Genomic DNA, 56,459 nt, shown 5'->3' with positions numbered 1-56,459 from the left:
AGGCATCGGCCACTGGCTCTGCCAGCGGTGAGCGTTCCACTATCTGAGATGCTTCCTCATAGGAGATCCCCACCAGCCCCACCAGCAGGTGCTTCACCAGTTCACAGAAGCTGTACTGGTTGAATATGACCTGACCACCCTCATCTTTGAACACAAGTCCATCTCTCACCATGGTATTTCTCTCCGTTTCTTAACCTGTATCCTTGTCATGGGCATAGTCTCGTCAAGTCATTTCATACAGCAGGGCAGCGTCGCCCTGCACCAGTTCCAGATGGGAGCGCAGCGTTTCAAGTCCGCTTTGTACCGCCTCGGTGAGTAGATCCCAGTCTGGGGCAATTTTAGCGGCCAGCTCCGGGAGGTCCTGCTCCCGCAGGGCTGCCAGCACATTAGACGCCAGCCCTCCCTCCAGCAGAGCGCAGTCCAGGGTGTCCTCCGTCTGGGGAGCAGGAAAACGGACATCCAAATCCAGCTCGCTCTCACACCAGTCCCAGATGGCCATATAAACCGCGCCAGAGCAGTCGCCATTGGACAGTTCCTGCCGCCGGCCGTCTTTGAGAAGATAAAAGGATGCGATCTGTGACATGGCAGTTCCTCCTGAATGTTATTCCTTTTCCATTAACCCTTCGGCCTGCATCCGGATCACATAGAAGGCCCGCACCCAGTCCAGTTCTTGCTCCATGGATTCCTCCAAAGGCAGCAGGCGGCGCTTTCCCAGCCTGCGGTCCAGGAGGGCAAAGATGCGGACAAGAGGATTCCCACTGACGAGGCTTTTCTCAATGCTCTGGTTGTCAAATTTGTGAAACGCCTCATAGAAAAAACCGTTGTCAAAACAGCCGTCGTTCAGCGTCCCTTCATGGGCCAGCCGGAAGGGGGCCTTCGGGTCGACCTCTCCGACACCCTCCCGCCGCAGGGCCTGATATCTGTTCCAATAATGCTGTTCATAGGCATAGTAGTTGCTTCGCAGCACCTCCACGCCGTCCAATCGAATGGCCGCCCGGCCTGTTTGGTCATGGCTTTCCCAGTAGCTGGTGGCAAAATACTGGATGCGGTCCCGGAGCGCCGGGCACAGGTAATCATTCTCCAGTTTGTTTCGGATTCCGCTCCAAGTGGCTACCCGGCTGTTTGACATGGGGATTGTCTCCTCTCTGCGGTTGTTAGTATCCTTGACTTTGGCAGAAGCGTCTCTCAAACAAAATGGAATTCGCTACTTAATAAATTTGATTGCCAATTTATATACTTGATTGATTTCTTTCCTATCCAATTTCCAACGATTTAGTTCAGCCTCAATTAAATCTGGAAATTTTTTGCTTATATCTCTCAAGGCATTACCTACCGACTTCCTGACATATTCACTGGAATCCTCTCTCAAACCAGCTAACCGTTTAATCGCTTCCATAGGGTTCTCTTTGAAATATGGTCTGCTCGTCCAAATCCGCAGACCTTCTGTAACAGCCCTCCGGGTATTGGGATTGCTGCTTTTCATCCATTCATCAATCGTTGGAAGAGCATTTTGATATCCTTTTCGCTTACAGAACTCATCAAACGACTTTGCTAATATCTCCTGAACTCTCCAGTCATCGTCTTTCGAGACCTCATCTCTCATGAATACTAAAATGTCATCATCTTCTGATAAGTAGCCCAAAAGGAATACGCCATACATTCTTACCTGATATACTTCAGATTTGTACGCCAAAAGCGCCAACTCTTTGATGTATTCACGATCATGAGCCTTATAATCATCCAAAGCTCTTTTTTCTTCAACCTTAAAGCCGTTTTCTATCAAGGAAAAGTCGTGCTCCAAGCTCTCAATGTCTTCTCTCAAGTGAACTCACCGTCTTTTAAAGTCAGTTTTTTGGTCAACATTATACCGCATTTATATACTGCACCCGCCAGTCCCGATAGCGTTTTTCATGGGCGATATTTTCAGTGCTCATTGAGATATCTCGCCAGTTTCTTCTCCAGCAGTTCTGCCATATCATTGCAGAGGCGCTTTACCTTGTCCTGCTCATGGGCGTAGTACCAGATGGTTTCCTCTCCGGGGCGGAGCAGAAGTTGGTCGCCGTCCGCTTCTTTCCAGAACTCGCCCAGCACACAATACCGCTCTCCATGGATGGTCAGATCAAACATCCCGGCAAGGGAAAGGATCACGCCTGTGGACGCCTGGATGCCTGCGGTCAGCAGGAAGAACTCCCGCACCTGGGACGGGAGCGTGAAGTCCAGCGCTCTTTCTCGGCCTGCGATTTGCTCCTCCGTAGCGGCAGGCCTGATCTCATCAGCGGGATCCAGTACCTTTGCCAACGCTTTGGAGAACTTGGGGTATCGGCCAAACAACTCCGGGTTGTTGGTCTTGAATTTCGTTTGCTTTTCCCGCTGCACTCGCTCCTGCTCTTTGCAGAAAGCGTCCAGCTCGGCCAGATACCGCTCCTGGTAGAGATTGCTGGCCTCAAATGCAGTGCCGCTCTTTTCCAGAATGGCGATGGCTCCCTTTTGGCTGCCAAACACCGGGACCCACTGGAAACCATGTCGGCAGGGCTTCAGCTTCAGAAATTCACCCCGACTCAGCAGGGCTTCCAACTCCGTCTCATGTTCGTCCCACCAGCTCCTCCAGGTTTCGGGAGTTTCCCGCCCCTCGACCAAGTCCAGGAGTTTTTCAGTCAATGATTCTTTGTTCATAGGTGTCCACGCTCTTTCTCCGCCATCACGATACTTGTGATTCCATGACTTCGCCATCATCGTTGATATAAGTGTAATGAATAAAATCCTCGTCCACAAGCAACAGGTATGGACTGAAAACTTCCCATGCATCATGATCGCTCATGATGTCAGAATATTTGCCAAATACATAAATCTCAAATAAGGCGTCTGTTCCCATTAAAAAGCACAAGTAGGCATTTCCATGGGGATATGGGCAAACTTCTTGGATCGCCAGCTGCCCCGGCTGCTCAAAATTGAGTTTTGAGATAAAGGTTTCAATTTTGAGTGCTTCCGCTTCATCCGCATATCGGTATTTTTGAGAAAAATGTTCGATACTTTTTGTGAGACGGTCCTTGTATTGCTGTAATCTCGATGCCATAGCGGGCACAATACTCCACTTTGTCAGATGCTGCTTGGGCGATACAAGCCATCACCGCGGTTTCATCGCAGCTATACCCGACATAGACACCCGCAATCAGGTGAGTGGCCGTATCTACTGCCAAGTAGATATACGGCCTGCCCACCACAATGGATCTGTCCTGTCGGGACACCAAATAGATGTCCGCCTGTGTGGAATCCATCTGATAGCTCCCGGGCTGTGACCGCCATCCGGCAGAGGAGCCCCATGCAGGTCGGTGGTCTCTCTGATATTTGGTAAGGCCCTCTCGTGCAATGATCTTTTGAGGGTCCTTGTGCAAGCTGTGTCCATAGTAGTAGTGGCGGAACTGGCTCCATGTCGGAGCATCGCTATCCATCTCTCCCTCGGGTCCCACATAGTCCTCCAGCAGCATCATCTCATAAGCGGATCTTAGGGATAGCCGTTTGGCACCAAAATAGTACCGCCGGATTGCTCGCTCTATCATCTGATTGCTTTTGCTGGCCTGCTGTGTCCGCTTTTGCGTGAGTCGTCCTGTGGCAAGATACCGGTAGTACAGCCGCAGGATGCGGCGTGTTGTGGTCTTGTGTTGCTGTGCAACCTCTGCCGCCATCTGGTAACGCAAGGACTTGTCCGAGATACAATCAGTGCAATCAAGCAACGGTTGGATCATCTTCAGGCGGGCCACCTGAGCCGGGGTGTTAATCTGTTCTGATATCCAGCTTTCCGGCGTTGGTACACGCTCATATCTGTGTAGGTCGGCCTCAAAAAATGGTGGAGAGGGGCCGTTACAGTTAATGAGCCAGCAGCCAGCTGGAGTTTCAATCAAAACTCGATAGATGGCGCCTAATCGTTTCACAAAGCGCAGTGGTCTATCCATCTACGATCACCACCATCCACTCCGTATCGGTCGCCGCCCAGTACCTGCGAGATAGCTCCAGGCGCTCTACATGGGCCTTTTTCTTCAACTGTCCTCGCTGCACTAGCTCTCTTACGCCTTTGTGTCCATCAGCGTACCGGATGACAAAGTCGGTAGCCCACCCGGTCTGTAGGTAGTCCGTGCGTATGCCCGCCCGTGATATGCGGCCCATGATGTCGGCATCCAGAGGACAACCTACCTGATAACTCTGCACCCACGCTTGCTCCTCCAACCATCGTGCGTAATTCCTCGCCCACTTGCTGTGCAGGCATACGATATCTCCGTTCTTGTTACTGTAAAATCGGATGTCTCGTGTGCGCTCACCTAAGCGTTCCATACGACACCCCTCCCCAAAAAGTTTGTTTCCCCAGTGGCTTATATCTCCATCAGTTTTCTATATCAGCAAATTTTTATCTTAATTTTTTGAATTAACTCAAAATTTTGATGATGGCACGGAATTAGCTCAAAATTTTGCGTCCAAAAATTGAATTAAATCAAAAATTTGATGATACTACCCGCAAATTTTTCATTTAATTCAAATTTCGCTGTCAATTTTTTGAGTTAATTGCCATTTCCCTTAGATACCATGTGATCATCCCTTCCAAAACGGTCATTTGTCCAACCATTTTGACCACAAGCTGCTCGCCCAATCTCTTTCTCAAAAAATTCTAAATCAGTTCTAAATCAAGCCAAAAATCGGGCATAAACAGAAAATAAATAAAAAAAAGAGCCCGGGGAAACGAATTTCCTCGGACTCTTTTGTGAGTCATTATTTAGGGACAATGTGCTTGTTTGCGGGGGGACAAGTACACAATTACTTGCCCAGCTGCTTGGCGATCTCCTCAGCGAAGTTCTCCTGCTTCTTCTCGATGCCCTCGCCCTTCTCAAAGCGAACAGCGTTCTTGAAGGTCACAGCGCCGCCCAGAGCCTTGGCAGCGGAAGCGATATACTGCTCCACGGTCATGGAGTTGTCCTTCACGAACTCCTGCTGCAGCAGGCAGTTCTCCTTATAGAACTTGCCCAGCTTGCCAGCCACGATGCCCTCCTTCACCTTCTCAGGCTTGGAAGCCATCTTGGGATCGTTCTCCATCTGGACCAGCAGGATCTTCTTCTCCTCGTCCAGAGTGGCCTGATCCACCTGGCTCTTATCCCAGAAGCGGGGATTCAGAGCGGCGATCTGCATGGCCACGTCCTTACCAACGGTCTCAACCTGCTCGGCGGACAGGCTGGTCTCCAGGTTCACCAGCACGCCGATCTTGCCGCCGGCATGGACATAGGGCACGGAGATACCATCGGTGAAGAAGGCAAAGCGGCGGACCTTGATGTTCTCGCCGATAACCAGCACCATCTCCTGCTGCTCCTCCTGCACGGTGCGGCCGTTGCCGTAGGGCAGAGCCATCAGAGCGTCCAGGTCAGCGGGCTTGTTGGCGGCCACAACAGCGGCAACACCCTTCACGAAGTCGACGAACTTCTCGTTCTTGCCCACGAAGTCGGTCTCGGCGTTAACCTCGACCACCACGCCGATGCCGTCCACCACGGTAGCGTAAGCCATACCCTCGGCGGCGATGCGGCCAGCCTTCTTCTGGGAAGCAGCCAGACCCTTCTCGCGCAGGATCTCAACAGCCTTGTCCATGTTGCCCTCGGCCTCGGTGAGGGCCTTCTTGCAGTCCATCATGCCCACGCCGGTCATCTCGCGCAGGGCCTGTACGTCTTTTGCAGTGATTGCCATGATCACATTACCTCCATCTCAATTATAAAAAGGAGCGCCCGCCCGCGCGGGCGGGCGCTCCTGTCCTTTGTTTGGGTAAATTACTCAGCGGCCTCGGTCTTCTCGGTCTCCTCAGCGGCGTCCTGGCCCTGCTTGCCCTCCTGGATGGCGTTGGCCATCACACCGGAGATCAGCTTGATGGCGCGGATGGCGTCATCGTTGCCGGGAATCACATAGTCGATCTCGTCGGGGTCACAGTTGGTGTCCACGATAGCCACGATGGGGATGTTCAGCTTGCGGGCCTCGTTGATGGCGTTGCGCTCCTTGCGGGGGTCAACCACGAACAGAGCACCGGGGAGCTTCTTCATCTCCACGACGCCGCCCAGGTACTTCTCCAGCTTGGCGATCTCGCCCAGGTGCTTCATGACTTCCTTCTTGGGGAGCATATCGAAGGTGCCGTCCTCCTGCATCTTCTTCAGCTGGTTCAGACGCTCCACGCGGCCGCGCATGGTCTTGAAGTTGGTGAGCATACCGCCCAGCCAACGGGCATTGACATAGTACATACCAACGCGCTCAGCCTCTTCCTTGATAGCCTCCTGAGCCTGCTTCTTGGTGCCCACGAACAGCAGGGTCTGGCCGGACTCGCCCAGAGAACGGACGAAGTTGTAGGCCTCCTCCAGCTTCTTCACGGTCTTCTGCAGGTCGATGATATAGATGCCGTTGCGCTCGGTGTAGATATAGGTGGCCATCTTGGGGTTCCAGCGACGGGTCTGGTGACCGAAGTGAACGCCCGCCTCGAGAAGCTGCTTCATAGATACGACTGCCATGGTAAAAATTCCTCCTTTAATTGTTGATTCCTCCACCCGGTTCATTCGGAGCCGGCCAACCTCCAAGCGGAAGCACCTGGCCCCCCGTCCGCGGGTGTGCGTAATCATGCCCGAATATAATATCACAGTGTTTCCAGTTTTGCAAGGATTTTTTCGCCGCAAAAAATGAAAAAGAGCCCGGATCATTCCGAGCTCTTTTTCATCTGGATTCAGCTGTTCTTCCACCCTTCATTGACCTGGTTCCAGTAGGTCTCATTACGGAAATAGTGGGGGGTAAAGCGGAAGTGGATCACCGCGTCACTCTCTTCCTCCCCATACACCAGACTGTTGTCGCCTACAAAGACAATATCTTTGATCTGGCCCACATCAACGGGGGAGTCCAACTCAAAGCGGACGTGGTCAGCCCGGAAGAAGGTCTGCCCCGCGTCGTCGTGGAACACATCCTGAACGCCGCCGCCCTTTTCAAACTTGGTCCACACCTGGGTACCGTCCTCCAGCAGCACATACACCTGCCAGGGGCCCTGGGCCTCGAACGCAGCATCGTAGGCCGCCCCGTCGGGGATCACCAGATCCATGGCCACGCTGACCGGTGAGATGGTCAGATTTTCTGCCGTGGCCAGCGTGACGCCGTTCAGATTTACGCCGCAGCGCCCCTCAAAGGAGTAGATCTCCGCCGTGGTCTCGATCGGAATGGCGAGGGTAAAGTCCATTCCGGACAGCACACAGGTCTCTTTCCCGTCTTCCAGTGCCCACAGGTTGGACAGGTGGGTAACCTTCAGCCAGGTCGCTTCTTCAGGCAGGGTCTCATCGCAGGTAATCTGGAGCATCAGGGGGATCACTTGGTCGGTGGTATCCGTATCGTCCACTGCCCGGAACCCCCAGCCCCAGCTGCGGGGGTCCACCCGCTGGGTGCAAGCCTCATCTCCATAGAAGGCTGCGGAGCAGTCCCCCTCTTCCTCCCCCAGCCAGAAGTTCCGGCCGTCCGCCGTCTCCTCCGGTATGGGAAGCACCACCCCTGCCGGAGCGGTGAAGTCCAGCAGCACATAGACCTGCTCCTGATCCTTGACCACCTCTTTGACGGTAATGGAGGCACCGGAGCCATTTTGATCCTCAAAGACCAGATTCAACTGCTCCGCACCCAGCTGCTGGGCCTGAGCATCATCGGTAATACCAAGCAGTTCCCGGAAGGCGGGAGATACCCCTGCCAGAGATACCGCGCCTACCGCCCCCACCAGTAGGGAGATGGCCGCTACCGCAGCCACCAGAACCCGGTAGGGCAGGCGCATCCGCTGCGCCGTCGTGGTCGCACGCTCCGCCGTCAGGCGGCGGGTCAGTTCATTCTTTTCCTCCGGCGAAAATTTCAGCCGGTCCAGTTCATCTCGATAGCTTGCCATAGCCCTGTACCTCCAATCCCAGTCTCAGCTTCTGTCTGGCCCGGCTCATCCGGGCCCGTACCGCCTCCGCCCGGATACCCAGGATATCCGCAATTTCATTGGTGTCATAGCCCATATAATAATAGAGCACCAATACCTCCCGGTACTTGGCAGGCAGCTGCTGGACCTCCTCCAGCACGCCCCCCTCTTCCGGTTGGAAAGCCGCCTGTTCGGCCACCGTATCCAGCCCCACTGTCCGGGTACGCCAGGGACTGCGCCGCAAATTTTTGCACAGATTGATGGTCACCCGAATCAGCCAGGCCCGCTCATGCTCCCGGCTTTCAAAGATGGGGGCGTGGCCCAGCCTCTTAAGCAGCGCCTCCTGGCACACATCCTGTGCGTCCGGCACATTGTTCAGCAGCGAGTAGGCCAGCCGCAGCAGCTGATCGGAATAAGTGTCCACCAGCCGCCGGGCCAGCGCCTCCCTGTCCTGTCCTTCCATGGTCCTCCCTCCTTGCCTTGTGGATTGGAACGCGTTCACCTGGAATACACCTGGGCAAAGCCAAACGTGACAAAACCTCCGGCCGAAGCCGGAGGTTTTTCAAGTCAGCTCTGGTTTTTCTCCCGCCACCAGGCGGCAGATTCCTGCCAGGCAGCGGTATTTTCCGTAGTCTGAGTTCTGGGGACCAGCCCCACCTCGTCTGTCAGGAATCGGCCCAGCCAGGCGGAGAAAATAGCCGCTCCGTCCTGGTTCAGGTGCCCGCCGTCATAGAGATGCTCTGTGGGGATCAGCCCCATCTCCTCGAAGCTGTCCGACCAGTTGTATACCAGCGTCTCCCCATCCAGAGCCAGAATGTCTGCCGTATTGCGGGCGTACTGTTCCTGGGTGCAGCGGGTATAGCTGGGATTGAAGGTAATGATGGGCTGGGCTCCGTGTTCCCGGCAGAGGGCCAGGATCTTGCCCAGCCACTCCAGGTTGGCGGCGTAGTCCTCCTCCGACACTGTGCGGTTACCTTCCACCACCGTTTCTCCCACGCCGTCCATCACCTGATCCACCGGCGTAAAGCCCTTGTAGTAGTCCCCCTGTAACGGAACCACCGCTTTTTTCAGATCGCTTTTGCCCATCTCCTTCCAACGGCTGTGGTAGAGAGACAGGTCAAAGAGCAGTCCGGTCCGCAGGTTCTCCTCAGACGCCGTAAAGATGGCGCCCAGTTTGTTGACCGAGAACGGCATTTGGCTCACATTCTGCTGGGTATAGTTCTGATACTGCTTAAAGTACAGAGAGGTACCCTCCAGCACCACGGCGGAGGGAGACTGGGTTTGGAAAATCTCCTTCAAATACCAATAGGTAATGGACAGCGGCTGTTCCGAACCCGCCATCACATACCCCGTTAGGCCGGAGGCATCGTACACCACTGAGGGGTTGAAATCGCAGTAGGCAAAGGAGCTGCCCAGATAGATCACGTCCAGGCTGTCCTCCGGTTCCGCCCGGAAGGCACTCCAGGTGGCTCCGTACAGGGTCTGTGAGGGCCGCAGAACGTCGGAGATAAAATTGACCATCACTGCCGTCAGCAGCAGGAAGAGGAGGGCAAAGAAGCACTCTTTCCCCTCGTTCAGGCGCTTCATTGGTGTATCCCCTCCTTAAAAACTAAATCCATACATAAAATCCTGAGCGTCATACCCTGCTCCATAGCTGCCGAAGATCAGGCAACCAAAGAGGAGCACCCACAGGATGCACCACCGTACCAGCCGGGGCTGTTGCAAATATGTCTTCCATAGATTGTATCTCTTGCTCAACAAATCTACCAGCAAGAGCAGCAGAAGCCCCGCAGCTGCCGCCAGCAGCTCCCACCGGTCCAGGCCCATGCTCTGGCGCACCCACAGAGGGCCGTGGAGCATCCCGCCCAGAACCGCCAGGGCATTGGACAGAGAACTGGCCTTGAAGAACACCCAGGCCACCGTGGCCAGCAGGAAGGTAATCAGGATCTGCACTCCATGCCGGAAGGGACCGTCCTCCCTGATGTGGAGCAGCCGGTACCCGCCATCCCGCAGGGGCGCAGTAACAGCCCCCATCACCTGATAGAGGCCGTTGAGCACGCCCCACACTACAAAGGTCATGGCCGCCCCGTGCCACAGGCCGCTGACCGCAAAAACGATAAGTACATTCAAATATTTCCGGGCGGTACCCCGCCGGGAGCCGCCCAAGGGGATGTACAGGTAGTCCCGGAACCAGTTGGACAGGGACATATGCCACCGCCGCCAGAATTCTGCAATGGACCGGGAAAAATAGGGTGTGTCAAAGTTCTCCCGCAGGGTGAAGCCCATGCTGTGGGCCACGCCCAGGGCCATGTCGGTGTAGGAGGAGAAATCACAGTAGATCTGGAGGGAAAAGGCCACCGCTGCTCCCATCACCTGCACCGCGCCAAAGGTCTCCGGTGCCCCGAAGATGGTGTTGACCAGCACCGCCAATCGGTCAGCCAGCACCATTTTCTTAAAGGCACCCCACAAAAAGCGCACCAAACCCTCCCGGAACTTGTCCCAGTCAAAGGGGTGCGGTTCCCGGAACTGGGGGGTAAGCTCCCCTGCCCGGCCGATGGGGCCGGACACCACCTGGGGAAAGAAGGAGAGAAACAGGGCATGGAGCAGGAAATTTCCCTGGGCCTCCGCCTTGCCCCGCCATACGTCGATTACATAGCCCATGGCCTGGAAGAGGTAGAAGGAGATACCCACCGGCAGCACAATGTCCAGTACCGGCACATTCCAGGCAATCCCCATGCCGTGAAGAACCTCTCCCACCATAGAGAGGGCGAAGTTGACATATTTGAATAGGAAAAGCAGTACCACGTCGGTCAGCAGGCAGAGCACCAACACCCACCGCTTTTTCTTCTTTCCTAGGGAGATTCCCGCCACATAGGAGGTGAGGATCACAAAGAGCAGCAGGGTGAGATAGACCGGCTTGGCGCACAGATAGAAAAACCAGCTTGCCAACAGCAGCCACAGGTTCCGCACCTTCCGGGGCAGCAGAAAATAGCCCAGCGCTGTTACCGGAAAAAAGCAGAAGAAGGGCAGGGATAAAAAGGTCAAGAGCGGTCACATCCTTTAAAAAGCCCGCCGGGCTTTGCTCCGGGGCCTCTGGCTCCGAAGTCCGCCGCGGCGGGCCGTGATCTGAGGGATTACTTGTTCATCTGGGCGCTCATGGCCTGGTCAAAGTGCTCGTTGATCTGCTTGGTGAACTCCAGAGCGGCGTTGTAGCCCATCTTCTTATGGCGGTTGTTCATGGCCGCCACCTCGATGATGACCGCCAGATTCCGGCCCGGCTTCACCGGAATGGTGAGGGAGGGCACCTGTACGTCCAGAATGGTGGTGTACAGGTTCTCCAGGCCCAGCCGGTCATACATGGCCCCGTCCTTCCACTGCTCCAGGCTGATGACCATGTCAATCTCCGCCTCTTCTTTAACAGCGCTCATACCGAACAGGCGGCGCACGTCAATGACGCCGATGCCACGCAGTTCGATATAGTGGCGGATGAGCTCGGGCGCAGTACCCATCAGGCCGCCGGTGACAGTCTGCTTGATCTCCACCGCGTCGTCGGCGATGAGGCGGTGTCCACGCTTCACCAGCTCGATGGCGGTCTCACTCTTGCCCACGCCGGACTCGCCCAGCAGCAGCACGCCCTCGCCGTATACCTCCACCAGCACACCGTGGCGGGTGATGCGGGGGGCCAGGTAGGATTTCAGGGAGGCAATGATGGTGCTCATCAGCACACTGGTGGTGTCCTGGCTGCGGAGCACCGTCCGGTCGTATTTCTCCGCCATTTCCATGCACTCCGGGAAGGGATCAATGCCCCGGGAGACGATAAGGGCAGGAATATCCTGGCTCAGCAGCAACTCAAAGCTCTCCCGCCTCTGATCCGGTGTCAGGCCCGAGAGGTAGGTATCCTCCACCTTGCCAATGACCTGGAGCCGATGGGGATCGAAGTAGTCAAAAAATCCGGTAAGCTGCAGGCCGGGACGATTCACGTCCTCCGTGCAGATAGCCTGGTCCTCATAGCCCTCCGCCCCGCGGAGCACCTCCAGATTAAACTTTTTGATCAATTCGCCCAGTTTGACGGTGTACAAGCTTTCCATAGCTCTTCCTCCTATAAAGGCGGGTTGTCCCCCGCCGGTCATTTCAAAGCGATTTGTTTTATTATAATGCGTACTGAACAAAGCCACAAACCTTGAAAACCAAGGTTTTCAAGGCCAAATGGCTTTGTTCAAGTGCAAGGGTTTTGGACGATCTCGTCCAAAAACCCTCGCACTTTCCGTTGGTGCGTTGAGACGCGCCAACGGAAATACGCATTGTAACAATGGCTGAATTTCATAAAAACGGCCACTTCGAGCTGTTTTTATGAAATTGCGCGGCTACCTCCGCGCGAATAAACCGCATCGCGGTTTATTCAGTAGACATTATTATACCATTCTCTCCTCCCGATTTGCAACCGGGAAGGCAATTTGCCAAAAGAAGCAGTGTGGTAAGAACCTGTGTACAGGCCCCCGCAGAAAAATTCCAGTCATTTTGAAAAAAGCACTTGCATTTTTTCGAAAGTTCTGCTATCATATCGTTCGATGCTTTTGTAAGCGTATCCTGACGAGCGAGGAGGTATAAGTGAATGGCCAAATGTGAATTTTGCGACAAGGGTGTCGTGTTCGGTATTAAGGTGTCCCACTCTCACCGCCGCACCAACCGCCCCTGGAAGCCCAATGTGAAGCGCGTCAAGGCGATCGTCAACGGCACGCCCAAGCACGTTTATGTGTGCACCAGATGCCTCCGTTCGGGTAAGGTCACCCGCGCTGTGTGATTGACCAATAGAAAAAGGACTGCCCAGTCGGGCGGTCCTTTTTTCGTTTTCAGGCATGACAAGCCCACCCTTCTGTGCTATACTGAACCCAGCTTGACAAATGAGGAGGTCCTGCTATGAGTGACTGTCTGTTCTGTAAGATCGCCGCCGGGGAGATCCCGTCCAACAAGGTCTACGAGGACGATCAGGTCTTTGCCTTCTATGACATCGATCCCCAGGCGCCCACCCATTTCCTGGTGATCCCCAAGGCCCACATCGGCTCCTGCGGCGAGATCACCGCCGACAATGCCGGCGTGGTGGCCCATATCTTTGAGGTCATTTCCAAAGTGACCGCCCAGCTGGGCATCACCGACTTCCGAGTGGTGTCCAACTGCGGAGAGCAGGCGGGCCAGTCGGTCCACCACCTGCACTTCCATGTGCTGGCGGGCCGGGATATGACCTGGCCTCCGGGCTAATCCCCCAAAGAAAAGCGGCCGCGCTGTGCGCGGCCGCTTTTGTCATGCCTCTTTCTTCTTTAAATGCCCCTCCAGCCAGGCCAGCACATCCTCATAGACCTGCTGGTGGTTGGTCTCGTTGAGCATTTCGTGGCGGCCCTCCGGGTAAAGCTTGACAGCAACATCCTTTACACCCGCCTCCTTGAACCAGCGGGCCACTTTTTTGACACCTTTGCCCTGCTGGCCCACCGGGTCCCGGTCTCCGGCAAAGAAGTATACCGGCGTATTTGGGTCCAGCCGGTCCAGAGTGCTCTTCCTGGCCAGCAGATTGAGCCCGTGCATCATGTCGTGGAACATACTCACCGTGGGCAGGAACTGGCACAGCGGATCGGCGCAGTAGGCGTCCACCACCGCCTGATCCCGGGAGATCCAGTCCGCCCCGGTGCGGGTGGGCTTGAACTGCTTGTTGTAGGCCCCAACGGACAGGTTGTCCAGCAGTTTGCTGTGGGCCCTGGGGCCTTTGGTTTTCAGAAGCAGGCCGGAGAGGGCCAGCCCCGCGTTCACTTTGGCGGGCGCTTCCTGGCCTGTACCCGACAGGATGGCCCCGTCCACTGTACCCGGCCAGTAACTGAGATAACCCCGCACCACAAAGGAGCCCATGGAGTGACCCATGATAAAATAGGGAGCCTCCGGGCAGGCCTCCCCTGCTAACCGCCGCAGGGTGCGGGTGTCCTTCAGCACATACTTCCACCCATCTTTGTCGGCAAACCAGCCGTACTCCGACGGGTCCGTCGCCGTGCGGCCGTGGCCCAGATGGTCATGACCCACCACCCAGTAGCCGCACTCTGCCAGAAACCGGGCAAAATCGTCATACCGGCCGATATACTCCGAAATTCCGTGGACCAGCTGCACGATGGCCCTGGGCCGCTCCGTCTCCCCTTTCCACCAGGTGGCTCCCACCAGATGGACTCCATCGCTGGAGGGGAAGGTAAATTCCTGCGTCGTCACCATAGAAATCCGGCTCCTCTTATGGTATAATATCGGGTGCTATTTAGTTTAGTCTATTCCATTGCCCGGTATCCGTCAAGAGCAAGGAACGGAAACCGGGAGAAAGGACGCAGAACATGAACGCTGTGGAACGGTTTTTAAAGTACGTCACCTATGATACCCAGTCAGACGAGCACAGCCAGACCACTCCCACCACCGAAAAGCAGAAGGTACTGGGGGAAACCCTGGCCGCGGAACTGAGTCAGATGGGTCTGCACAACGCTCACATGGACGAGTATGGCTACGTCTACGGCTGGCTGCCCGCCACTCCGGGCTGTGAGGGCATCCCCTGTATGGGCCTCATTGCCCACATGGACACCTCCCCCAGCGCCCCCGGCGCTGATGTAAAGCCCCGCATTGTCCACTATGAGGGGGGCGACATCCTCCTGAACGAGGAAAAGCAGATCACCATGAAGGCCGCCGAGTTTGAGAGCCTGTCCAAATATGTGGGCCAGGATCTGATCGTCACCGACGGCACCACCCTGCTGGGAGCCGACGACAAGGCTGGCGTGGCGGAGATCATGTCCGCTGTGGAATATCTCACCCTCCACCCCGAGATCCCCCATGGCCGCATTGCCGTGGGCTTCACCCCCGACGAGGAGGTGGGCAGCGGCGCCGACCACTTCGACGTGGCGGGCTTCGGCGCGGCGGTGGCCTACACCGTGGATGGCGGCGAGCTGGGCGAGCTGGAGTATGAAAACTTCAACGCCGCCAGCGCTCAGATCACCATTCATGGCGTGAACATCCACCCCGGCTCCGCCAAAAACAAGATGAAGAGTGCCATTCTCATGGCCGTGGAACTGGTCAACCTGCTGCCTCCCGCCGAGACCCCTGCCCACACCGAGGGCCGGGAGGGCTTCTACCACCTGTGCGAGATGTCCGGCGATGAGACCACCGCTACCCTCTCCTATATCATCCGGGACCACGACCGGGCCAAGTTTGAGGACCGCAAGGCCTTCCTTACCCGTGTTGTGGACTATCTCAACGCCAAATACGGCGCTGGTACTGTGGAGCTGGAGCTGAAGGATTCCTATTACAATATGCGAGAGCAGATCGAGCCCCATATGTATCTGATCCATCGTGCCCGAACCGCCATGGAGGCCGTCGGCATCACTCCTCTGGAGGTTCCCATTCGTGGCGGTACCGACGGCGCCCGTCTCAGCTATATGGGTCTCCCCTGCCCCAATCTGTGTACCGGCGGCGTCAACTTCCACGGGGTCCACGAGTATATCCCGGTGGACGCCCTGCACAAGATGACCGACGTGCTGGTCCATCTGGTAAAAGCCTGAATTTGAGGAATAAGAAAAGTCCCCTCCAAACGGAGGGGACTTTTTTTACATGACCATCTGGAAGAACTGCCAAATCAGCTTGCCGCCGTAGAAAATAATGATAATACCGCAGATGATGTTGATGACCCGCAGAATCTTGTCGTTGAAGCGGGCGGAGAAGAGGGAGATCAGCACCGTGATGCCAAAGAACCACAGGAAGGAGGCGGTGGAGGAACCCAGAATCAGCTGAGTGCTCACCCCGCCGGGGTTGCCCGCCCGGAAGCCGCCGAACAGCATGGTACCGTCGATAATGGCCTGGGGATTGAACCAGGTGACCACGCAGGCCTTGGCCGCCACCTTGGGCAGGGAGATATTTACGTCCACATTGTTGTCCATGGTGGGCTTATCCCGCAGCAGACTGATACCAATCCAAATCACGATGGCGCCGCCCACCAGCAGAATGACCATCTGCAGCCAGGTGAAGTGTTCCATCAGCGCGCCGATACCAAAGAAGCAGGCCAGCGCCAGGGTCACATCGAAGAATACCACGATGAGGGCAGTCAGCAGCGCCTTGTGCCGGGGCTGAGTCAGAGCTGAATTGATGACGAACAGGTTCTGCATTCCGATGGGGGCCACATAGGCCAGGCCAATGCCAAGACCGGTCAAATAGGGCGGCATGGAAATTCCTCCTAAAAAATACTTTTCATTTTTACAACCTGGTAGTATTATAGTACCTATCTTCTCCCAACGCAAGAACGCAGAAATTTCGTACCAGGTAAGGAGGAACTGACCTGTGGAACATGAAAACTGTCCCTGCATGGATACCTGCCCTCTGAACCACGCCCTGTCCCTTATCGGCGGCAAGTGGAAGATGCAGATCCTGTGCTCCCTGTATAATAATGGCCCCACCCGGTACAACCAGCTGAAAAAGACCCTGGACGGGGTATCCAACACTGTGCTGGCCAATGCCCTTCGGGAGCTGGAAGAGGACAAGCTGGTCACCCGGACAGAGTATCTGGAGGTACCGGTGCGGGTGGAATACAGCATCACAGAGCCCTGCAAACAGCTGATCCCCATTCTGGATCAGTTGGGTAACTGGAGCATCTCCCTCTAAATACAAAAAAGCCGCGGGCAAAGCCCGCGGCTGGATAGAAACTCAGTCTTTGTGGGTCATATTGAACTTGACTCGGTTCCAGAAGGTATCCTTCTCGTATCCCTTGGAGACCCGGAACTTCCATTCCGCGTCCCTGGCCTGTCTGCGGCAAACCCGCTCGGCAGAACTCATCCGGTCCTCGGGGGGCAAAGTCTGGCTCATCTTGATCTGCAAACCAGCAAACCCGAACATACTGTACTCCTTTCTCAGTCGCACCAGTAACAGGGATTCCTTCTGGCTTAAACATACCAGAGCGGTATCCAAAAGTCAACCGTTGAAAATCACCCAGAAACGCCGTTTAACGGCGGTTAGGAGAATCTATATGGCTAAAACATTGGTATTGGCGGAAAAGCCCTCGGTAGCGCGGGAATTGGCCCGTGTGTTGGGCTGCAAAAAGTCCGGCGAGGGCTTTCTGGAGGGGGAGCGCTACATTGTCACCTGGGCCCTGGGCCATCTGGTGGAGCTGGCACCCCCGGAGGACTATGACAAGGCTTGGGCCAAGTGGGATATGCGTACTCTGCCCATGCTGCCCGACAGAATGAAAACGGTGGTAATTCCTCAGTCCGGGCGGCAGTTCCGGGCGGTACAGGCCCAGATGCGCCGGGGCGACGTCGGCGATCTGGTCATCGCCACCGACGCCGGCCGTGAGGGAGAATTGGTAGCCCGGTGGATCATGGAGAAGGCGGGCTGGAAGAAGCCGGCCAAACGGCTGTGGATCTCCTCCCAGACTGATAAGGCCATCAAGGAGGGCTTTGCCCACCTGCGCCCCGCCGCCGACTACGACAACCTGTACCACTCCGCCCGGGCCCGCAGCGTGGCCGACTGGGTGGTGGGCCTCAATGTCACCCGGGCTCTCACCTGCAAGTACAACGCTCAGCTGTCCGCCGGACGGGTCCAGACCCCCACCCTGGCCCTCATTGTGGACCGTGAGGAGGAGATCCGCAAGTTCCAACCCAAGGAATTTTATACCGTTTCCGTGAAGCTAAATGGCTTCACAGCAACATGGCGTGATAAAAACGGACAGGCCCGTATTTTCAGCAAGGAGCAAGCAGATTCCCTTGTCAATAAACTGACAGGAAAGACCGCTGTGCTGACCGAAATCAAGCGCACCTGGAAGCAAACACCTCCGCCCGCCGCCTACGACCTGACCGAGCTGCAGCGGGATGCGAACAAAAAGTACGCCTACTCCGCCAAGGAAACCCTGTCCGTCATGCAGAACCTCTATGAGGTCCACAAGATCCTCACCTACCCCCGCACCGACTCCCGCTATATCTCCGATGATGTGGTACCCACCCTGCCCGAGCGGCTGCGCAGCGTGATGATCGACGAATACGCTCCCCTGGCCCGGCAGATCATGAGCCATCGTCCCCTTCAGACCCGCTATCTGGTAAACAACGCCAAGGTGAGCGACCACCATGCCATCATCCCCACCGAGGAGCAGGTGGACCTGTGGCGGCTGTCCGGGCCCGAGCGCAACATCTTCGACCTGGTGGCACGCCGGTTTTTGGCGGTGCTGCTGCCCCCCTTCGAGTACGAGGAGGTCTCCCTCAAGCTGACCATCGACGGCGAGACCTTCCACGCCCGAGGCAAAATCGTGAAGGAGCCGGGCTGGAAGGCGGCCTATGATCGTTCCTTCGACCTGGAGGAGCCCGAGGATGAAGAGGAGCGGGAGCAGTCTCTGCCCGACCTGCGCCAGGGGGACAAGCTGCCTGTGCTGTCCGTCCGGGCCAATGTGGGCAAGACCGCACCTCCCAAGCGGTACACCGAGGCTACCCTGCTCACCGCCATGGAGCACCCTGCCGCTCAGGTACAGGACCGGGACCAGAGTAAGATTCTGGAGGAAACCGGCGGCCTGGGCACCCCCGCCACCCGGGCAGATATCATTGAAAAGCTGTTCTCCGCTTTCTATATCGAGCGCCGGGGCAAGGAGTTGGTACCCACCTCCAAGGGGGTCCAGGTGGTGGGACTGGCCCCTACCGACCTGCGCTCGGCCTCCCTCACCGCCCAGTGGGAAAAACGGCTGGGAGACATCGCCCAGGGCAAGGAGAAGGAGGATGCCTTCGTGGGTGAAATGAAGGGCTACGCCTCCCATCTGGTGGCCGAAGTGAAGGCCAGCGACGCCACCTATACCCACGACAATGTGACCCGTGAGAAGTGCCCTGACTGTGGCAAATTCCTGCTCAGCGTCAAGGGTAAACGGGGCAAGATGCTGGTGTGTCCCGACCGGGAATGCGGCTACCGCCGCTCGGTCACCCAGACCACCAACGCCCGCTGCCCCAACTGTCACAAGAAGATGGAGCTGCGGGGCGAGGGAGACAAGCAGCTCTTCGCCTGCGTGTGCGGCTACCGGGAACGGCTCAGCGACTTCAAGAAACGGCGGGAGACCAAATCCGCCGGTAAGGGAGATGTGCGCCGCTATCTCCAGCAGCAGGAACAGCAGAAGGACAGCGGCAGCTCCGCCATGGCCGAGCAGCTGAAAAAGTGGCTGGAACAGAACAAATAAGAGAGAATTAGAGAGAGAGAAAAGAGGGATTTCTATGGATGTAATCGTATCCTTCATCAACTGGCTGGACGACTTTATCTGGGGTATCCCCATGATCGTGCTGCTCTTCGGCACCCACCTGTTTATGACGGCACGCACCGGCTTCATCCAGCGCAAAACCTTTACGGGCATTCGCCTGTCCGTAACCCGTGACCCCGACTCCCCCGGAGACGTGAGTCAGTTTCAGGCCCTCACAACTGCTCTGGCCTCCACCATCGGCACCGGCAACATCATCGGTGTGGGCACCGCCATTTTCCTGGGCGGCCCCGGCGCGGTGTTCTGGTGCTGGATCGCCGGCATCTTCGGTATTGCCACCAAGTACGCCGAGTCCCTCATCGCCGTAAAGTACCGGGTCCGCACCCCCGACGGCAAAATGCAGGGCGGCGCCATGTACGCGCTGGAGCGTGGCCTTGGCCTGAAATGGCTGGGTGTCCTCTTTGCCGCCCTGGCTGCGCTGGCCTCCTTCGGCATCGGCTGCGGCACCCAAATCAATGCCATTGCCGAAGTCATTGAGAACAACATTCCCCTGCCCATTCCGCCCATCGTGGTAGGCATTGTAGGCGGCCTGCTCACCGCCATCGTTATCATTGGCGGCATCAACTCCATTGCCAGCGTCTGTGAAAAACTGGTACCCTTCATGGCCGCCTTCTATGTACTGGGCTGTATCATCATCCTTGGCTTTAATTACGACTTCATCCTCCCCGCCATCGGCGCCATTGTTCGTCTGGCCTTCACCCCCGGCGCGGTGGCCGGCGGTCTGGTGGGTCAGGGTCTGATGATCGCCATGCGCTTCGGCGTGGCCCGCGGCCTGTTCTCCAACGAGTCCGGCATGGGCTCCGCCCCCTTGGTGGCCTCCGCCGCCCAAACCCGCAATCCGGTGCGTCAGGCCCTGGTGTCCGCCACCGGCACCTTTTGGGACACGGTGGTGGTGTGCCTCATGACCGGCCTGGTGCTGGTATCCACCATTATGAAAAATCCCGCCATCAACATGGCCGACATCACCGACGGCGGCAAGCTGACCACCCTGGCCTTCTCCCAGATTCCCGTACTGGGACCGGTAATTCTGGTGGTGGGTATCATCACTTTTGCCTGGTCCACCATCCTGGGCTGGTCCTACTACGGCGAACGGTGCGCCCAGTATTTGTGGGGCAAGAAGGCCATTCTCCCCTACAAGATTCTCTTTGTAGCCGTTGTGGTGGTGGGCCCCGTGCTGGCTCTGGACCTGGTGTGGACCATTGCTGATATCCTCAACGCCCTCATGGCCATCCCCAACCTGATCGCGGTTCTTTTGCTGTCCGGAGTCATCGCAAAAGAGACGAAATATTACCTGAGCCACCTGGACGAAGTGGACACCACGGAGATCCCCAGCGTAGATAAATAGTTGACAACACTTTTCCACAGTGCTATGATAAGGCCAACAAGTTCATATGCAGTCTTCAGGGCAGGGTGAAATTCCCGATCGGCGGTAAAGTCCGCGAGCGCGTAAGCGCAGGATTTGGTGCAATTCCAAAACCGACAGTTAAAGTCTGGATGGAAGAAGACGCCGGTGGGAATGAATCTTACCCCTGCTTTATATCCGTTTCATTCCGCCCCGTAGATGCTTTCTCAGCGCCCCGAAGTTGCTTCGGGGCGCTTTTTTCGTCCCGAAAAGGAGGGAGAAGCGAATATGAACGACACCGACTATATGGGGCTGGCTATAAAGCTGGCCCAACGGGGTACCGGATGGACCAGCCCAAATCCCCTGGTAGGGGCGGTGCTGGTGAAGGAGGGCCGCATCATTGGCCAGGGATGGCACCGCCGCTGCGGCGGCCTCCACGCCGAGCGGGAGGCTCTGGCTGCCTGCACAGAGGACCCGACAGGAGCCACCCTGTATGTCACCCTGGAACCCTGCTGCCACCAGGGCCGTCAGCCCCCCTGCACTCAGGCCATTCTGGATGCGAGCATTGGCAAGGTGGTCATCGGCTCCCGGGACCCCAACCCCCTGGTCCACGGCAAGGGAGCGACCCTGCTGCGGCAAGCCGGGGTAGACGTGGAAGAAGATTTCATGCGGAACCAGTGCGATACCCTGAACCCGGTATTCTTCCACTACATCACCCACAAGACCCCCTATGTGGCCATAAAATACGCCATGACTGCCGACGGCAAGATCGCCTGCCATACCGGCCTGTCCCAGTGGGTCACCGGAGAGACCGCCCGGGCTCACGTTCAGACTCTGCGGCACCAGTACCGTGGCATTCTGGCAGGTATTGGTACGGTGCTCCAGGACGACCCCATGCTCACCTGCCGGATGGAGGGCGGCCGCAATCCGGTACGCATCATCTGCGACTCCCAGCTACGCATCCCCCTCACCTCCAACCTGGTCCGCACCGCCAAGGAGGTGCCCACCATCGTGGCCTGTGCCTCCCCCATGCCGGACAAGCGGGCTGCCCTGGAGGACCTTGGGATCACAGTACTGGACCTGCCCGGCGCCGACGGCAGAGTGAACCTGCCCGCCCTGATGGCAGAGCTGGGAAAACGGGAGATTGACGGCATCCTGCTGGAGGGGGGCGGCGGACTCAATGAGTCCATGCTGCGGCAGGGACTGGTACAGAAAGTATACTGTTACCTGGCTCCCAAGCTGTTCGGCGGAGCGGAGGCCAAAAGCCCGGTGGAGGGCCGGGGGGTAGACTGTCCGGAGGATTGCTGGCAGCTCTCTTCCCCCACCTGTACCCCCATGGGCGAGGACCTGCTGCTGGAATACGAGGTGATACAGAATGTTCACAGGAATCATTGAAGAACTGGGCACCGTCCGCAAAGTGGGAGCAGGCAGCCTGGAACTGGCCGCCCGCACCGTACTGGAGGGCACCAAGTTGGGGGACTCTATCGCGGTAAACGGGGTGTGCCTGACGGTAACCGCCCTCTCCCCCGCCGGTTTTACCGCCGACGTGATGCCGGAAACCTTCCGGCGCACTGGGTTGGGCGGACTGCATCCCGGCTCCCAGGTCAATCTGGAGCGGGCCATGGCAGCAGATGGACGTTTTGGAGGCCACATCGTCACCGGCCACATTGACGGTACCGGCATAGTCAGTTCCCTCCGCCGGGAGGGCAATGCGGTGTGGGTCACCATCTTCGCCGCCCCGGAACTGCTCTCCGGTATTGTGGAGAAGGGCTCCATCGCCATTGACGGCATCAGCCTGACGGTAGCTGCCGTCACTGACCGGGATTTCTCCGTCTCCATCATCCCCCACACCGGGGCCCAGACCACCCTGCTGGACCGGAAGGCGGGAGACACCGTCAACCTGGAGACAGATATTTTAGGAAAGTACGTGGCCAGACTGCTGGGCCGGGAGGCACCCAAGTCCTCCGGCATCACCATGGAATTTCTGGCTCAACACGGTTTTTAAAGGAGGATACATACCATGGGATTTGCCACCATTGAGGAGGCCCTGGAGGAGCTGCGGGCCGGACACCTCATCATGTGCATCGACGACCCGGATCGGGAAAATGAGGGCGATCTGATCTGCGCCGCCCAGTTTGCCACCACCGAGAACGTAAACTTTATGGCAGTCCATGCCAAGGGTCTGATCTGCACCCCTATGTCGGAGGCCGTGGCCGCCCGGCTGGGACTGGAGCAGATGGTAAAGGTAAACACCGATAACCATCAGACCGCCTTTACCGTGTCCATCGACCATGTGGACACCACCACCGGCATCTCCGCCGAGGAGCGGGGCTTCACTTGCCGCCGGTGCGCCGCTCCCGACGCCAGGCCGGAGGAGTTCCGGCGACCCGGCCATGTGTTCCCCCTGGTGGCCCGCCGGGGCGGGGTGCTGGCCCGCAACGGACACACCGAGGCCACGGTGGATCTGTGCCGCCACGCAGGCCTTGCCGAGTGCGGCCTGTGTTGCGAGATCATGCGGGAGGACGGCACCATGATGCGCACCACCGAGCTGCTGATAAATGCTGAGGCCTGGGGCATCAAGGTCATCACCATCAAAGATCTCCAGGACTACTGCCGCCTCCACGACAAGCACGTGGTCCGGGAGGCGGTGGCCAAAATGCCCACCAAATACGGTGACTTCACCATCTACGGCTACACCAACGACCTCACCGGCGAAAGCCATGTGGCTCTGGTCAAAGGCGATATTGGGGACGGCATGGGGGTGCTGTGCCGGGTCCACTCCGAGTGCCTTACCGGCGACGTGTTTGGCTCCCAGCGGTGCGACTGCGGCCAGCAGCTGGCCGCCGCCATGGAGCGCATCGAAAAAGAGGGCCGTGGCGTGGTGCTCTATATGCGGCAGGAGGGCCGGGGCATCGGTCTCATCAACAAGCTGAAAACCTACACCCTCCAGGAGCAGGGGTATGACACGGTGGAGGCCAACATCAAGCTGGGCTTCGCCCCCGACCTGCGGGAGTACTGGATCGGAGCTCAAATTCTCCGGGATCTGGGGGTCAAGGAACTGCGCCTTCTGACCAATAATCCGGACAAGATCTACGGTCTGTCCGGCTTTGGCCTGGAGATCACCGAACGCGTTCCAATCGAGATCGCGCCCCAGGAACACGACCATTTCTATCTGTGGACCAAACGTGAAAAAATGGGCCACCTGCTGGAGCAGGTGACCGACGACGATAAGATTCAGGGAGGTATTTGACATGAACATTCTGGAAGGAAAACTGATCGGCAGCGAAAGCCTGCACATCGCCATTGTGGCGTCCCGATTCAACGAGTTTATCGTGAGCAAGCTGCTCTCCGGCGCAGAGGACGGCCTGGTACGTCACGGCATTCCCACCGAGAACATTGACGTTGCCTGGGTACCCGGTGCCTTTGAGATTCCGGTAGCCGCCCTCCACCTGGCCCAGAGCGGCAAGTATGACGCGGTAATCTGCCTGGGCGCTGTCATCCGTGGCTCCACCTCCCACTACGACTATGTGTGCGCCGAGGTGTCCAAGGGCGTGGCTCAGGCCTCTCTCCAGACCGGCAAGCCGGTGCTCTTCGGGGTACTCACCACCGACACCATTGAGCAGGCCATCGAGCGTGCCGGCACCAAGGCAGGCAACAAGGGCTACGACTGCGCCCTGTCCGCCATCGAGATGGTCAATCTCTTCAGCAAACTGGGCTGAAACAGGACTAAAAGGGGCTGCTGCATTTTGCAGCAGCCCCTTTTTAACGCAGCAGCACTGCCATATCATCCGGCAGAGGTGCAGTCCAGTGGAGAGCCGCCCCGGTGATGGGATGGGTCAGAAAGAGCTCTGATGAGTGGAGGGCTGGCCGGGCAATGAGACCCCTGTCCTCCCTGCCGTAGAGGAAGTCGCCGGTGAGAGGACAGCCCAGCCATGCCATGTGGACCCGGATCTGATGGGTTCGGCCCGTCTCCAGAATGAGCTCTACCAGGGTCCGGTCCCCTGCCCGCTCCACCACCCGGTAGCAGGTGGCCGCAGGCTGGCCCGCCGGATCTACCTGACGCTGGATCAGAGAACCAGGGACCCGCCCGATGGGAACCTCCACCCTGCCCTGTTCCGGCTCCGGCACCCCGTCGCACACCGCCAGATAGATCCGCCGGAAGGCCCCGGTGTGCATCTGACCTTTCAGTTTCTCCTGGGCGTGGGGATGCTTGGCCACCACCAGCAGTCCCGAAGTACCTTTATCCAGCCGGTGGACCGGGTGGATCCCCGCCGTTTTCCCCTTCTGCTGGTAATCATAAGCGATATAGTTGCACAGGGTATCCCTGCCGTTGCCTGGTCCAGGATGAACCGGTACACCGGGGGCCTTGTTGACCACCAGCAGGTCCTGGTCCTCATAGACCACATCCACCGGCCCAGGCGTGGGGGCCACAGCCTCAGGCCGCTCCGGATCGTCCACCCGCACCGAGAGAACCTGTCCCGCCGCTGCCCGCTGGCCGGTGATAGCCCGGACGCCATCCAGCAGGATGCCGTCCTCCAACCATTTGATCCGTTTGATCACAGTACCTGACAGTCCCAGCTCCCGGCGGAGCAAGGTGTCGATCTTCTCTCCATCCCATGCCGAGGCCACCGTCAGTATCAGCCGCCGTCCATCCTGTTGGGGCATTGTGTCCCCCTCCTCTCTTTTTTGAGTATAGCATGGCAGGCTATGCTTTTCAAATTGAGCTTTTTCATGTATAATAGTTAGATAAGCAAGTGATACTTGGGTAGCACCACTGCACCTTTCCAGGAAGCGAGGCGCCGTCTATGGCAGAAAAACTGGGTATCTATATCCACATTCCCTTTTGCCGCAGCAAATGCGACTACTGCGATTTTTACTCCCTGGCCGGCCAGGAGGGGCGGATGGACGATTACCAGAAGGCCTTACTGGCCCATCTCAAGGAAACCGCCCCTCAGGCCAGAGGCTGGCAAGTTGACACCGTTTATTTTGGCGGCGGCACACCCAGTTTTTATGGGGAAAAGCGGCTGCGGGAGCTGCTGCGGCTGATCGCCAAACGCTTTGATCTGGCTAAGGACGCGGAAATTACCGTGGAGTGCAATCCGGACAGTGTGGATCTGAAAATGCTCCAGGCCCTCCGTCGGGCTGGGGTCAATCGGCTCTCCCTGGGCGTTCAGTCCGCCTGTGACCAGGCCCTTCAGAGCCTTCACCGCCCCCATACCTTTGAACAGGCGGTTCAGGCGGTCACCCTGGCACGGCAGGCTAAGTTCCAGAACCTGAGTCTGGACCTGATCTACGGTCTGCCCGGTCAGGATCTGGCAAGCTGGCAGGACACGGTGGAGCAGGTTCTCACCCTCAAGCCGGAGCACCTGAGCTGCTACGGCCTGAAGGTGGAGTCGGGTACCCCTCTGGACTACCGGGTCTCCCGGGGCGAAAAGCTGCCCGACGATGACGCCCAGGCGGATATGTACCTCTGGACCGTGGAACGGCTGGAAAAAGAGGGCTACCGCCAGTATGAAATCTCCAACTTCGCCCGTTCCGGCTATCAGTCCCGCCATAATCTGAAGTATTGGATGGGCCATCCCTATATTGGCTTTGGCCCCGGCGCTCACTCCGACTTCGGCGGGCGGCGCTACTCCTTTATCCGGGACCTGGAGGGCTATATCTCCGGCGTTTTGGAGGGAGGCGTGGTGATCGACTCCTCCGACTTGATCCCCGCCCGGGAGCGGGGCAGTGAGTACCTCATGCTCCGGCTGCGTACCACCCGGGGCATTGAGGAGTGGGAATACCGCCGAGAGTTCTTCCTGGACTTCGACCCCATCGAGCAGAAGCTGGAGGACTATGAGCGCCACGGTTGGGCGGAGCGCCACGACCGCCGCTGGCATCTGACCCCCAAGGGTTTCCTGGTGTCCAATCAGCTCATTGGAGATCTGCTGGTGATCCAGGAAGAGGCGACCCTGGAGAAAACCCTTCCTCGATTGAAACAAGGCCGTCCCGAGGACGCAGAATAAAGATTTGGGTACAAATACCCCCGCTTGTTTACAAGCGGGGGTATTTGTGTTAACATAACGTATGTATCTTTTCACCCTACCATAGGAGGACAATCATGAAGCACTTCATCCGGCGATGCGCCGCAGCAGGCCTGGCTCTGGCCCTGACGGTCACTGCGGCGTCGGCCTCATACGCCCTGGGCTGGGACCTGCACACAGGACAGGTCCCTCTGTCTCAGGGCGCCACTCTGGGAAAAAACATTTTCTGGAGCGACACCTACTCCGATCTGCGCCACGAGTACTACATCTCTTACAGCCCCAATGAAAATGTAGTGCCCACTGTGGCCTACGGAAACAAGGTACTGGACCGGCTCACCCTGTCCAGCATGGCCAAGAATCTGGAAAACCAGGGGAAGCGGGTAGTCTCCGGCATCAACGGAGACTGGTATGTACTCTCCACCGGCTCTACGGTAGGCCTGCTGGTCACCGATGGCGTGGTGCGGGCCACCCCCTACTACAACAGCTCCTGGGCCATTGGCTTCAACGAGGACGGTACCGCCTTCATCGGTCAGCCCGCCCTCTCCACCACCGTTACCTTTGACGGCGCCACCTATAAATTAAGCGGTGCCATCAACAAGGTCCGCAAGATCACTGCCAGCGACACCAGCGGCGGACTGACCCTGCTCACCTCCGACTTTGCTTCCACCACCCAGAACACCGACCCCGGCGTGGACGTAATCCTCACCCCGGTGGACGACGGCACAGGAGTCTATGCCACTCAGCCCACCATCGGCAAGGAAGTCCAGTACACTGTGGACCAGGTACTGGAGTCCACCGGCAGCATCGCCATCCCAGAGGGCAAGGCCGTCCTCACCATGAATGCCAAGGACAACACCGACATTCTGGCCAAGCTCCGCGCCCTCCAGCCCGGCGATACGGTGACCCTGTCCATCACCAGCACTGATGAGCGCTGGAACTCGGTTACCCAGGCTCTGGGCGGTACTTATAAGATCGTCACTGACGGCAAGGTGGTCTCATCCGGCCTGCCCTCGGAGCGCACCGCCTGGACTGCAGTGGGCGTCAAGGCCGACGGCACCGTGATTTTCTACACTCTGGACGGCAAGCAGTCCGGTTACAGCGTGGGCTGCACTCTGTCCCAGGCGGCTCAGCGCCTGGTAGAACTGGGTTGTGTGGAGGCCATCGCCATGGACGGCGGCGGCTCTACCACCATCGGCGCTACCTATCCGGACACCAATGGAATGCAGGTGGTCAACCGCCCCTCCGATGGCTCTCAACGCTCCAACAGCACCGCCATCTTCCTGACCACCACCCTTCAGCCCACTGGTGAGCTGGACAGCTACTATGTGACCCCCACCGACTCCATGCTGCTCTCCGGCGCCACAGTTCAGCTCTCCGCCACCGGCCTGGATACCAACTACTATCCCACCACCGGAAACACAGTATCCTGGTCCGTTTCTGACGGCGGCGGAACCGTCAATGAAAGCGGACTCTTTACCGCCGGCAGCAAGAGCGGCTTCTACCAGGTCACCGCAACGGACGGCACGCACTCGGGTACCGCCTATCTGACCACTGTGGCCACGCCGGACACCATCACCATTTCCAATGAGTCTACCGGCTCCAAAGTCACCTCCCTGAACCTGAATCCCGGCCAGCAGATCGATTTGAAGGCCTCCGCCACCTACCGCACCCTGGCTCTCACCGCCCAGGACACCTGCTTCACCTGGTCTATGGACGCTTCACTGGGCACGGTAGATGCAAACGGTGTACTGACCGCCTCCCAGAACAGCGGCAGCGGCAAGCTCACCGTCTCCGCCGGCGGCAAAAGCGTCACCATTCCCGTGACCATCGCCAGCCATGTCAAGACGCTGGATACCTGTGAGGGCAACCTATCCTCCTTCCAGAATACCAATACCGCCACCGCCGAGGCAGAAACCAGCCTGGACTTTGTACACAACGGCAGCCAGAGCCTGAAGCTGTCCTACGACGCCACCAGCGGCTCCGCCAGTCTGTCTACCTCCCTCTCCATTCCCGAAGGGGAGAGCTGGCTGGGTATGTGGGTCTATGGCAACGGTTCGGGCAATACCCTGATGGCTACCACCGCTGACCAGGATGGGCAGACCCAGCAATTCCTCCTGACCGCTCTGGACTTCACCGGCTGGAAGTATGTCATGGTCCAGCTGCCCACCGGCGCCTCCTCCCTGTCCAGTCTGGATGTGGTCTATGGCGGCGGTGCGGAGCGGCAAATCGGCTCCATCTGGCTGGATCAGTTGGTCACTGCCAATCAGCAGGTTACTGATAACACCGCCCCCACCGTCTCCGTGTCGGTAAAGGGCACCCAGCTCACTGCCACAGTCAAGGACGATCTGGACCAGACCATCCCCCAGAGCAACGTCACTCTCACCTACGACGGCAAGGTCCTGACCGGCACCTGGAATGAGAGCACCGGTACCCTCACTGCCACTCTGCCTGCCGCCGACAGCGGCTATCATCGGGTCACCGTTACTGCCTCTGATGCCAGCGGCAATCTGGCCCGGGCCTCCGCCGATGTGAAGCCCTCCTCCAGCCGGACCAGCCCCTTCGGCGACATGACCGGCCACTGGGCCGAACCCTATGCCACCTTCCTGTACGACCAGGGCATCTCCCAGGGCACCGGTGGAGCCACTCCCCAGTACGAGCCCAACAAGAACATCTCCCGGGCAGAGTTCTTCGCTCTGGTTGCCCGGTGGATGGATCTGGACCTGGAGCAGTATGCCAATGTGGAGCTGCCCTTTGCCGATGCCGACTCCATTCCCTCCTGGGCTCTCAACGAGATCAAGGCCATGTACAGCCTGGGTATCCTTCAGGGCGCCTCCAGCGGCGGCCAGCTGCTGGCCAATCCCATGTCCACCATCACCCGGGCAGAGGCCATCACCATTCTGGGCCGCACCCAGGCCAAGGGATACACCGCCAACGATCTAACCTTTGACGACGCCGGTCAGGTCCCCTCCTGGGCCCTCTCCTACACACAGATTCTGGTCACCCAGGGCGTAGTCAGCGGCAACAACAATCTGATCCGCCCCTCCGACTCCATCACCCGGGGCGAGGTGGCCAAGCTGCTGTACGCCATGCTGTAATATGAAACAGGCAAGAAAAAAGTGCGCTGACGCGCACTTTTTTCTTGCCTTTATTCTGTTTTGGGCAACCGTCCATACAGTTCCATCTGCCGGTGGAGTTTGGCCGCCAGTTCCGGGCTGTCAAAGCCCTCCGCCGCCCGCCAGGTCCAGTTGCGGCCCAGGGTGGAGGGGATATTCATCCGGGCCTCCGAACCCAGGCCCAGCACATCCTGGATCTGCACCACGGCGCACCGGCCCACACTGGCCCAAACCGTCCGCATCATGCCCCAGTTCTCCCCCTCCTGCTGGTCCAGGTGGAGATACTCCCGGGCATAGGCCACATCCTCCGGCCGGGCAGTCACCAGCCAGCCCATGGCGGGCTCGTTGTCGTGAGTGCCCACATAGACCACACAGTTGACCGGATAGTTGTGGGGCAGATAGGCCGGTCCCTCCTTATCCCGGCTGTCAAAGGCAAACTCCAGCACCTTCATGCCGGGAAATCCGGTCTCATCCCGGAGCCGGTGGACCGAGGGGGTCAAAAAGCCCAGATCCTCCGCAATAATCTCTTTTTTGCCCAGAGCCCGCTCCACAGCCTGAAACAGTTTAATCCCCGGTCCCTGCCGCCACCGCCCGTTCTGAGCGGTGGGCTCCCCATAGGGGATGGCGTAGTAGGCGTCAAAGCCCCGGAAGTGGTCGATCCGCAGCACATCGTAGATCTCACACTGATAGGCGATGCGGCGCACCCACCAGGAGAAATTGTCCCGCTCCATGTAGTCCCAGTCAAAGAGGGGGTTGCCCCACAGCTGGCCGTCGGCGGAGAAGCCGTCGGGGGGACAGCCCGCCACCTCGGTGGGCCGCCGGTGCTCGTCCAGCTGGAACTGCTCCGGGTGGGCCCACACGTCCACGCTGTCGGCGGAGACATAGATGGGCAGGTCCCCGATGATTCGGATGCCTTTCCCATTGGCGTATTCCTTGAGTGCCTTCCACTGGCGGAAAAAGAGGTACTGCACCCCCCGCCAGAAGGCCAGATCGGCGGCCAGGGCCCGCCGCACCCGGTTGAGGGCCACCCGGTCCCGGTTCTGAATGGCCGGTTCCCAGTCGGTCCAGGGCTCTCCGCCGTTGGCCTCCTTCATAGCCATAAAGAGGGCGTAGTCCTCCAGCCAGAAGGAGTTTTCCTCGCAGAAGGCCCAGTAATCCGCGGTGGGTGCGGCCAGCAGCGCCTTGCAGGCCTTCCGCAGCACCGGATAGCGGTTCTGATACAGCTTGCCGTAATCCACCCGCTGGGGGTCGCTCCCCCAGTCCAGTCCCTCATAATCCGCCCGGTCCAGCAGGCCGTCGGCCGCCAGGTCGTCCAGATCAATGAGGTAGGGGTTACCGGCAAAGGTGGAAAAGCTCTGATAGGGGGAATCTCCATAGCTGGTGGGACAGATGGGCAGGATCTGCCACAGGGACTGGCCCGCCGCCTGGAGGAAATCCACGAACCGCCGGGCACAGGCGCCCATGGTGCCCACGCCGTAGGGGGATGGCAGCGAAGTGAGGTGCATCAGGATGCCGCCGGTCCGCATAGTTTCACGTCCTTTCCTTCACGCTCTCCCCTTCCAAAAAGGTATAGGGGATCAATTCATGGGCGGGCTTCGCTCCGTCCTGAATCTGGTGGATCAGCAGATCCACGCTCCGCTCCGCCAGCCGCTGGGCGTCCTGGCGGACGGTGGTGAGCCGGGGCACCGCGTACCGCCCCAGCACAATGCCGTCATAGCCCAATATGGAGATATCCTCCGGCACCCGCAGACCCCGGTCATGGAGGGCCCGCATGGCCCCCAAGGCCTGCACGTCGGACATGGCAAACACGGCGGTCATACCGGGCAGCTTATCCAGCAGCCGCTCCATGGCGGCGTAGCCTCCCGACAGATCGAAGCGGGCGGTCTCATATTGGCTCGCCTCGTCCAGGACCAGTCCCCGGTCGGCAAAGGCCTGCCGCACCCCTTCCAGGCGGGCCTGGGCGGCGTCGGACTGCTCCGCCCGGCCGCCCAGGATACCAATGGTCCGGTGGCCCAGCTCCATGAGCCGCTCTACCGCACGGCGGGCGCCGTCGGTGTCGTCGGTGGAGACGCTGGACAGATTGGGCTGGTCCAGCCCGGCTGCCGAGTTGGTCACCAGCACGCATGGGATGGTGATACTGTGAAAGCCGGCCCGGAACAGGCTCAGGTTGCTGCCCAGGAAGAGGATGCCCATGGGCCGCCGCTCCCGGCACACCCGGATGGCCTGATCGATCTCATCGTCATCCTCATCGATGTAGTAAATCAAGCTGGGGTATCCGCTGTCCCGGATACGGGTCTGGATACGCTCCACCAAATCGGCAAAGAGCATATTCTGGGTGCCTTTGACGATAAGTGCCACTCCGCTGCTGGCCTGCTGCTTGAGGTGCTTGGCATTGCTGTTGCGCGTAAAATGGTGGGCCTCCACCACCGCCATCACCTTGGCGCGGGCCTCCTCGGATACGTCCGGGCGGTTGTTGAGTACCCGGGAGACGGTACCCACCGCATAGCCGGACAGCTTGGCGATGTCTTTGATGGTCAAAGAAACTCACCTCTTGTCGGTCTGCGTCTTTTTTATCCCTTGACCGCGCCGGCGGCCACGCCCTTGATGATGTGCTTCTGGCAGGACAGATAGAAGATAACCACCGGGATCACGGCCATAATGAGGGCCGCCATAATGGCGCCCATATCCACCCGGCCATAGGAGCCCTTCATGTACTGAATCACAATGGAGATGGTCTTATACTTCTTGATGTCCAGGGTCAGGTAGGGCAGCAGGAAGTCGTTCCAGATCCACATGGTCTCCAGAATACCCACAGAGATGTAGGTGGGCTTCATGATGGGGAGCACCACCGAGAAGAAGGTACGGATGGGGGAACAGCCGTCGATCATGGCGGCCTCCTCGATCTCAATGGGGATGGACTTGACGAAACCGCAGAACATGAATACCGCCAGTCCCGCGCCAAAGCCCAGGTAGATGATGATGAGGCCCCAGGGGGTACCCAGGCCCAGCCGGTCGGTGACCAGGGAGAGGGTGAACATGACCATCTGGAAGGGAACCACCATGGAGAACACACACAGGATGTAGATGGCCTTGGTGACCCTGGTCCGCACCCGGGTGATAAACCAGGCGCACATGGAGGTGCAGATCAGAATGACGAGCACCGAGCCCACGGTGATGAACACTGTCCATCCCACCGCTTTCAGGAAGTCGTACTGGTTGATGGCGGTAGCATAGTTGTCCAGACCGGTAAAGGTGGTCTCATTGGGCAGCTTGAAGGGCTCCAGATTGATGTAGGACTTCTTTTTGAAGGAGTTGAAGAGTACCACCACAACGGGCAGTACATAGAAAATACTGATGAAGGTAAACAGGCCGGTGCCCAGCCGGTTCAGCCGCTTTTTCCGGACCATTACTGCTGCACCTCCTTGGAACGGGTGGCTTTCAGCTGGATCAGGCCGATGGCCACCACCAGAATGAAGAAGACCACGGCTTTGGCCTGGCCCACGCCCTCCCAGCCGGTGCGGCCGTAGAAGGTATTGTAGATGTTCAGCGCCAGCATCTCGGACATCTTGGAGGGTTCGCCGGCAGTGAGGGACAGGTTCTGGTCAAAGAGCTTGAAGCCGTTGACCACCGACAGGAAGGTGCAGATGGTGATGGAGGGCATCATCATGGGGATAGTGACCTTGAAGAGGCGCTGGGGACCGCTGGCGCCGTCAATGGCGGCGGCCTCCATCACGTCGCCGGGGATGGACTGGAGACCGGCGATGTAGATGATCATCATATAGCCGATCTGCTGCCAGGCCACCAGGATAATGAGGCCCCAGAAGCCGTACCACTCGTTGAGGTTGAGGGCGGTGGCAAAGGGGGCAAGCAGGCCGTTGAAGATCAGCTGCCAGATGTAGCCCAGCACAATGCCGCCAATCAGATTGGGCATGAAGAACACTGTGCGGAAGATATTGGTGCCCCGCAGCTTCTGGGTCAGGGCCAGGGCGATGGCAAAGGCGATCACATTGATGACCACCAAAGAGACCACCGCGAAGAGGGCCGTATACCAGAAGGAATGGAGGAATACGGGGTCCTGGAAGGCCTTGATGTAGTTGCTCAGGCCCACGAAGGTGGCGTCGGTCACGGTGGTGAACTCACAGAAGGACAGCCAGATACCCATAATGAAGGGCACGATAAAGCCGATGGTAAACGCGATCAGGGTGGGCAGCAGGAAGATGGGAAAATACCGCTTGATTGCCTTTTCCAAAGGATCGACCTCCTCTCTCATTGCTCAGAAAGGCAGAGGCAGCGGGCGGACAGAATGCCCGCCCGCTGCCGGTTCAGCAGTTATTTTTGGGGGTCAGTCTCAGCCGTTGACGGCGGCAGCCTCGGAGGCCCAGCCATCCACGAAGGCGGATACCACGGCGTCCCACTTGGCATCGGTCTGGTCAGCAGCATAGGCGGTCAGAGCGGAGCCCACGCCGTTCTTCCACTCCTCGGAGGGCATGGTGGAGAAGTTCCAGGACACGGACTCATAGCCGTCAGCCACATACTGGTTGCCGATGTTGACCAGGGGGTTGGTGGACTCCAGGTTGCCCTTGAAGGGGATCACGAAGCCCATACCGGCCTGGCCGGAGGGCATGGCGCCCTCGCCGCCGCACATGGCCTTGGTGCCGGTCTCGGAGGTGACGCACCAATACATGAAGTCCAGGGTGGCCTGGATGTCAGCCTCGGAGGCCTTGGCGTTGACGCACCAGTAGTTCTCGGTGCCGGTGCACAGGCCCTGCTTCTCCTCGCCTTCCACACCGATGTAGATGGGCAGCATACCCAGGTTGTCGTCGCCCAGCTCGGCCACGTCGTTGTAAGCCCAGGTGCCGTTCTGATAGAACACGGCCTGACCGGTCACAAACTCGGCCACGGCGTCGTCGCCGGTCTTGGTGGACAGCAGCGCAGGCTCACAGGTGGCGTTGTTGATGTACAGATCCCAGATCTGGCGGTAGTTGTCCAGATAGGTGCCCTTGATGGCGTCGGTGTTGTCGATGCCGTCGGCCTTGTACTCATAGTAGATGGGCAGGTTGGCCAGATGGGTCTTGAAGCGCCAGTCGGAGGAGCCGTCCATACCGGCGGAGGTGAAGGCGGAGAAGCCCAGCTCGTCCTTGCGGGCGGTGATGTCCTCGGCCACCTTCTTCAGGTCGTCAAAGCTCTTGATGTCGTCGGCAGTGTAGCCGGCCTGCTCCAGCAGCGCCTTGTTGTAGATGATGCCGTAGGTCTCGATGACGTAGCCGATGCCGGCCATCTTGTCCCCGTCCATCAGGGCGAACTCGTCGCTGGACAGCTCGCCGGCCACGGCGGAGCCGGTCAGATCATAGCAGTAATCCTTCCAGGCGGCCAAGCCCACAGGGCCGTTGACCTGGAACAGGGTGGGGGCGTCGGTCTTGGCCATCTCGGACTTCAGGGTGGTCTCGTAGTTGCCGGAGGCGGCGGTGAGGACGGTGACCTCCACGCCGGTCTCAGCGGTGTAGAGCTCGGCAAGTTCCTGCCACTGGGCGTCCTGCTCAGGCTTGAAGTTCAGGTAATAGACCTTGCCGCCGGTGGCGTCGCCGCCGCCGCTGGGGGAGGAGTCGCCGGAGGGGGTGGTGTCGCCGCCGCCGCAGCCGGCCAGCATACCGGCCACCATGGTACCGGTCAACGCAAGCGCAAACAGACGTTTCTTCATTCTAAGTTCCTCCTGTCACAGTTGATTCGTGTCTCGGCTGGAAACGTTTCATGGAAACGTTTCCAGCTCCCTGTGATTGAATCTTACTCCTTCCCGCTTCCATTTTCAGGCATCTTTTTGTCAAACTCCCCAATTTCAGCTTTGCGCTTAATTTATACGCTGTTATTTTGTACAATATGCCAAATCGCAAAACCGTTCAGTCCAATTTGAGCAGCTCCAGAAGCTTGTCATGCCGGTTATCCTCGGGATGTTCTAATACATGGAGGGCCAGCTTCCGCTGGGCCGCGCCGATCTCCCTGCCCTTCAGACCAAGGGCCGCCAGCTCCCCGCCGGACAGGGCCAGCCGCCGCAGAACCTCCTCCTCCGGGTGGCGTACCCCCCGGCGCAGGGCCCGCTCCACCGGCAGACATTCAATGGGAAAGCCGGTGACGGCGCAGAACCCCCGCCACCGGGGGATGGGTTGGGGAGGCAGCTCCCCCAGACAGGACAGATCAGGGCAGCTGCATACCGGCCACAGGTGGGACAGCAGTCCCCAGCGGAGCAGCTCCCCCGCCCGCTCCGGATGAGGTGAGAGGAGGATTTTCTCCAGCTCCGCCTTGATCCGTTCCCCCGACACCCGGGCCATCCGCCCGGCATTGCGCCGGGTGGCCTCCTCGGTCTCCGGCTCAATGGCAAACCCCAGCTGGGCGGCAAAGCGCACCGCCCGCAGCATTCTCAGTGCATCCTCGGCAAAGCGCCGGTCCGGCTCCCCCACACACCGGATGATCCCGGCGTTCAAATCATCCCGTCCGTCAAAGGGGTCGACCACCTCCCCGTCCGGTCCCAGGGCCATGGCGTTGATGGTAAAATCCCGCCGGGCCAGATCCTGGGTGAGCCCCACGTCAAAGGCTACCCCGTCGGGGTGCCGCCCGTCGGCATACCCGCTCTCCCGGCGGAAGGTAGTCACCTCCACCGGACCATCCTCAGTCAGGACGGTGACGGTGCCATGCTGTATCCCCGTGGGGACGGTATGCGCAAACAGCCCCATTACCTGCTCCGGATAGGCGGAGGTACACACGTCGTAGTCTCCCGGCGTGCGGCCCAGCAGCAGATCCCGAACGCAGCCACCCACCGGATGGGCAGCACAGCCTGCCTTCCGCAGGATATCCAAGCAATGCTGCACGCCTTCCGGAATCGGCCACTTCTTCATTTTCTCCACCTCCCCCGGTATGTTTGGCTTGCTATTTACCTATAATGGATTATAATATAGTGTTGAACTTTTATCATTATAATCTGTAGAAAAGGGTGTGTAAACCCCATGACCAATCCCAACATTCACGACTATCTGACGCCTGGCCGCAAGGCTCACCTGATCGGCATCGGCGGCGTTTCCATGTCTCCTCTGGCCGAGGTGCTCCACAAGGCGGGTATCCAGATCACCGGCTCCGACATGAGCGACAGTGCTACCGTGGAACACCTCCGCTCCCTGGGTATTCCCGTGGCCATCGGCCACCGGGCTGAAAATGTACGGGGCGCCGACCTGATCATCCGTACCGCCGCCGTTCATGACGACAACCCCGAGATTATGGAGGCTCATGCCCTGAATATCCCTGTGTTTGAGCGGGCCCAGGCGTGGGGCTCCATCATGCGGGGGTACAAAAACGCCCTGTGCATCTCGGGCACCCACGGCAAAACCACCACCACTTCCATGTGTACCCATATCATCATGGCAGCCCAAATGGACCCCACCGTCATGATCGGCGGCACCCTCCCACTGCTGGGTGCCGGTTACCGGGTGGGCCACGGGGACACCATTATTCTGGAGAGCTGCGAATACTGCAACTCCTTTCTCTCCTTCTTCCCCACTGTGGCAGTCATCCTCAACATTGAGGCTGACCACCTGGACTTCTTCAAAGACCTGGACGATGTGGAGCACTCCTTCCGGGCCTTTGCCGACCGGGTGCCGGAAAACGGCCTGATCGTGGCCAACGCCGACGACGCCAACACCATGCACACGTTGGAAGGCGAAACCCGCCCTGTCCTTACCTTCGGTCTGGAGGAAGGCGATGTCCACGCCGCCAATCTGACCTGGAACCGGGGCCTGCCTGCCTTTGACATCATCTATCGGGGCGAGTTCTTTACCCGGGTAGGCCTGCGGGTCCCCGGCGAACACAATGTGAAAAACGCTCTGGCGGCAGCTGCTGCCGCTATCGCCCTGGCTGTGTCTCCCAAGGCAGTCAGTGAGGGATTGGGTGCATTCCGGGGCGCCGGCCGCCGTTTTGAGCATAAGGGCACCTACAACGGCGCCGAGGTCTATGACGACTACGCCCACCATCCCGGCGAGCTCCAGGCTCTGCTGGCCGCCGCCCGTACTCTGGGATATGAGCGGATCATCTGTGCCTTCCAGCCCCATACCTATACCCGCACCAAAGCGCTGTTCGACGATTTCGTCAAGGTTCTGCGCCAGCCCGACATCACCCTGCTGGCCGAGATCTACGCCGCACGGGAAACCAATGAGGTCGGCATCTCCTCTCAGGATCTGGCCGGCCAGGTTCCCGGCAGCATTTACTGCCCCACCCTGGAGGATGTAACTGCCAAGCTGAAGGAGTTGGCCCAACCCGGTGATCTGATCCTTACCGTAGGTGCCGGCAACATCTATACCGCCGGCGAGGCCCTTCTCCAAAAATGAGCCATTCTTTCTCTCGCTAAAGCAAAAGAGAAAATTATACCACAAATTTCCGCTGTTGACAAGACTGTTAAAGAGACGTACAATGGTCTTAGTGTCCTGTCCCTTTTGTTCTCTTTTCACAAATATGAATAAGGAGTGGAATCGACATGGAAGAGAAAAAGTACACCTCGATGATCCGTCTGCGGATGTCTGCGAAGGACGCCCACTACGGCGGAAACCTGGTGGATGGCGCCCATATGGTGCATCTGTTCGGCGACGTGGCTACCGAGCTGCTGATCCAGTGTGACGGCGACGAGGGCCTGTTCTGCGCTTACAACAACATTGAGTTCAAGGCGCCTGTGTATGCCGGCGACTTCATCGAGGCCTATGGTGAGATCACTCACATCGGCAACACCTCCCGCAAGATGAAGTTTGAGGCCCGCAAGGTGGCTGTCCCCCGCCCCGACATCAGCGATTCTGCTGCTGATTTCCTGGAGGAGCCCATTGTGGTGGCCATTGCTGAGGGCACCTGCGTGACCCCCAAGAAGTGCCAGCGCAAGGAGCATTGATTCCTGCTTACATGAAAAAAGTCCGCCGCGAAGCATTCTTCGCGGCGGACTTTTTTATTGCGAGGCAGGCGTTCCGCTGCGCTCGGCCAGAATACGGGGGAAGAAACGAAGGAACAGAATGGTGGTGACGGTAGCCGCCACGACATCGGCAATGGGCTCAGACAGGAATGTAGCCTCCGCCGACACCAGAGCGGGCAGCAGCAGCAAGCAGGCCAGAAAAACCGTCTTACGGAACAGAGAACAGAACAACGCCAGCCGCACATGACCCAGGGCGGTGGTCTCATCTACCAGAGGGTACTGGACGGCCAGAGGCAGGATCATAGCGGTAAACACCTTGATATAGCCCACTGAGCGGTCAATCAGTTCCGGATTCTGAGTAAAGAGCCGGACAAACACCGGAGACAGGGTGTAGGTCACCACAGTCATCAGGGCGCAGAAGGTCAGGCACAATCCCACAATGGATTTCATGGCCCGCTTAATCCGGGCGACGTTGCCCGCCCCGTAGTTAAAGCTGATCACCGGCTGAGTACCCAAGGTCAGGCCACCCATGGGCATGGTGATGAGAAGCAGATAGCTCTGCACAATGGTGGCGCAGACCACCAGCTTGTCGCCCAACTCTGGGCCGCCGTAGTGCTGGAGCACTGTGTTGAGGACGATGAGCAGCACGCTGTCGGTGGCAATGATCAGGAAGGGGGACAAGCCAAATGTGACGATCCGCATCATGATCTTCCGGTCAAAGCCGCCCCATCGCAGGGGCACCGGCATCTTTTTCCGCAGCAGAGAGCAGAGCACGAAGGCGCAGGATGCCATCTGGGAGATGACCGTAGCCAGAGCCGCACCCGCCACATCCAACTTTAAAACAAAGATAAAAATGGGGTCCAGCACAATATTGAGCACCGCCCCCAGCATCACTGTGGCCATACCCAGGCCAGAATAGCCTTGGGCGATCAAAAAGCTGTTCATGCCGGTGGCCATCAGGGCAAAGAAGGTGCCGGCGGTGTAGATGGTCAAATAAGTATCCGCATAGCCAAAGGTGGCCGGACTGGCGCCAAACCACTGGAGCAGCTGCCCCTTAAGCAGCAGGAACAGCCCTGTCAACCCCACCGCCAGTACCAACAGCATGAAGAAGCTGTTGGACAGCACCCGGCTGGCCTCCTTCCGGTTCCCCTCCCCCATCCGCATGGCCAGGATAGGCGAGCCGCCCAATCCAACCAGGGATGCAAAGGAACCGAGCAGGGTGACGATAGGTCCGCACACACCCACTCCTGCCAGGGCCAGATCCCCGATCTGCGGAATATTTCCGATGTAAATGCGGTCTACGATGCTATAGAGTACGCTGACCAGCTGAGCCAGCATGGTCGGAATGGCCAGCTTACATACCAGGCGAAAAACTGGATCATGCCCCAAATCGTTGGTCCGTTTCATCTCGCTCCTCCTTCAGGCAGTCCACGGCATTATACCTCTTTTTTCTGCGCTCGTAAAGGGGCTATCCTGTCAAATCACTCCACCCGCCGAAGGTTTTAGCACTCTCTTCATATGAGTGCTAAAAATTCACACTCCGTTCATGATTTTTGTTTTGCAGGGGACTATACTGAGGACAAACAAAAAGCTGCCCCTTGAAAGGAGTGTTTTTTATGAATGCACAGAAATATACCCAGAAGTCTCTGGAGGCCGTCCAGACCGCCCAGAGTCTGGCCACGGAATATGGTAACCAGCAGATCGAGCAGCCTCACCTGCTGCTGGCACTGCTCAGCGACGAGTCCGGCCTGATTCCCCAGCTGTTGGGGAACATGGGTCTCACCGTTCCCTCTTTCACCGCCGCCACCAAGGCGGAGGTGGAAAAACTGCCTCGTGTCTCCGGCTCCGGCCGTGAGCAGGGCAAGATCTATGTGGCTCAGGATGTGGACAAGTGCCTGAATACCGCCGAGTCCATTGCCTCCTCCATGAAGGACGAATATGTCTCGGTGGAGCACCTGCTGCTGGCCCTGATCGACACCGCCAACCGGGAGCTGAAGGAACTCTTCCGTACCTATAACGTCACCAAGGAAGGGGTGCTCCAGGCTCTGACCGCCGTCCGCGGCAATCAGCGGGTCACCTCCGACAACCCGGAGGACACCTACAACGCCCTGAAGAAGTATGGCTCCGACTTGGTGGAGCGGGCCCGGCAAAATAAGCTGGACCCGGTAATCGGCCGTGATGATGAGATCCGCAACGTGATCCGTATTCTGAGCCGCAAGAGCAAAAACAACCCCGTCCTCATCGGTGAACCCGGCGTAGGCAAAACCGCCATCGCCGAGGGCCTGGCCCAGCGTATCGTCAAGGGCGACGTGCCCGGCTCACTGAAGGACAAGACCATCTTCGCTCTGGATATGGGTTCCCTCATTGCGGGTGCCAAGTACCGGGGCGAGTTTGAGGAGCGGCTGAAGGCCGTCCTCAACGAGGTGAAGAAGTCCGAGGGTCGTATCATCCTCTTCATCGATGAGCTGCACACCATTGTGGGCGCCGGCAAGACCGAGGGCGCCATGGACGCCGGCAATCTGCTGAAGCCCATGCTGGCCCGTGGCGAGCTCCATTGCATTGGCGCCACCACCCTCAACGAGTACCGCCAGTATATCGAGAAGGACGCCGCCCTGGAGCGGCGGTTCCAACCCGTTATGGTCAACGAGCCCACAGTGGAGGACACCATTGCCATCCTCCGTGGCCTGAAGGAGCGCTATGAGGTGTTCCACGGCGTGAAGATCCAGGACGGCGCCATCATCGCCGCCGCTACCCTGTCCGACCGCTATATCACCGACCGTTTCCTGCCCGATAAGGCCATCGACCTGATCGACGAGGCCTGCGCCATGATCCGCACCGAGATCGACTCCATGCCCACCGAGCTGGACATCATCCAGCGTAAGATCATCCAGCACGAGATCGAGGAGGCCGCCCTGAAGAAGGAAGACGACGCCCTGTCCCGTGAGCACCTGGCCGAGATCCAGAAGGAGCTGGCCGAGATGCGGGATAAGTTCAACGCCAAGAAGGCCCAGTGGGAGAACGAGAAGAATGCCATCGGCAAGGTTCAGAAGCTGCGTGAGGACCTGGAGGCTGCCAACGCCGAGCTGGAGAAGGCTCAGCGGCAGTACGACCTGAACAAGGCCGCCGAGCTGCAGTACGGCCGCATCCCCGAGCTGCGCAAGCAGCTGGAGGCGGAGGAGGCCATCGCCAACGAAGGCAAAGCCCGTTCCCTGCTGCGGGATAAGGTCACCGAGGAGGAGATTGCCCGCATCATTGAGCGCTGGACCGGTATTCCCGTGGCCAAGCTGATGGAAGGTGAGCGCGAGAAGCTGCTCCACCTGGAAGATATCCTCCACCAGCGTGTGGTGGGCCAGGACGAGGCCGTTCGTCTGGTGTCCGAGGCCATTCTGCGCAGCCGGGCCGGTATCGCCGACCCCAACCGGCCCATCGGCTCCTTCCTGTTCCTGGGCCCCACCGGCGTGGGCAAGACCGAGCTGGCCAAGACCCTGGCCGAGGCCTTGTTTGACTCCGAGAAAAACATGGTGCGTATCGACATGAGCGAGTACATGGAGAAATTCTCTGTGTCCCGTCTGATCGGCGCCCCTCCGGGATATGTGGGCTATGAGGAGGGCGGTCAGCTCACCGAAGCCGTCCGCCGTCACCCCTACTCTGTGGTCCTCTTCGACGAGGTGGAGAAGGCCCATCCCGATGTGTTCAACATCCTGCTCCAGGTGCTGGACGACGGCCGCATTACCGACAGCCAAGGCCGCACCGTGGACTTCAAGAACACCATCATCATCCTGACCTCCAACCTGGGCTCCCAGTACCTGCTGGACGGCATCGACGCCAATGGCGAGATCACTGAGGAGGCCAAGAGCGCTGTACAGGAACTGCTGCGCCACTCCTTCCGGCCCGAGTTCCTCAACCGTCTGGATGAGATTGTGTTCTACAAGCCCCTCACCAAGGACAACATCACCCACATCATCGACCTGCTGGTAAGCGAGCTCAACCGCCGTCTGGAGGAGAAGCAGCTGAAGGTGGTCCTCACTGACGCTGCCAAGCGCTTCATCATCGACAGCGCCTACGATCCTGCTTTCGGTGCCCGTCCCCTGCGCCGCTTTGTGCAGCACGGGGTGGAAACCCTCATCAGCCGGAAGATCATCGCCGACCAGGTGGAACCTGGCGATACCCTTACCGTGGACTGCGTCAATGGCGAACTGACCGTGGAGGCCAAAAGCGTCCTCTCCGGCCAGGTCGTGGACCAGGCCTGATTCTTTCCAACTCCCACCAGCCCCTGAACGGATTTACCCCCGTTCAGGGGCTTTTTTTGATAAAATTGTGGGGAACATCGTCAGGTATTCCGCTGCTCTATCGTACTGTTGGGTGAAAGGGGGGAAAGGCATGGATACCACCATGGACCGGGACCGGGAGGCCCAGCGGGTGCTGGACCAGTACGGCAGACTGCTGCGCACGGTGGCGGACGCTCTGCTGCCCGGATACCCGGAGGAAGCCGAGGAGTGCGTCCAGGACACTCTGTGGGCCTATGTAGACGGCACTCAAACGTGGGACCCGGCCAGGGGGAGCGAAAAGACCTATCTCTGTGTGCTGGTCCGCAGCCGGGCCAAAGACCGCCGCCGCAGATTAGCCACCCGGCGGGAGGACTCCCTGGAGGAACACCAGGGGACCCTGTGGGCGGAGGACCACGCCGAGCGCTCCGCCCTTCGGGACGGTGTCCGCCGTGTTCTGAAGGCCTTAGGTCCTGAGGAACGGAGACTCTTTACCCTGCGGTTTCTCTACCAATGGCCCTCCGCAGAGATTGGGAAAACACTGGGGCTGTCCCCCAACGGGGTGGACGCCCGGGTGACCCGCCTGCGCAAGAAGCTGAAGCGGCTGCTGGCCCAACAGGGGCTGGGCTGGGACGGAAAGGAGGATGCACCATGAAACGCTATCACTGGGATCAACTGCTGGATGAAAACGATCTTATGGATCTCACAGAGGAAGCCATGATCTCCTCAGCGGCACGGCCCATTCCCTGGCGGCGGCTGGGGACCCTGGCGGCCTGTCTGGCCCTGATCCTGTGCCTGACCAACTACCAGGCCCTGGCCACTGGGGTACAAACCCTCATCCGCTATTTCTCCGGGGTGGGAGCGGCAGAAATAGAGGCAGATCTCCGCATCCAGGATGGCGAGCTGGAATTTGAGCTCAGCGGCCGCACCTATCTCATCTCTGGAGCCTACGCCCGGGACGGCATTCTCTTTGTCCCCCTGGAGGTAGTCTCCCGCTCGGAGGAGCGGCTCAACGGCAGCTACTACCAAAATATGTACGTCAAGATGGAGGTCAGCCAGGAGGGCCAGGCCCTGGCCGGCAGCAATCCCTTCCTCAGCCTGTCGGACAATGGCTCCTACTCCACGGGACAATATACCGCCCTGACCCGCAAGCGCGTCTCCTTCTCCCCTCTGCAAGAGGATCAATATCTGGGTTGGCGCTATCTGCGGGAGGGCTATCAGACCTACGCCCAGGCCGTCTTTACCTATGAGGCGGCAAATCCGGACGGCAGCTATACCCTGCAGGTGGAGGACTATCTGACCAACCAGGTTCGGGAGGTGGAGCTGACCCTGGCCCCTCCGGAGGAGATCGCGGCAATCTGTGAACAGCGCACCGTGGACGAGGTACAGGTCACCGCCCTGGTCTCGGCGGACGGCCGCCGCCTGTCCCTATACGGCACGATGGCCAAGGCTGAGGAGTGGTGGAAGTCTCTGGTGGAATTGCAGGCCGAGTACATCTATGGGGTCCAGTTCACGGAGGCGGACGGCACCTGCCATCAGGGTATCCCCCGCCGTCCGGGCGGCATGGATGGGGCAGGATATCCCCAGGAGATCCTGCTCACTCAGGATACAGGCCCTATCACCGCCGTGCACATCCAGCGTATCTATTACGCCTACGACGATATGGACGAGGGGCTGGTAAGCCAGTGGGTGGACCTGGACTGGAGCATCCCCCTGACCTAGTTTTCCAACAAAAAACGACCGCCTTTTGAAGTCGGTCGTTTTTGCATTTACCGTTTTCCGTGGATCAGGGGGGACAGGGGCTTGTAGATCAAAAAGCAGATCACCGCGTCCAACAGGCCCTTCAGCAGGGTGAAGGGGGCATTGAACACCACAAGGCACTCCAGCAGGCCGTTGGTGGAGGGGCGAATGGCCTGATACATCCCGATGATAGTATCGATGGGCATAAAGTTGGAGTAAATGGGGTAGGTAATATAGTAGTTCAGGGGGATGGACAGCAGGGCCATGATGATCGCACCCACCAGAGCGCCCAAAATGGCGGTCTTGCGGGACTTGTGGAGCTGGTAGAGCAGGCCCGCCGGGAACACAAAACAGGCACCCAGCAGGAAGTTGCACAGTTCACCGGCACCGCCGGTGGTGGTGATAAGCAGGTGGAGCAGGTTCTTCACCAGGCACACCACCACGCCGTACACCGGCCCCAGACCGAAGGCGGCCAGCAGGGCGGGCAGCTCGGATACATCCATCTTTACAAAGCTGGGGATGATGGGGAGAGAAAACTCCAGGAACATCAGCACAAAGGCCACAGCGGAAAACATGGCCGTCACCGTCACGGCGCGGGCGCCCACCCGCCGCCGGGCGGAAACAGAATTGGTCATAACAAAACACTCCTCATTACCGGATCTGCTGAACCAAACTGCCGTTCAGAGTTCCATGCAATGGGAGCGTGCCAATGTACCACACGTCTTCTTCCATCCAGACTTCGCACACTGTGCGTCACTGTCGGTCCCGGAGTTCCACCGGGTCGGCCAAAACGGCTCGCGGACTTTACCGCCGATCGGGATTTTCACCCTGCCCTGAAGACAGTCATTCAGTTGTCATCCCCTATTATACACATTCCAACACAATTTGCAACTGCTTTCTAAGGCAAAAACAAATGTTCGATTTTTATTGACTTCCAATAGGGAATCGTTTACAATATGGGCAGCATCAAACTGCGGAGAGGGGTTGGCTATGAGACGGGACATCAGTTGCTGCTTTACCGGGCATCGACCGGAAAAGCTGCCCTGGGGTGAGGACGAGCAGGCCCCCTCTTGCCTGGAAGTCAAGGATAAGCTGGCCGCGTCGGTAGTGCGTGCCTATGAAGCAGGATACCGACATTTTCTGTGCGGTATGGCCCGGGGCGCTGACTTTTACTTCTGTGAGGCGGTGCTTGCTCTGCGGGAACAGATGCCCGATGTCACGCTGGAGGCAGTTATTCCCTGTGAGGAGCAGGCCGCCCGCTGGGGCGAGCGGGACCGGGACCGGTATTACGCACTGGTGGAAGCCTGCGATGGGGAGACCATGGTACAGCGCCGCTATGACAAGGGCTGTATGCTCCGCCGTAACCGCTATCTGGTGGATCACGCCGCCCGGCTTATCTCCATCTACAATGGAATGCTGGGGGGCACCATGTATACCATCAGCTATGCCATGAAGCAGGAGCTGGAACTGGATATTATCTATCTGTAAAAATCAGGGCCGGACAAAAGTCCGGCCCTGATTTTTTTACAATTCCTCCCCGGCCCGGTAAGCAAGCACCACATATTCCCAGTGCTCCTCTGCCTCCGGCCGGAGGGCTCCGTGCTTCTCCAGATAATCCGTCACCAGCTCCATCAGCTCCTTACGCTGGGCGGTATCCAGATGGAGGGCCCCAAAGCGGAGCACCCCGTAGTCTTTCAGTTCCTGTTCCTCATAGCGGTACACGTTATCCAGCAAACTGCGGAAGGTGCTGTCCACCAGATTGGCCGCCAGGGCCTCCCGCTCGCCCTGGAAGCCGTCCTTCCGGCCCAGACACAGCCGCAGCCGCACATCCCGCATCTGATAGTAAGTCGTCTTGCTCCCGTCCCGCCGGGTACCCTCCCGGGCTGACACCAATCCTATTTTCACCAGCTTGTTCAAATGGGAATGGGCGGCACTGGGAGACAGCTGCATCCGCTCCGCCACCTCATTGGCGGACAGCGGCCGAGCCACCAGGCGCAGCAGATGGATCATTTCCTGCCGTACCGGGTTGAGCATCACGCGCAGTTGCTTTTTTTCCGCCAGTTCTACCGTATACTCCACCAGTGGGGCCTCCTTTGCCACGAAACCGGTTCACATGATCCTTTGTTATCATGATAACACTTACCGTTTGGTAATGGCAAGAGATTTTAGCCCCTCCATCCATTTTTTCTGATTTACGCGGGACGCATATTCTCCCCTTCGCTGACCACCAGGGTATCTCCCTGGCAGAGTACCGTTCCCCCTTTGGGTACAGCGGTGGTACCGTCCGCCCGGCGGACCAGTACAATGAGCACCTCCGCCGGCAGATCCAGCTCCCGGATGGTGCGGCCAATCCATTCCTTATGCTCCTCCACCGGAAGCTCCCGCAGGCTGACACCGCCGTCGTCCTGATAGATGGGCGTGCTCACCACCAGCAGGTCCCCCGCCTGGACCACGGTGCTGCCGTTGGGGATCAGACTCTCTTCCCCCCGGCGGATGGTGACCACCAGAGCATCGGCAGGCAGATTGCACTCCCCTACCGTCTTTCCCTCCCAGGGGTGTCCCTGCTGGATGCGGAAGCGGGTCAGGTGGAGCTGCCGCTGGTCCTGATAGTCGTTGAAGGTCCGTCCAATGTTGTCCTCTGTATCCACCATATCCAGCTTGCGGGCCACCAGAGGCAGCAGGGAACCCTGAACTGCCACGGACAGCAGGGAGATACAAAAGACAATATGGAACAAATCATAGCCGGTTTCCGCTCCCCCGGCCAGAGCCATAATGGCAAACACAATGGAGGCCGCGCCCCGCAGTCCCGCCCAGGACACCAGCAAACACTGACGCAGTTTGCACCGGAAGGGAGCCAGCAGCACAAAGACCGCCAGCGGCCTGGCCACCAGTGTCAGGAACAGGGCGATGGCCACTGCCGGAAGGAGTACGCCGGGCATCTGCGTGGGGTAGGACAGCAAGCCCAGCAGGAAAAAAATGATGATCTGGCCCAGACCGGTCAGGCCGTCAAAAAAATGGACCAGGGAGGGCTTATGAGGAATTTTGGCGTTGCCCAGCAGGATCCCTGCCAGATAGGTACCCAGATAGCCGTTGCCTCCCACGGCAGCAGGCAGGGCATAGGCCAACAAGGCGGCTGCCAGCACAAAAATGGAGTCCATGCCGTCCGCCAGATGGACCCGCCGCAGAACGAGCACCGACAGGCCGGCCACCGCCAGACCCAGCGCAACGCCAAATACGATCTGGGAAAAGACCATCCAGATCAGATTGCCGCTCTCCCACACCCCCATCAGCGAGAGGGCAATCATGGTCAGCATATAGGACATGGGATCGTTGCTGCCACTTTCCAGCTCCAGCAGGGAGGCCGTATGGTACCGCAGGCCCAGCTTTTTGGAGCGCAGAATGGAGAACACCGAGGCCGCGTCGGTGGAGCTAATCACCGCGCCGGTGAGGAAGCTGGTCAGGGGCGGAAACCCCAATGCAAAATGGCAGAAGAGGGCGGTAAGCAGAGCGGTCATCGCCACCCCCAGGGTGGACAACACCACCGCCCTGGCCGCTGCCGGTTTGGCGGCTTCCCAGCGGGTGCCGAATCCGCCGTAAAACATAATAAAGATCAGAGCCACCGAACAGATCTGCTCCGCCGCCCGGAAGTCATCGAAGGGGATACGCAACAGCCCATCGGAGCCAAACAGCATCCCCAGAGCCATAAAGAGCAGCAGTGCCGGCACTCCGGCCCGCTGAGAGAAGCGGCTGGCCAGAATACAGGCTACCAGCACCACACCGCATAAAATCAACATATATACCATCTATTACCTCCTTTTGCTGCAAAACAGCTCCGGTCCTTCCCGGGCTGGAGCTGTTTCAGGTTCTCCAACTGATATTCCGCTGTTCTCAGGACCGCCGACCGTCGAACCGGGGGTCAAGCGCATCCCGCAGGCCGTCTCCGATACCCGCCAGACAGAGCACCGTGAGAATAATGCACAGGCCCGGCGGCAGCCACACCCAGGGCCGGGCGGTGAGCACCGTCAGGTTACTGGCATACTGGATCATACTGCCCCAGGATGCCTGGGGTGCCCGGATGCCGAAGCCCAGAAAACTAAGGCTGGATTCCGACAGGATGGCCCGCCCCGCCCGCAGGGGGATAGAGCACCATACGGGGGAGATCACATTGGGCAGCACATTTCGCCGCAGGATGGTCCCGGTCCGGGCGCCAAGGGCCCTGGCTGCCAGCACATATTCCCGCTCACGCACTGCCAGGGTATTGCCGTACACCAACCGGGCAATTCCCGTCCAGCCCAGCAGGCCCAGCACCAGTACGATATTGGTGGCCGACGGACCCACTACCGTCACCAGGCAGAGCACCAGCACGATAGAGGGAAAGGTCTGAAAGATATCAGCCAACCGCATGATCCAGAACTCCCAGGCTCCCCGGCGGTAACCCGCCAGCAGGCCCAGAGGCACACCCAGAGCGGTGCTGATGGCGGCAGAGCTCAGGCCAATGAAGAGGGATACCTGCCCTCCGCTCAGCAACCGGGCCAGCAGGTCCCGGCCCACATCGTCGGTACCCAGGGGGTGCTCTGCCGACGGCGGAGCCCAGAAACCTGCCTCCAAATCGCTGGCATTGGGCTCCAGACCCAGCAGCGGCGGCAGCAGCAACACCGCAAGAATCTCCAGGCAGAGTATATAAAGACATACCATCGCCCTCCGGTCCGCCCTAAACCGGTCCCAGGGGCTGCGGCCTAAACGTTTTTCCTCCATAGCCCTACCCCTTCCCATAGCGCACCCTGGGGTCCACCAGTCCGTAGACCAGATCCAGGAGCAGGTTGGTTAGGAGCACCGTCAGGGCGATGACCACCGTGACGCCCATTACCACGGGATAGTCCCGGCCGGAGATACCGGAAAACAGAAGGCTGCCCATACCCTGCCAGCCAAAGATCTGCTCCACCACCACGGAGCCACCCAGGATATGAGGAATGTGGCTGAGAATGGTGGTAAGCACCGGGATCATAGAGCCACGGAAGGCATGGCGTACCATGACCGCCCGTTCAGTGAGCCCCTTGGCATAGGCAGTGCGGATATAGTCCTCTCCCAAAGTCTCCAGGCAGGCGGCCCTGGTCTGCTTCACCAGCTCGCCCACGCTGCTCAGACACACCACCCCTGCCGGGAGGATCAGATGGCGGAGCAGGTCGGCCAGGCTGGTAAACCGCCCGGCGGCATACATCCCGTTGGCGGGCAACCAGCCCAGAGTGACGGAAAAGACAAAGATGCCGGCCAGGCAGAGGAAAAAGCCAGGCACACCGAAACTGACCAAGCTAAGGGCAGAGGCCGCCCGGTCCCAGCCAGACCGGGGCTTCCAGGCAGCCAACACCCCCAGGGGTAAAGCGATGGCTATCGCCAGCACCACACCGGTGCCGGTGAGCAGCAGGGATGGTCCTACCCGCTGGGCAATGAGCCCAGCCACCGGTTTCCCGTTGGTGTAGGAATTGCCCAAGTCTCCCCGGAGCAATCCGCCCAGCCATGAGAGATACCGCTGCGGCAGGGGCTGGTCCAGCCCCAGGGAGGCGGCCAGGGCAGAGCGGTCGGCGTCGGTGGCGCCACTTCCCTCCCCCATCAGGTCCAGGATGGAGCCCTGGGCCAGATTAAGCATACAAAATACCAGAATCGTAATTCCGAAAAAGACCGGAATGGCCGTCAGCAGACGACGGCGGAAATATTGTCCCATAGTTTTCGCTTCCTCCTGCACTTCCGGCCCCAATCAGGGGCACGGGCCGCTATGGGCGGCGGCCCTACGGAGGTCTTTCTAGTTTTGAGAAGGGGCCTTTCAGGCCTCCTTCATGCGCCACGCCCAGATGTTCTCATTGGAGAAACTGGACGAGGGGTAGTCGATGTTGTCCACTGTGGGAGACTGGGCATGGAGGGTACGGCCAAACCACAGGGGGATAAAGGGCCGCTGATCAGCCAGCAGCTCCTGCAGCTTATCCAGCATGACCTGGCGAGTCTCCCAGCCCGAGGAACTCTTGATCTGGTCAATATAGTAAGTGTAGGGCTCCAGATCGGCAATGTGGAAAATATTGTTGCTCTCACTGAGGCGGCTCTCCGTAAACCACAGAGGCAGCGCGCCGGGGGTATGGCTGGCAATGGCCATGTCGTACTTGCCGTCAGCCATACCGGAGAAGAGGGCGGCGGAGTCCACCGTCTCGATGGTCACATTCATACCCACCTCAGCCAGTTCCTGCTGCATGAGGGCGGCCAGACCGGAGCGGTTGGAGGTACAGGCCAGGGTATAGGTCCGTCCGTCGTAGCCTCCCTGCTCCAGCAGCGTCTTGGCTCCCTCCACGTCCCGCTGCCAGGTCAGGGAGCAAGTGTACTCCGTACCCGGAGTCACGTCGGTAGCGGTAGGCTCGCCCAGACCATGGGTGGACTGAAGGCACAGTGCCTCCTTATCCAGGGCCAGATCGATGGCCCGGCGCACCTCTGCACTGGGGATGATCTCGCAGTTGAGCATCAGTTCATAGAAGGTGTTGGGGACCTCGCCCTCCAGCACCTCAATGCCTCCCGCTTTGGCGGTTTCAGCATCATCCATGGACAGGTTGCCGCCAAAGGCATAGTAGTCCAGATCGCCGGAAATGAGGGAGGACAACAGGTTGGACTTATCGATCACCGTCACCACCAGCTGATCAAAGTCGGGACAGCCCAGCTGATAGTCCTTGTTGATGTCCAACACCAGCTGGCTGCCCGGGATCTCCTCCACAAACTTGCAGGGTCCGGAGCCTACAGGTGCGTCCCACAGATCCAGTTCCATGATCTCCGCCGGTTCAGTGTCTGCCAGCAGATGGGTGGGCAGCACATAGAGCTCCCGGTTTTTATCCAGCAGGAAGTCCTCCGGGGTGGTGGCGCTCTTGAAGGTGAGCTTCAGGGTGTACTCATCCACTGCCTCCGCCCCCAGCTGCTCCCCCGCCACGGCGCAGCCGTTGCTGTCGGTGCCTGCCAGCACGGAGAAGGTACCACGGCCCAGGGCCGGACAGTCCGGGTTGGTAATGAGGGCAATGGTATCCGCCCAGTGCTGGGCGGTCACCGGAGTGCCGTCGTGGAAGGCAGCCTTTTCATCCAGGTGGAAGAGCACCGCCATACCGTCGTCGGTACTCTCCCAGCTTTTAGCGCCTCGGGGATCCAGGGTACCGTCAGCGTGGACATAGGCCAGCCGGTCATAGATCTTATCACAGACAATACGGGTATAATTGCTGCCCGAAGGACTGTTATAGGGCATCAGAGAGTCCCAGGCATTGGACAGGCCATAGCGCACCGTGACCTGCTCCGCGGTCTCTTTCTCTCCGCCGCAGGCCGTCAGCCCCAGGGCCAGAACGGCTGCCATCAGTAATGCGATCAGTCGTTTCATGTCGTTCCTCCGTCTTTTTTATTCCACTGTTACAGACTTGGCCAGGTTCCGGGGTTTATCAATATCACAGCCTCGCTGCAGCGCCGTATAATAGGCGAACAGCTGCATAGGCACCACTGCCAGGGAAGGCAGCAGCATGGGATGGGTCTCAGGAATGGCAATCACATGGTCCGCCGTACGGCTGAGATCTGCCGCCCGGTCCCGGGTGGTAAGACCCAGTACGTCGGCTCCCCGGCTCTTGACCTCCACCGCGTTGCTCACTGTCTTTTCAAACAGGGGCCCGCACCCGGCCAGGGCCACCACCAGGGTGCCCGGCTCAATGAGGGAGATGGTGCCGTGCTTGAGCTCTCCGGCAGCGTAGGCCTCGGAGTGGATATAGGAGATCTCTTTCAGCTTCAGCGAGCCCTCCAGACCCACCGCATAGTCCAGATTGCGGCCGATGAAGAACATGGAAGGCCGGTTGAAGTACAGGGAGGCAAAATACTGGATGTCCTCCCGATTTTCCAGGATCTCCTGCAGCTTGTCCGGAATGCGCTGGAGCTCTGCCAGAATGGCATCATAGTTCGCCCGGTCCAAGGTGCCCAGCAGGTCGGCGCAGTACAGGCCGATGAGGTAGATCACCGCCAGCTGGGTGGAATAGGCCTTGGTGGTGGCCACGGCGATTTCCGGTCCGGCCCAGGTGTAGAGCACGCTGTCGCTCTCCCGGGCAATGGTGGAGCCCACCACGTTGACAATGGACACCACCTTGGCGCCCAGCCGTTTGGCCTCCCGCATGGCAGCCAGGGTATCGATGGTTTCGCCGGACTGGCTGATGACCAGGGCCAGAGTACGCTCCGACACAATGGGATCGCAGTAGCGGAACTCGGAGGCCAAGGTCACCTCCACCGGCTTTCGCAGCAGTTTTTCCAGGATATATTTGGCCGCCACACCCACATGGTAGGAGGAGCCGCAGGCAATGATATACAGCCGGTCCATCTCCTCCAGCTCACGGGCGGTGAGCCGCCAGTCATCCAGCACAATACGGCCGTCCTTGATGCGGGGGGAGATGGTCTTGCGGATTGCTTCGGGCTGCTCCATGATCTCCTTGATCATAAAGTGCTCATAGCCGCCCTTCTCCGCCGCCGAGATCTCCCAGTCCACATGGCGGTGCTCCTTCTCCACCGGGCGCAGATAGGAATCGTACACCCACAGGTGGTCGGCAGTCAGTTCCGCGATCTCACCGTCATCCAGAAAGCACACCTCTCTGGTGTACTTGATGAGAGCAGTGACGTCGCTGGCCAGATAGTGAGCGCCGTCGCCGAAACCCAGAATCAGCGGGCTGTCCTTTCGGGCAGCAATGAGCCGGTCAGGGCAGTCGGCGCACAGGATGCCCAAGGCGTAGGCGCCCCGGATGGTGTGGAGGGTACGCACCACTGCGTCCAGCAGGTCGCCCTGATAGTAATACTCCAGCAGCTGGGCCGCCACCTCGGTATCGGTATCCGACACGAACTGCACTCCCTCGGACTGGAGGAATTCCCGCAGCTCAGCGTAGTTTTCGATGATACCGTTGTGGACTACGGCGAACCGGCCATTCTCGCTGACCTGGGGGTGGGAATTGACGTCCGACGGGGCCCCGTGGGTAGCCCACCGGGTATGGCCCACGCCAATGGTGCCGTGAAGGGTGCTTCCGCCCTTAACCAGGTCGTTTAGCACCTGAAGCCGCCCTTTGGCCTTGGCCACCTGCATTCCTTCTTCTGCTCCGTATACCGCTACACCGGCGGAATCATACCCCCGGTACTCCAGCCTGGACAGGCCGTCCAACAAAATTGGCGCAGCCTCCTCCCTTCCAACATATCCAACAATCCCGCACATGGCGATCCTCCTGCGTATTTGACGTGTTTGATATATGGTGCTTTAAAATAGAATTATAGCACGGAAAAGCTGGAAAAACAATGGCAGAACACCCGAAATTAGGCTCGTTCCCTCCGCTCTCTCTGTCTGACCTGCGTCCCCTCCACCAAAATGGTGTCCGCACCGAAGCGGCGCACCGCTGTCCAGGGAAAAACCGTGTCCGGTTCCCGCCCCAACAGGCCAAACAGGCGCAGCCGCCCAGGCACCACCAGAGCACTCACTTTGCCCTCTTCCAGATCCATAATCACATCCCCCACATAGCCGATCCGGCTGCCGTCGCTGATATTGATGATCTCCTTGTCCCGTAACTCCGATCCCCGGCACTCCATAGCGCAATCCCCCTTTTTGATATCCCTATGCGCCGGCCAGGTTGACCCATTCCACTTACCATTTGGTAATCTTGCACCTGTATAGCGGAGGGGATATAATGAAATAGATGTCATTTCTGGAGGAGATCGTCATGCTGGACAATCTGATCTATTGTCTCAATGGTACTATACCCATTTTTTTGCTCATGCTGCTGGGTGTCGCATTCCGTAAAATGGGCTTTTTCAGCCAGGCCTTTGCCGATAAGCTCAACAGCTATGTGTTTAAAGTGGGCTTGCCCGTCATGATGTTCAAGGACCTGACCGGCTCCGACTTTTTCCAGGTGTGGGACACCTCCTTTGTGGTATTCTGTTTTCTGGCCACTCTGGCCTCCATCCTGCTCACCGCCCTGCTCAGCCGTATGTTGAAAGAACCCCCACTGCGAGGGGAATTCATTCAGGTGGGCTACCGCAGCAGCGTGGCTCTGCTGGGCGCCGCCTTTCTGGAGAACCTCTACGGCAGCGCCGGGGCCGCCAGCCTGATCATCATTGGCGCGGTCCCCCTCTATAACGCGGCGGCGGTGACGGTACTCTCCCTCACCAGCCCCACTCAGAAGGGCCTTTCCAAGGGGGCGGCCAAGAAAGTGGCCAAGGGAATTATCACCAATCCCATCATTCTGGGTATTATCGTTGGCCTGGCCTGGACCCTGCTGCGCATTCCCCAGCCTACCATCCTCACCAAAACCGTGAACAGCATCTCCGCCACCGGTACCCCTCTGGGACTCATGGCCCTGGGCGCCTCCTTTGATTGGAAGAAAGCTATCGGCCGCATCAAGCCCGCCCTCTCCGCCACCGCCCTCAAGCTGGTGGTCTTTGTGGCCATCTTCCTGCCCATCGCGGTAGCCATGGGCTTCCGGGACGACAAGCTGGTGGCCGCTCTCACCATGCTGGGCAGCCCCACCACTGTCAGCTGCTTTGTCATGGCCCGCAATATGGGCCACGAGGGCACCCTGACCTCCAGCACCGTTATGCTTACCACCGGCTTCAGCGCCTTTACCCTGACCCTGTGGCTCTATGTGCTGAAAACCCTGGCCCTCATCTGACTTTTACAAAAATTAACGGATGGGCTCCCTGAAACAGGGGAAAAAGACGGCGTTTTTCCCCCTTGCATTTTGTCATGGAGACACTATACTAATACGGTACTTTCTATTTCCCATTTCTGTACCGAAAGGAAGCCCCTCCATGGAACAAGCAACCGTCCTTCGCCGGCGCGAGCCGGGCATTCTGTCCCTCACCTGGCCCATCTTCATCGAACTGCTTCTTCAGATGCTGGTGGGCAACGCCGACCAGGTCATGGTGGGGCACTTTGACCCCAACGGCGTAGGCGCCATCGGCAACGCCAACCAGATCACCAATCTGGTACTTCTGGTCTTTTCCGTTATTTCCACCGCCTCCACCATCCTCATCTCCCGTTACCTGGGCGCTGAGGACAAACGGCGGGTTAATGAGACCTATACCCTCTCCCTGCTGGTCAACGCTATCTTCGGTCTGGTGGTGGGCGTCATTCTCATCGCCCTGTGCGGCCCCATCTTTACGCTGATGAAGGTGCCGGCGGAGATCCTGGACCGCAGCTGCCTGTACCTGCGGATCATTGGCGGGGGCATGGTGTTCCAGGCGGTCTATCTCACCTTTACCGCTTTTTTCCGTTCCAACCAGATGATGAAGGAGAGCATGATCGTGGCTGTGATCATGAATCTGCTCAACATCGGCGGCAACGCGGTGCTCATCGGTGGTACCTTCGGCCTGCCTGCCCTGGGCGTGGCAGGCGCCGCTCTGTCCAGCGATATCTCCCGTGTGGTGGGCGTCATCCTTATCGCTTTCCTGTTCCGCCGGAAGTTTGGCCCTGTGCTCTCCCTCAAGCTGCTCCGCCCCTTCCCCACCGACCAGCTGCGCCGTCTGCTGCGCATCGGCATCCCCGCCGGCGGAGAGTCCATCTCCTATAATCTGTCCCAGGTGGCCATCCAGTCCATCTGCAACCTGTTCGCCATCTTCGTCATCAATACCCGGGTATACGCCAATATGTTCGCCATGCTCACCTATATGTTTGGCTCCGCCATCTCCCAGGCTGCCCAGGTCATGGTGGCCCACCTGATGGGTGCCGACCGGGTTCCCGACGTGGAGCGGCTGGTAAAACGCACCTTGCTGGCCTCCCTGGCTATCTCCGGTCTGATGGCGG

General features: G+C 58.9%; 53 protein-coding genes and 2 riboswitches (2 of these 55 cut by a window edge). Of the genes, 20 read left to right on the top strand and 33 right to left on the bottom strand.

The annotated features are described in order from the left end of the window. The 14 genes from B5F94_RS03455 to hprK form a co-directional block, all read right to left on the bottom strand. A protein-coding gene (locus B5F94_RS03455) for a hypothetical protein (RefSeq protein WP_087327696.1) crosses the window boundary here: on the bottom strand, window positions 1-172 show its 5' portion. It extends 182 nt beyond the left edge of the window; only the first 172 of its 354 coding nucleotides appear in the window; its start codon is at window positions 170-172; the stop codon falls past the left edge of the window. 51 nt (window positions 173-223) lie between these two features. Further along, a complete protein-coding gene (locus B5F94_RS03450; RefSeq protein ID WP_087327693.1) occupies window positions 224-583 on the bottom strand; it encodes a hypothetical protein in 360 nt (119 codons plus the stop codon). An 18-nt stretch (window positions 584-601) separates the two neighbouring features. Further along, entirely contained in the window at window positions 602-1,129 is a 528-nt protein-coding gene (locus tag B5F94_RS03445; RefSeq protein ID WP_087327689.1) for an SF0329 family protein, read from the bottom strand. A gap of 75 nt (window positions 1,130-1,204) precedes the next feature. Further along, window positions 1,205-1,822 (bottom strand): DNA alkylation repair protein, encoded by a 618-nt coding sequence (locus tag B5F94_RS03440; RefSeq protein ID WP_087327686.1) that lies wholly within the window; start codon window positions 1,820-1,822, stop codon window positions 1,205-1,207. A gap of 101 nt (window positions 1,823-1,923) precedes the next feature. Next, the gene (locus B5F94_RS03435) at window positions 1,924-2,673 is read right to left on the bottom strand and encodes an SMI1/KNR4 family protein (RefSeq protein WP_087327683.1); all 750 of its coding nucleotides are present in this window, start codon (window positions 2,671-2,673) and stop codon (window positions 1,924-1,926) included. A gap of 25 nt (window positions 2,674-2,698) precedes the next feature. Further along, window positions 2,699-3,073 (bottom strand): hypothetical protein, encoded by a 375-nt coding sequence (locus B5F94_RS16130; protein WP_143383233.1) that lies wholly within the window; start codon window positions 3,071-3,073, stop codon window positions 2,699-2,701. Further along, window positions 2,991-3,950 (bottom strand): hypothetical protein, encoded by a 960-nt coding sequence (locus tag B5F94_RS03425; protein ID WP_204247464.1) that lies wholly within the window; start codon window positions 3,948-3,950, stop codon window positions 2,991-2,993. The genes B5F94_RS16130 and B5F94_RS03425 overlap by 83 nt, the downstream gene beginning before the upstream one ends. Before the next feature lie 853 nt (window positions 3,951-4,803). Next, a complete protein-coding gene (gene tsf / locus B5F94_RS03415) occupies window positions 4,804-5,718 on the bottom strand; it encodes a translation elongation factor Ts (protein WP_087265659.1) in 915 nt (304 codons plus the stop codon). Window positions 5,719-5,798: 80 nt separating this feature from the next. Further along, the gene (gene rpsB, locus B5F94_RS03410; protein ID WP_087188242.1) at window positions 5,799-6,524 is read right to left on the bottom strand and encodes a 30S ribosomal protein S2; all 726 of its coding nucleotides are present in this window, start codon (window positions 6,522-6,524) and stop codon (window positions 5,799-5,801) included. Window positions 6,525-6,733: 209 nt separating this feature from the next. After that, complete coding sequence (locus B5F94_RS03405; protein ID WP_087327677.1) at window positions 6,734-7,918, bottom strand: DUF4179 domain-containing protein; 1,185 nt, start codon at window positions 7,916-7,918, stop codon at window positions 6,734-6,736. Beyond that, a complete protein-coding gene (locus tag B5F94_RS03400) occupies window positions 7,899-8,399 on the bottom strand; it encodes an RNA polymerase sigma factor (RefSeq protein ID WP_087327674.1) in 501 nt (166 codons plus the stop codon). Before B5F94_RS03400 ends, B5F94_RS03405 begins: the two co-directional genes overlap by 20 nt. Window positions 8,400-8,503: 104 nt before the next feature. Then, window positions 8,504-9,523 carry an SGNH/GDSL hydrolase family protein gene (locus B5F94_RS03395; protein WP_087327671.1) on the bottom strand — a complete coding sequence of 340 codons (1,020 nt, stop codon included), beginning with the start codon at window positions 9,521-9,523 and terminating at the stop codon, window positions 8,504-8,506. A 15-nt stretch (window positions 9,524-9,538) separates the two neighbouring features. Continuing rightward, on the bottom strand, window positions 9,539-10,981 hold the full coding sequence (locus tag B5F94_RS03390) for an MBOAT family O-acyltransferase (protein ID WP_087327668.1): 1,443 nt from the start codon (window positions 10,979-10,981) through the stop codon (window positions 9,539-9,541). A gap of 89 nt (window positions 10,982-11,070) precedes the next feature. After that, window positions 11,071-12,024 carry an HPr(Ser) kinase/phosphatase gene (gene hprK, locus B5F94_RS03385; protein WP_087188237.1) on the bottom strand — a complete coding sequence of 318 codons (954 nt, stop codon included), beginning with the start codon at window positions 12,022-12,024 and terminating at the stop codon, window positions 11,071-11,073. Between the two features lie 524 nt (window positions 12,025-12,548). On the opposite strand from hprK, the gene rpmB reads away from it, so the two are divergent. After that, window positions 12,549-12,737, top strand: coding sequence for a 50S ribosomal protein L28 (rpmB, locus tag B5F94_RS03380; protein WP_087188236.1), 189 nt, complete (start codon window positions 12,549-12,551; stop codon window positions 12,735-12,737). 116 nt (window positions 12,738-12,853) lie between these two features. After that, window positions 12,854-13,192: a histidine triad nucleotide-binding protein gene (locus B5F94_RS03375; protein WP_087188235.1), complete on the top strand. Its 339-nt coding sequence runs from the start codon at window positions 12,854-12,856 to the stop codon at window positions 13,190-13,192. A gap of 42 nt (window positions 13,193-13,234) precedes the next feature. On the opposite strand, the gene B5F94_RS03370 is transcribed toward B5F94_RS03375, so the two are convergent. Further along, entirely contained in the window at window positions 13,235-14,182 is a 948-nt protein-coding gene (locus tag B5F94_RS03370) for an alpha/beta fold hydrolase (RefSeq protein ID WP_087327665.1), read from the bottom strand. Between the two features lie 113 nt (window positions 14,183-14,295). Between B5F94_RS03370 and pepT the strand changes: the two genes are divergently transcribed. Beyond that, on the top strand, window positions 14,296-15,507 hold the full coding sequence (gene pepT, locus B5F94_RS03365) for a peptidase T (RefSeq protein ID WP_087327663.1): 1,212 nt from the start codon (window positions 14,296-14,298) through the stop codon (window positions 15,505-15,507). A 45-nt stretch (window positions 15,508-15,552) separates the two neighbouring features. Here the strand turns inward: pepT and B5F94_RS03360 are convergent, their stop codons facing one another. Further along, complete coding sequence (locus B5F94_RS03360; protein WP_087188231.1) at window positions 15,553-16,164, bottom strand: LysE/ArgO family amino acid transporter; 612 nt, start codon at window positions 16,162-16,164, stop codon at window positions 15,553-15,555. A gap of 115 nt (window positions 16,165-16,279) precedes the next feature. Between B5F94_RS03360 and B5F94_RS03355 the strand changes: the two genes are divergently transcribed. Next, on the top strand, window positions 16,280-16,600 hold the full coding sequence (locus B5F94_RS03355) for a winged helix-turn-helix transcriptional regulator (protein WP_343212783.1): 321 nt from the start codon (window positions 16,280-16,282) through the stop codon (window positions 16,598-16,600). 42 nt (window positions 16,601-16,642) lie between these two features. Here the strand turns inward: B5F94_RS03355 and B5F94_RS03350 are convergent, their stop codons facing one another. Further along, complete coding sequence (locus B5F94_RS03350) at window positions 16,643-16,831, bottom strand: hypothetical protein (RefSeq protein WP_087188230.1); 189 nt, start codon at window positions 16,829-16,831, stop codon at window positions 16,643-16,645. 130 nt (window positions 16,832-16,961) lie between these two features. Here B5F94_RS03350 and B5F94_RS03345 point away from each other — a divergent pair, with 130 nt between their 5' ends. The 6 genes from B5F94_RS03345 (at window position 16,962) to ribE (ending at window position 24,278) form a co-directional block, all read left to right on the top strand. Then, window positions 16,962-19,142 (top strand): DNA topoisomerase III, encoded by a 2,181-nt coding sequence (locus B5F94_RS03345; protein WP_087327660.1) that lies wholly within the window; start codon window positions 16,962-16,964, stop codon window positions 19,140-19,142. Window positions 19,143-19,176: 34 nt separating this feature from the next. After that, window positions 19,177-20,562: an alanine/glycine:cation symporter family protein gene (locus B5F94_RS03340; protein ID WP_087188228.1), complete on the top strand. Its 1,386-nt coding sequence runs from the start codon at window positions 19,177-19,179 to the stop codon at window positions 20,560-20,562. 47 nt (window positions 20,563-20,609) lie between these two features. Continuing rightward, a riboswitch (FMN riboswitch) is annotated at window positions 20,610-20,727 on the top strand. 120 nt (window positions 20,728-20,847) lie between these two features. After that, window positions 20,848-21,954 (top strand): bifunctional diaminohydroxyphosphoribosylaminopyrimidine deaminase/5-amino-6-(5-phosphoribosylamino)uracil reductase RibD, encoded by a 1,107-nt coding sequence (ribD, locus tag B5F94_RS03335; RefSeq protein WP_087327657.1) that lies wholly within the window; start codon window positions 20,848-20,850, stop codon window positions 21,952-21,954. Beyond that, window positions 21,935-22,564, top strand: a complete 630-nt coding sequence (locus B5F94_RS03330) for a riboflavin synthase (RefSeq protein WP_087327654.1) — start codon at window positions 21,935-21,937, stop codon at window positions 22,562-22,564. Before ribD ends, B5F94_RS03330 begins: the two co-directional genes overlap by 20 nt. A gap of 15 nt (window positions 22,565-22,579) precedes the next feature. Beyond that, window positions 22,580-23,809 (top strand): bifunctional 3,4-dihydroxy-2-butanone-4-phosphate synthase/GTP cyclohydrolase II, encoded by a 1,230-nt coding sequence (locus B5F94_RS03325; RefSeq protein ID WP_087327651.1) that lies wholly within the window; start codon window positions 22,580-22,582, stop codon window positions 23,807-23,809. A 1-nt stretch (window position 23,810) separates the two neighbouring features. Continuing rightward, a complete protein-coding gene (gene ribE / locus B5F94_RS03320; protein ID WP_087188224.1) occupies window positions 23,811-24,278 on the top strand; it encodes a 6,7-dimethyl-8-ribityllumazine synthase in 468 nt (155 codons plus the stop codon). A 43-nt stretch (window positions 24,279-24,321) separates the two neighbouring features. Here ribE and B5F94_RS03315 read toward each other — a convergent pair whose 3' ends face one another. Next, entirely contained in the window at window positions 24,322-25,224 is a 903-nt protein-coding gene (locus tag B5F94_RS03315; RefSeq protein WP_087327648.1) for an RluA family pseudouridine synthase, read from the bottom strand. A gap of 140 nt (window positions 25,225-25,364) precedes the next feature. Here B5F94_RS03315 and hemW point away from each other — a divergent pair, with 140 nt between their 5' ends. Beyond that, the gene (gene hemW, locus B5F94_RS03310; protein ID WP_087327644.1) at window positions 25,365-26,567 is read left to right on the top strand and encodes a radical SAM family heme chaperone HemW; all 1,203 of its coding nucleotides are present in this window, start codon (window positions 25,365-25,367) and stop codon (window positions 26,565-26,567) included. A 95-nt stretch (window positions 26,568-26,662) separates the two neighbouring features. After that, window positions 26,663-29,680, top strand: coding sequence for a phosphodiester glycosidase family protein (locus tag B5F94_RS03305; RefSeq protein WP_087327641.1), 3,018 nt, complete (start codon window positions 26,663-26,665; stop codon window positions 29,678-29,680). Window positions 29,681-29,730: 50 nt separating this feature from the next. Here B5F94_RS03305 and malQ read toward each other — a convergent pair whose 3' ends face one another. From malQ to B5F94_RS03275, 6 genes are all read right to left on the bottom strand, one after another. Further along, window positions 29,731-31,224, bottom strand: coding sequence for a 4-alpha-glucanotransferase (malQ, locus tag B5F94_RS03300; protein WP_087327638.1), 1,494 nt, complete (start codon window positions 31,222-31,224; stop codon window positions 29,731-29,733). Window positions 31,225-31,228: 4 nt separating this feature from the next. Further along, a complete protein-coding gene (locus tag B5F94_RS03295; protein ID WP_087327635.1) occupies window positions 31,229-32,236 on the bottom strand; it encodes a LacI family DNA-binding transcriptional regulator in 1,008 nt (335 codons plus the stop codon). 32 nt (window positions 32,237-32,268) lie between these two features. After that, window positions 32,269-33,105, bottom strand: coding sequence for a carbohydrate ABC transporter permease (locus B5F94_RS03290; protein WP_087327632.1), 837 nt, complete (start codon window positions 33,103-33,105; stop codon window positions 32,269-32,271). Beyond that, window positions 33,105-33,947 (bottom strand): carbohydrate ABC transporter permease, encoded by an 843-nt coding sequence (locus B5F94_RS03285; RefSeq protein ID WP_087188217.1) that lies wholly within the window; start codon window positions 33,945-33,947, stop codon window positions 33,105-33,107. The genes B5F94_RS03290 and B5F94_RS03285 overlap by 1 nt, the downstream gene beginning before the upstream one ends. A 99-nt stretch (window positions 33,948-34,046) precedes the next feature. Further along, entirely contained in the window at window positions 34,047-35,396 is a 1,350-nt protein-coding gene (locus B5F94_RS03280; RefSeq protein ID WP_087188216.1) for an ABC transporter substrate-binding protein, read from the bottom strand. 196 nt (window positions 35,397-35,592) lie between these two features. Beyond that, complete coding sequence (locus tag B5F94_RS03275) at window positions 35,593-36,585, bottom strand: CCA tRNA nucleotidyltransferase (protein ID WP_087327629.1); 993 nt, start codon at window positions 36,583-36,585, stop codon at window positions 35,593-35,595. Between the two features lie 108 nt (window positions 36,586-36,693). Between B5F94_RS03275 and murC the strand changes: the two genes are divergently transcribed. Together murC and B5F94_RS03265 are read left to right on the top strand one after the other, a co-directional pair. Continuing rightward, window positions 36,694-38,064, top strand: coding sequence for a UDP-N-acetylmuramate--L-alanine ligase (murC, locus tag B5F94_RS03270; RefSeq protein ID WP_087327627.1), 1,371 nt, complete (start codon window positions 36,694-36,696; stop codon window positions 38,062-38,064). Window positions 38,065-38,210: 146 nt separating this feature from the next. Beyond that, window positions 38,211-38,612 carry a hotdog fold domain-containing protein gene (locus B5F94_RS03265; RefSeq protein WP_087265709.1) on the top strand — a complete coding sequence of 134 codons (402 nt, stop codon included), beginning with the start codon at window positions 38,211-38,213 and terminating at the stop codon, window positions 38,610-38,612. A gap of 54 nt (window positions 38,613-38,666) precedes the next feature. Here B5F94_RS03265 and B5F94_RS03260 read toward each other — a convergent pair whose 3' ends face one another. After that, a complete protein-coding gene (locus B5F94_RS03260) occupies window positions 38,667-40,037 on the bottom strand; it encodes an MATE family efflux transporter (RefSeq protein WP_087327624.1) in 1,371 nt (456 codons plus the stop codon). 209 nt (window positions 40,038-40,246) lie between these two features. Between B5F94_RS03260 and clpB the strand changes: the two genes are divergently transcribed. From clpB to B5F94_RS03245, 3 genes are all read left to right on the top strand, one after another. Continuing rightward, window positions 40,247-42,880: an ATP-dependent chaperone ClpB gene (clpB, locus tag B5F94_RS03255; RefSeq protein WP_087327621.1), complete on the top strand. Its 2,634-nt coding sequence runs from the start codon at window positions 40,247-40,249 to the stop codon at window positions 42,878-42,880. A 130-nt stretch (window positions 42,881-43,010) separates the two neighbouring features. Continuing rightward, window positions 43,011-43,550, top strand: a complete 540-nt coding sequence (locus B5F94_RS03250) for a sigma-70 family RNA polymerase sigma factor (RefSeq protein ID WP_087327618.1) — start codon at window positions 43,011-43,013, stop codon at window positions 43,548-43,550. After that, complete coding sequence (locus B5F94_RS03245; protein ID WP_087327615.1) at window positions 43,547-44,617, top strand: hypothetical protein; 1,071 nt, start codon at window positions 43,547-43,549, stop codon at window positions 44,615-44,617. The genes B5F94_RS03250 and B5F94_RS03245 overlap by 4 nt, the downstream gene beginning before the upstream one ends. 47 nt (window positions 44,618-44,664) lie before the next feature. Here the strand turns inward: B5F94_RS03245 and B5F94_RS03240 are convergent, their stop codons facing one another. Then, window positions 44,665-45,270: an ECF transporter S component gene (locus tag B5F94_RS03240; RefSeq protein WP_087327612.1), complete on the bottom strand. Its 606-nt coding sequence runs from the start codon at window positions 45,268-45,270 to the stop codon at window positions 44,665-44,667. An 81-nt stretch (window positions 45,271-45,351) separates the two neighbouring features. After that, a riboswitch (FMN riboswitch) is annotated at window positions 45,352-45,480 on the bottom strand. Window positions 45,481-45,625: 145 nt separating this feature from the next. On the opposite strand from B5F94_RS03240, the gene B5F94_RS03235 reads away from it, so the two are divergent. Beyond that, the gene (locus tag B5F94_RS03235; RefSeq protein WP_087327610.1) at window positions 45,626-46,123 is read left to right on the top strand and encodes an SLOG family protein; all 498 of its coding nucleotides are present in this window, start codon (window positions 45,626-45,628) and stop codon (window positions 46,121-46,123) included. Between the two features lie 36 nt (window positions 46,124-46,159). Here B5F94_RS03235 and B5F94_RS03230 read toward each other — a convergent pair whose 3' ends face one another. The 7 genes from B5F94_RS03230 to B5F94_RS03200 all read right to left on the bottom strand — a co-directional run bounded on the left by B5F94_RS03230 (window position 46,160) and on the right by B5F94_RS03200 (window position 54,247). After that, window positions 46,160-46,714 carry a winged helix-turn-helix domain-containing protein gene (locus B5F94_RS03230; protein ID WP_087265721.1) on the bottom strand — a complete coding sequence of 185 codons (555 nt, stop codon included), beginning with the start codon at window positions 46,712-46,714 and terminating at the stop codon, window positions 46,160-46,162. 113 nt (window positions 46,715-46,827) lie between these two features. Continuing rightward, entirely contained in the window at window positions 46,828-48,438 is a 1,611-nt protein-coding gene (locus tag B5F94_RS03225) for a potassium/proton antiporter (protein WP_087327608.1), read from the bottom strand. A gap of 85 nt (window positions 48,439-48,523) precedes the next feature. After that, window positions 48,524-49,330: an ABC transporter permease gene (locus B5F94_RS03220; RefSeq protein ID WP_242965566.1), complete on the bottom strand. Its 807-nt coding sequence runs from the start codon at window positions 49,328-49,330 to the stop codon at window positions 48,524-48,526. A 64-nt stretch (window positions 49,331-49,394) separates the two neighbouring features. Further along, window positions 49,395-50,354, bottom strand: coding sequence for an ABC transporter permease (locus B5F94_RS03215; RefSeq protein ID WP_087188203.1), 960 nt, complete (start codon window positions 50,352-50,354; stop codon window positions 49,395-49,397). Window positions 50,355-50,453: 99 nt separating this feature from the next. Next, a complete protein-coding gene (locus tag B5F94_RS03210) occupies window positions 50,454-52,028 on the bottom strand; it encodes an ABC transporter substrate-binding protein (protein ID WP_087327603.1) in 1,575 nt (524 codons plus the stop codon). An 18-nt stretch (window positions 52,029-52,046) separates the two neighbouring features. Further along, window positions 52,047-53,879 carry a glutamine--fructose-6-phosphate transaminase (isomerizing) gene (gene glmS / locus B5F94_RS03205; protein WP_087327599.1) on the bottom strand — a complete coding sequence of 611 codons (1,833 nt, stop codon included), beginning with the start codon at window positions 53,877-53,879 and terminating at the stop codon, window positions 52,047-52,049. A 98-nt stretch (window positions 53,880-53,977) separates the two neighbouring features. Next, the gene (locus B5F94_RS03200; RefSeq protein WP_087265733.1) at window positions 53,978-54,247 is read right to left on the bottom strand and encodes a YlmC/YmxH family sporulation protein; all 270 of its coding nucleotides are present in this window, start codon (window positions 54,245-54,247) and stop codon (window positions 53,978-53,980) included. Window positions 54,248-54,354: 107 nt separating this feature from the next. On the opposite strand from B5F94_RS03200, the gene B5F94_RS03195 reads away from it, so the two are divergent. Both B5F94_RS03195 and B5F94_RS03190 read left to right on the top strand, forming a co-directional pair. Further along, on the top strand, window positions 54,355-55,326 hold the full coding sequence (locus tag B5F94_RS03195; protein WP_343212782.1) for an AEC family transporter: 972 nt from the start codon (window positions 54,355-54,357) through the stop codon (window positions 55,324-55,326). Window positions 55,327-55,465: 139 nt separating this feature from the next. Then, a protein-coding gene (locus B5F94_RS03190; RefSeq protein WP_087327593.1) for an MATE family efflux transporter crosses the window boundary here: on the top strand, window positions 55,466-56,459 show its 5' portion. The gene runs 359 nt beyond the window's last position; only the first 994 of its 1,353 coding nucleotides appear in the window; it begins with the start codon at window positions 55,466-55,468; the stop codon falls past the right edge of the window.

It is taken from the genome of Flavonifractor sp. An4 (assembly GCF_002161755.1).
Taxonomy (GTDB): domain Bacteria; phylum Bacillota; class Clostridia; order Oscillospirales; family Oscillospiraceae; genus Flavonifractor; species Flavonifractor avicola.
The sequence above is the reverse complement of the archived record's forward strand: the minus strand, read 5'-3'. Positions and strand labels throughout refer to the sequence as shown.

Excerpts from the sequence above, each read along its gene's own strand:
- clpB (WP_087327621.1), top strand. The coding sequence starts at position 40,247 with ATGAATGCACAGAAATATACCCAGAAGTCTCTGGAGGCCGTCCAGACC.
- B5F94_RS03290 (WP_087327632.1), bottom strand. The coding sequence starts at position 33,105 with ATGGTCCGGAAAAAGCGGCTGAACCGGCTGGGCACCGGCCTGTTTACC.
- B5F94_RS03315 (WP_087327648.1), bottom strand. The coding sequence starts at position 25,224 with ATGCCCCAACAGGATGGACGGCGGCTGATACTGACGGTGGCCTCGGCA.
- B5F94_RS03195 (WP_343212782.1), top strand. The coding sequence starts at position 54,355 with ATGTCATTTCTGGAGGAGATCGTCATGCTGGACAATCTGATCTATTGT.
- glmS (WP_087327599.1), bottom strand. The coding sequence starts at position 53,879 with ATGTGCGGGATTGTTGGATATGTTGGAAGGGAGGAGGCTGCGCCAATT.
- rpmB (WP_087188236.1), top strand. The coding sequence starts at position 12,549 with ATGGCCAAATGTGAATTTTGCGACAAGGGTGTCGTGTTCGGTATTAAG.
- B5F94_RS03325 (WP_087327651.1), top strand. The coding sequence starts at position 22,580 with ATGGGATTTGCCACCATTGAGGAGGCCCTGGAGGAGCTGCGGGCCGGA.
- B5F94_RS03445 (WP_087327689.1), bottom strand. The coding sequence starts at position 1,129 with ATGTCAAACAGCCGGGTAGCCACTTGGAGCGGAATCCGAAACAAACTG.
- B5F94_RS03450 (WP_087327693.1), bottom strand. The coding sequence starts at position 583 with ATGTCACAGATCGCATCCTTTTATCTTCTCAAAGACGGCCGGCGGCAG.
- ribE (WP_087188224.1), top strand. The coding sequence starts at position 23,811 with ATGAACATTCTGGAAGGAAAACTGATCGGCAGCGAAAGCCTGCACATC.
- pepT (WP_087327663.1), top strand. The coding sequence starts at position 14,296 with ATGAACGCTGTGGAACGGTTTTTAAAGTACGTCACCTATGATACCCAG.
- B5F94_RS03330 (WP_087327654.1), top strand. The coding sequence starts at position 21,935 with ATGTTCACAGGAATCATTGAAGAACTGGGCACCGTCCGCAAAGTGGGA.
- ribD (WP_087327657.1), top strand. The coding sequence starts at position 20,848 with ATGAACGACACCGACTATATGGGGCTGGCTATAAAGCTGGCCCAACGG.
- B5F94_RS16130 (WP_143383233.1), bottom strand. The coding sequence starts at position 3,073 with ATGGCATCGAGATTACAGCAATACAAGGACCGTCTCACAAAAAGTATC.
- B5F94_RS03350 (WP_087188230.1), bottom strand. The coding sequence starts at position 16,831 with ATGTTCGGGTTTGCTGGTTTGCAGATCAAGATGAGCCAGACTTTGCCC.
- B5F94_RS03345 (WP_087327660.1), top strand. The coding sequence starts at position 16,962 with ATGGCTAAAACATTGGTATTGGCGGAAAAGCCCTCGGTAGCGCGGGAA.
- B5F94_RS03405 (WP_087327677.1), bottom strand. The coding sequence starts at position 7,918 with ATGGCAAGCTATCGAGATGAACTGGACCGGCTGAAATTTTCGCCGGAG.
- B5F94_RS03305 (WP_087327641.1), top strand. The coding sequence starts at position 26,663 with ATGAAGCACTTCATCCGGCGATGCGCCGCAGCAGGCCTGGCTCTGGCC.
- B5F94_RS03235 (WP_087327610.1), top strand. The coding sequence starts at position 45,626 with ATGAGACGGGACATCAGTTGCTGCTTTACCGGGCATCGACCGGAAAAG.
- B5F94_RS03210 (WP_087327603.1), bottom strand. The coding sequence starts at position 52,028 with ATGAAACGACTGATCGCATTACTGATGGCAGCCGTTCTGGCCCTGGGG.
- B5F94_RS03265 (WP_087265709.1), top strand. The coding sequence starts at position 38,211 with ATGGAAGAGAAAAAGTACACCTCGATGATCCGTCTGCGGATGTCTGCG.
- B5F94_RS03260 (WP_087327624.1), bottom strand. The coding sequence starts at position 40,037 with ATGAAACGGACCAACGATTTGGGGCATGATCCAGTTTTTCGCCTGGTA.
- B5F94_RS03225 (WP_087327608.1), bottom strand. The coding sequence starts at position 48,438 with ATGGTATATATGTTGATTTTATGCGGTGTGGTGCTGGTAGCCTGTATT.
- B5F94_RS03245 (WP_087327615.1), top strand. The coding sequence starts at position 43,547 with ATGAAACGCTATCACTGGGATCAACTGCTGGATGAAAACGATCTTATG.
- B5F94_RS03215 (WP_087188203.1), bottom strand. The coding sequence starts at position 50,354 with ATGGGACAATATTTCCGCCGTCGTCTGCTGACGGCCATTCCGGTCTTT.
- malQ (WP_087327638.1), bottom strand. The coding sequence starts at position 31,224 with ATGCGGACCGGCGGCATCCTGATGCACCTCACTTCGCTGCCATCCCCC.
- hemW (WP_087327644.1), top strand. The coding sequence starts at position 25,365 with ATGGCAGAAAAACTGGGTATCTATATCCACATTCCCTTTTGCCGCAGC.
- B5F94_RS03400 (WP_087327674.1), bottom strand. The coding sequence starts at position 8,399 with ATGGAAGGACAGGACAGGGAGGCGCTGGCCCGGCGGCTGGTGGACACT.
- B5F94_RS03395 (WP_087327671.1), bottom strand. The coding sequence starts at position 9,523 with ATGAAGCGCCTGAACGAGGGGAAAGAGTGCTTCTTTGCCCTCCTCTTC.
- B5F94_RS03375 (WP_087188235.1), top strand. The coding sequence starts at position 12,854 with ATGAGTGACTGTCTGTTCTGTAAGATCGCCGCCGGGGAGATCCCGTCC.
- B5F94_RS03435 (WP_087327683.1), bottom strand. The coding sequence starts at position 2,673 with ATGAACAAAGAATCATTGACTGAAAAACTCCTGGACTTGGTCGAGGGG.
- B5F94_RS03280 (WP_087188216.1), bottom strand. The coding sequence starts at position 35,396 with ATGAAGAAACGTCTGTTTGCGCTTGCGTTGACCGGTACCATGGTGGCC.
- B5F94_RS03250 (WP_087327618.1), top strand. The coding sequence starts at position 43,011 with ATGGATACCACCATGGACCGGGACCGGGAGGCCCAGCGGGTGCTGGAC.
- murC (WP_087327627.1), top strand. The coding sequence starts at position 36,694 with ATGACCAATCCCAACATTCACGACTATCTGACGCCTGGCCGCAAGGCT.
- hprK (WP_087188237.1), bottom strand. The coding sequence starts at position 12,024 with ATGGAAAGCTTGTACACCGTCAAACTGGGCGAATTGATCAAAAAGTTT.
- B5F94_RS03240 (WP_087327612.1), bottom strand. The coding sequence starts at position 45,270 with ATGACCAATTCTGTTTCCGCCCGGCGGCGGGTGGGCGCCCGCGCCGTG.
- B5F94_RS03340 (WP_087188228.1), top strand. The coding sequence starts at position 19,177 with ATGGATGTAATCGTATCCTTCATCAACTGGCTGGACGACTTTATCTGG.
- B5F94_RS03200 (WP_087265733.1), bottom strand. The coding sequence starts at position 54,247 with ATGGAGTGCCGGGGATCGGAGTTACGGGACAAGGAGATCATCAATATC.
- B5F94_RS03370 (WP_087327665.1), bottom strand. The coding sequence starts at position 14,182 with ATGGTGACGACGCAGGAATTTACCTTCCCCTCCAGCGATGGAGTCCAT.
- B5F94_RS03360 (WP_087188231.1), bottom strand. The coding sequence starts at position 16,164 with ATGCCGCCCTATTTGACCGGTCTTGGCATTGGCCTGGCCTATGTGGCC.
- B5F94_RS03425 (WP_204247464.1), bottom strand. The coding sequence starts at position 3,950 with ATGGATAGACCACTGCGCTTTGTGAAACGATTAGGCGCCATCTATCGA.
- B5F94_RS03275 (WP_087327629.1), bottom strand. The coding sequence starts at position 36,585 with ATGAAGAAGTGGCCGATTCCGGAAGGCGTGCAGCATTGCTTGGATATC.
- B5F94_RS03220 (WP_242965566.1), bottom strand. The coding sequence starts at position 49,330 with ATGGTATGTCTTTATATACTCTGCCTGGAGATTCTTGCGGTGTTGCTG.
- rpsB (WP_087188242.1), bottom strand. The coding sequence starts at position 6,524 with ATGGCAGTCGTATCTATGAAGCAGCTTCTCGAGGCGGGCGTTCACTTC.
- tsf (WP_087265659.1), bottom strand. The coding sequence starts at position 5,718 with ATGGCAATCACTGCAAAAGACGTACAGGCCCTGCGCGAGATGACCGGC.